52 protein-coding genes (2 of these 52 running past the window's edge) are annotated in these 56,214 nt (G+C 67.1%); 18 read left to right on the forward strand and 34 right to left on the reverse strand.

Annotated elements, in window-relative coordinates; genetic code table 11:
* The 8 genes from ABLE91_RS01580 to ABLE91_RS01615 all read right to left on the reverse strand — a co-directional run.
* Positions 1–1,525 carry the beginning of a hydantoinase B/oxoprolinase family protein gene (locus ABLE91_RS01580; protein ID WP_348927787.1) on the reverse strand. 2,114 nt of this gene lie to the left of the window's left edge, so the window shows 1,525 of its 3,639 coding nt (coding positions 1–1,525); it begins with the start codon at positions 1,523–1,525; the stop codon falls past the left edge of the window.
* Between the two features lie 96 nt (positions 1,526–1,621).
* Positions 1,622–2,521, reverse strand: a complete 900-nt coding sequence (locus tag ABLE91_RS01585) for an ABC transporter substrate-binding protein (RefSeq protein WP_348927789.1) — start codon at positions 2,519–2,521, stop codon at positions 1,622–1,624.
* Positions 2,518–3,027 carry a (2Fe-2S)-binding protein gene (locus tag ABLE91_RS01590; protein ID WP_348927790.1) on the reverse strand — a complete coding sequence of 170 codons (510 nt, stop codon included), beginning with the start codon at positions 3,025–3,027 and terminating at the stop codon, positions 2,518–2,520. Before ABLE91_RS01590 ends, ABLE91_RS01585 begins: the two co-directional genes overlap by 4 nt.
* Entirely contained in the window at positions 3,020–3,895 is an 876-nt protein-coding gene (locus ABLE91_RS01595; RefSeq protein ID WP_348927791.1) for an FAD binding domain-containing protein, read from the reverse strand. The genes ABLE91_RS01590 and ABLE91_RS01595 overlap by 8 nt, the downstream gene beginning before the upstream one ends.
* Complete coding sequence (locus ABLE91_RS01600; protein ID WP_348927793.1) at positions 3,892–6,237, reverse strand: xanthine dehydrogenase family protein molybdopterin-binding subunit; 2,346 nt, start codon at positions 6,235–6,237, stop codon at positions 3,892–3,894. The genes ABLE91_RS01595 and ABLE91_RS01600 overlap by 4 nt, the downstream gene beginning before the upstream one ends.
* A 7-nt stretch (positions 6,238–6,244) precedes the next feature.
* A complete protein-coding gene (locus tag ABLE91_RS01605; protein WP_348927794.1) occupies positions 6,245–6,622 on the reverse strand; it encodes a 2Fe-2S iron-sulfur cluster-binding protein in 378 nt (125 codons plus the stop codon).
* Positions 6,622–8,322, reverse strand: a complete 1,701-nt coding sequence (locus tag ABLE91_RS01610; RefSeq protein ID WP_348927796.1) for an FAD-binding protein — start codon at positions 8,320–8,322, stop codon at positions 6,622–6,624. Before ABLE91_RS01610 ends, ABLE91_RS01605 begins: the two co-directional genes overlap by 1 nt.
* A 30-nt stretch (positions 8,323–8,352) precedes the next feature.
* Positions 8,353–8,895, reverse strand: a complete 543-nt coding sequence (locus ABLE91_RS01615) for a winged helix DNA-binding protein (RefSeq protein ID WP_348927798.1) — start codon at positions 8,893–8,895, stop codon at positions 8,353–8,355.
* A gap of 520 nt (positions 8,896–9,415) precedes the next feature.
* On the opposite strand from ABLE91_RS01615, the gene ABLE91_RS01620 reads away from it, so the two are divergent.
* Positions 9,416–10,504 (forward strand): helix-turn-helix transcriptional regulator, encoded by a 1,089-nt coding sequence (locus tag ABLE91_RS01620; protein ID WP_348927800.1) that lies wholly within the window; start codon positions 9,416–9,418, stop codon positions 10,502–10,504.
* 153 nt (positions 10,505–10,657) lie between these two features.
* Positions 10,658–12,424 carry a methyl-accepting chemotaxis protein gene (locus ABLE91_RS01625; RefSeq protein WP_348927802.1) on the forward strand — a complete coding sequence of 589 codons (1,767 nt, stop codon included), beginning with the start codon at positions 10,658–10,660 and terminating at the stop codon, positions 12,422–12,424.
* A 4-nt stretch (positions 12,425–12,428) separates the two neighbouring features.
* On the opposite strand, the gene ABLE91_RS01630 is transcribed toward ABLE91_RS01625, so the two are convergent.
* Positions 12,429–12,650, reverse strand: coding sequence for a hypothetical protein (locus tag ABLE91_RS01630; RefSeq protein ID WP_348927804.1), 222 nt, complete (start codon positions 12,648–12,650; stop codon positions 12,429–12,431).
* A gap of 96 nt (positions 12,651–12,746) precedes the next feature.
* Positions 12,747–13,814 carry a methyl-accepting chemotaxis protein gene (locus ABLE91_RS01635; protein ID WP_348927805.1) on the reverse strand — a complete coding sequence of 356 codons (1,068 nt, stop codon included), beginning with the start codon at positions 13,812–13,814 and terminating at the stop codon, positions 12,747–12,749.
* Between the two features lie 541 nt (positions 13,815–14,355).
* Between ABLE91_RS01635 and ABLE91_RS01640 the strand changes: the two genes are divergently transcribed.
* From ABLE91_RS01640 to ABLE91_RS01685, 10 genes are all read left to right on the forward strand, one after another.
* Complete coding sequence (locus ABLE91_RS01640) at positions 14,356–14,685, forward strand: STAS domain-containing protein (protein WP_348927807.1); 330 nt, start codon at positions 14,356–14,358, stop codon at positions 14,683–14,685.
* A complete protein-coding gene (locus ABLE91_RS01645) occupies positions 14,685–15,053 on the forward strand; it encodes a response regulator (RefSeq protein ID WP_348927809.1) in 369 nt (122 codons plus the stop codon). The genes ABLE91_RS01640 and ABLE91_RS01645 overlap by 1 nt, the downstream gene beginning before the upstream one ends.
* Positions 15,050–17,035 carry a chemotaxis protein CheA gene (locus ABLE91_RS01650; protein ID WP_348927811.1) on the forward strand — a complete coding sequence of 662 codons (1,986 nt, stop codon included), beginning with the start codon at positions 15,050–15,052 and terminating at the stop codon, positions 17,033–17,035. The genes ABLE91_RS01645 and ABLE91_RS01650 overlap by 4 nt, the downstream gene beginning before the upstream one ends.
* Positions 17,035–17,538 (forward strand): chemotaxis protein CheW, encoded by a 504-nt coding sequence (locus tag ABLE91_RS01655; protein ID WP_348927813.1) that lies wholly within the window; start codon positions 17,035–17,037, stop codon positions 17,536–17,538. The genes ABLE91_RS01650 and ABLE91_RS01655 overlap by 1 nt, the downstream gene beginning before the upstream one ends.
* 100 nt (positions 17,539–17,638) lie before the next feature.
* Positions 17,639–19,363, forward strand: coding sequence for a methyl-accepting chemotaxis protein (locus ABLE91_RS01660; protein WP_348927815.1), 1,725 nt, complete (start codon positions 17,639–17,641; stop codon positions 19,361–19,363).
* A 3-nt stretch (positions 19,364–19,366) separates the two neighbouring features.
* Positions 19,367–19,855: a chemotaxis protein CheW gene (locus ABLE91_RS01665; RefSeq protein WP_348927816.1), complete on the forward strand. Its 489-nt coding sequence runs from the start codon at positions 19,367–19,369 to the stop codon at positions 19,853–19,855.
* Positions 19,856–19,900: 45 nt separating this feature from the next.
* Positions 19,901–20,758 (forward strand): CheR family methyltransferase, encoded by an 858-nt coding sequence (locus ABLE91_RS01670; RefSeq protein WP_348927818.1) that lies wholly within the window; start codon positions 19,901–19,903, stop codon positions 20,756–20,758.
* Between the two features lie 3 nt (positions 20,759–20,761).
* Positions 20,762–21,856, forward strand: coding sequence for a protein-glutamate methylesterase/protein-glutamine glutaminase (locus ABLE91_RS01675; protein WP_348927820.1), 1,095 nt, complete (start codon positions 20,762–20,764; stop codon positions 21,854–21,856).
* Positions 21,853–22,374: a chemotaxis protein CheD gene (locus ABLE91_RS01680; RefSeq protein WP_348927822.1), complete on the forward strand. Its 522-nt coding sequence runs from the start codon at positions 21,853–21,855 to the stop codon at positions 22,372–22,374. The genes ABLE91_RS01675 and ABLE91_RS01680 overlap by 4 nt, the downstream gene beginning before the upstream one ends.
* Positions 22,375–22,417: 43 nt before the next feature.
* Complete coding sequence (locus tag ABLE91_RS01685; protein ID WP_348927824.1) at positions 22,418–22,729, forward strand: Dabb family protein; 312 nt, start codon at positions 22,418–22,420, stop codon at positions 22,727–22,729.
* 13 nt (positions 22,730–22,742) lie between these two features.
* Here the strand turns inward: ABLE91_RS01685 and ABLE91_RS01690 are convergent, their stop codons facing one another.
* Positions 22,743–24,854 (reverse strand): ATP-binding protein, encoded by a 2,112-nt coding sequence (locus tag ABLE91_RS01690; protein ID WP_348927826.1) that lies wholly within the window; start codon positions 24,852–24,854, stop codon positions 22,743–22,745.
* Between the two features lie 262 nt (positions 24,855–25,116).
* Here ABLE91_RS01690 and ABLE91_RS01695 point away from each other — a divergent pair, with 262 nt between their 5' ends.
* Genes ABLE91_RS01695 through ABLE91_RS01715 form a run of 5 tightly spaced genes read left to right on the forward strand, consistent with a single transcriptional unit; the run spans position 25,117 to position 29,776 of the window.
* The gene (locus ABLE91_RS01695) at positions 25,117–25,635 is read left to right on the forward strand and encodes a putative pterin-binding protein (RefSeq protein WP_348927827.1); all 519 of its coding nucleotides are present in this window, start codon (positions 25,117–25,119) and stop codon (positions 25,633–25,635) included.
* A 22-nt stretch (positions 25,636–25,657) separates the two neighbouring features.
* Complete coding sequence (locus tag ABLE91_RS01700; protein WP_348927829.1) at positions 25,658–27,355, forward strand: sensor histidine kinase; 1,698 nt, start codon at positions 25,658–25,660, stop codon at positions 27,353–27,355.
* Complete coding sequence (locus tag ABLE91_RS01705; RefSeq protein ID WP_348927831.1) at positions 27,355–27,750, forward strand: response regulator; 396 nt, start codon at positions 27,355–27,357, stop codon at positions 27,748–27,750. The genes ABLE91_RS01700 and ABLE91_RS01705 overlap by 1 nt, the downstream gene beginning before the upstream one ends.
* A 1-nt stretch (position 27,751) precedes the next feature.
* Positions 27,752–28,975 (forward strand): EAL domain-containing response regulator, encoded by a 1,224-nt coding sequence (locus ABLE91_RS01710; protein WP_348927833.1) that lies wholly within the window; start codon positions 27,752–27,754, stop codon positions 28,973–28,975.
* A gap of 3 nt (positions 28,976–28,978) precedes the next feature.
* Entirely contained in the window at positions 28,979–29,776 is a 798-nt protein-coding gene (locus ABLE91_RS01715) for a response regulator (protein ID WP_348927835.1), read from the forward strand.
* Positions 29,777–29,899: 123 nt separating this feature from the next.
* On the opposite strand, the gene ABLE91_RS01720 is transcribed toward ABLE91_RS01715, so the two are convergent.
* Together ABLE91_RS01720 and ABLE91_RS01725 are read right to left on the reverse strand one after the other, a co-directional pair.
* The gene (locus ABLE91_RS01720) at positions 29,900–30,568 is read right to left on the reverse strand and encodes a response regulator transcription factor (protein ID WP_348928307.1); all 669 of its coding nucleotides are present in this window, start codon (positions 30,566–30,568) and stop codon (positions 29,900–29,902) included.
* Between the two features lie 869 nt (positions 30,569–31,437).
* Complete coding sequence (locus ABLE91_RS01725) at positions 31,438–31,821, reverse strand: response regulator (RefSeq protein ID WP_348927836.1); 384 nt, start codon at positions 31,819–31,821, stop codon at positions 31,438–31,440.
* Positions 31,822–32,011: 190 nt separating this feature from the next.
* Here ABLE91_RS01725 and ABLE91_RS01730 point away from each other — a divergent pair, with 190 nt between their 5' ends.
* Positions 32,012–32,767 (forward strand): protein phosphatase CheZ, encoded by a 756-nt coding sequence (locus ABLE91_RS01730; RefSeq protein WP_348927838.1) that lies wholly within the window; start codon positions 32,012–32,014, stop codon positions 32,765–32,767.
* Between the two features lie 156 nt (positions 32,768–32,923).
* Here ABLE91_RS01730 and ABLE91_RS01735 read toward each other — a convergent pair whose 3' ends face one another.
* From ABLE91_RS01735 to flgC, 21 genes are all read right to left on the reverse strand, one after another.
* A complete protein-coding gene (locus ABLE91_RS01735) occupies positions 32,924–33,634 on the reverse strand; it encodes a lytic transglycosylase domain-containing protein (protein ID WP_348927839.1) in 711 nt (236 codons plus the stop codon).
* The gene (locus ABLE91_RS01740) at positions 33,585–35,231 is read right to left on the reverse strand and encodes a flagellar hook-length control protein FliK (RefSeq protein WP_348927841.1); all 1,647 of its coding nucleotides are present in this window, start codon (positions 35,229–35,231) and stop codon (positions 33,585–33,587) included. The genes ABLE91_RS01735 and ABLE91_RS01740 overlap by 50 nt, the downstream gene beginning before the upstream one ends.
* Positions 35,228–36,415 (reverse strand): MotC family chemotaxis protein, encoded by a 1,188-nt coding sequence (locus ABLE91_RS01745; protein ID WP_348927843.1) that lies wholly within the window; start codon positions 36,413–36,415, stop codon positions 35,228–35,230. Before ABLE91_RS01745 ends, ABLE91_RS01740 begins: the two co-directional genes overlap by 4 nt.
* Before the next feature lie 935 nt (positions 36,416–37,350).
* Positions 37,351–38,544 carry a MotB family protein gene (locus ABLE91_RS01750; RefSeq protein WP_348927845.1) on the reverse strand — a complete coding sequence of 398 codons (1,194 nt, stop codon included), beginning with the start codon at positions 38,542–38,544 and terminating at the stop codon, positions 37,351–37,353.
* 7 nt (positions 38,545–38,551) lie between these two features.
* Positions 38,552–39,217, reverse strand: a complete 666-nt coding sequence (locus ABLE91_RS01755; RefSeq protein ID WP_348927847.1) for a hypothetical protein — start codon at positions 39,215–39,217, stop codon at positions 38,552–38,554.
* A gap of 3 nt (positions 39,218–39,220) precedes the next feature.
* The gene (gene fliF, locus ABLE91_RS01760; protein WP_348927849.1) at positions 39,221–40,873 is read right to left on the reverse strand and encodes a flagellar basal-body MS-ring/collar protein FliF; all 1,653 of its coding nucleotides are present in this window, start codon (positions 40,871–40,873) and stop codon (positions 39,221–39,223) included.
* A gap of 239 nt (positions 40,874–41,112) precedes the next feature.
* On the reverse strand, positions 41,113–42,273 hold the full coding sequence (locus ABLE91_RS01765) for a flagellin N-terminal helical domain-containing protein (protein WP_348927850.1): 1,161 nt from the start codon (positions 42,271–42,273) through the stop codon (positions 41,113–41,115).
* A gap of 320 nt (positions 42,274–42,593) precedes the next feature.
* Positions 42,594–43,784: a flagellin N-terminal helical domain-containing protein gene (locus ABLE91_RS01770; RefSeq protein ID WP_348927852.1), complete on the reverse strand. Its 1,191-nt coding sequence runs from the start codon at positions 43,782–43,784 to the stop codon at positions 42,594–42,596.
* Between the two features lie 317 nt (positions 43,785–44,101).
* On the reverse strand, positions 44,102–45,274 hold the full coding sequence (locus ABLE91_RS01775; protein WP_348927854.1) for a flagellin N-terminal helical domain-containing protein: 1,173 nt from the start codon (positions 45,272–45,274) through the stop codon (positions 44,102–44,104).
* A gap of 299 nt (positions 45,275–45,573) precedes the next feature.
* Positions 45,574–46,803 carry a flagellin N-terminal helical domain-containing protein gene (locus tag ABLE91_RS01780; protein WP_348927856.1) on the reverse strand — a complete coding sequence of 410 codons (1,230 nt, stop codon included), beginning with the start codon at positions 46,801–46,803 and terminating at the stop codon, positions 45,574–45,576.
* 443 nt (positions 46,804–47,246) lie between these two features.
* Entirely contained in the window at positions 47,247–48,437 is a 1,191-nt protein-coding gene (locus ABLE91_RS01785; RefSeq protein ID WP_348927857.1) for a flagellin N-terminal helical domain-containing protein, read from the reverse strand.
* Positions 48,438–48,845: 408 nt separating this feature from the next.
* Entirely contained in the window at positions 48,846–50,024 is a 1,179-nt protein-coding gene (locus ABLE91_RS01790; protein ID WP_348927858.1) for a flagellin N-terminal helical domain-containing protein, read from the reverse strand.
* A 722-nt stretch (positions 50,025–50,746) separates the two neighbouring features.
* Entirely contained in the window at positions 50,747–51,505 is a 759-nt protein-coding gene (gene fliP, locus ABLE91_RS01795) for a flagellar type III secretion system pore protein FliP (protein ID WP_348927859.1), read from the reverse strand.
* Positions 51,502–52,020, reverse strand: a complete 519-nt coding sequence (locus ABLE91_RS01800; protein WP_348927861.1) for a flagellar basal body-associated FliL family protein — start codon at positions 52,018–52,020, stop codon at positions 51,502–51,504. Before ABLE91_RS01800 ends, fliP begins: the two co-directional genes overlap by 4 nt.
* A 12-nt stretch (positions 52,021–52,032) precedes the next feature.
* The gene (locus tag ABLE91_RS01805) at positions 52,033–52,749 is read right to left on the reverse strand and encodes a flagellar basal body L-ring protein FlgH (RefSeq protein ID WP_348927863.1); all 717 of its coding nucleotides are present in this window, start codon (positions 52,747–52,749) and stop codon (positions 52,033–52,035) included.
* Positions 52,746–53,273 (reverse strand): MotE family protein, encoded by a 528-nt coding sequence (locus ABLE91_RS01810; RefSeq protein WP_348927864.1) that lies wholly within the window; start codon positions 53,271–53,273, stop codon positions 52,746–52,748. The genes ABLE91_RS01805 and ABLE91_RS01810 overlap by 4 nt, the downstream gene beginning before the upstream one ends.
* Entirely contained in the window at positions 53,270–54,373 is a 1,104-nt protein-coding gene (gene flgI, locus ABLE91_RS01815; protein WP_348927866.1) for a flagellar basal body P-ring protein FlgI, read from the reverse strand. The genes ABLE91_RS01810 and flgI overlap by 4 nt, the downstream gene beginning before the upstream one ends.
* The gene (gene flgA, locus ABLE91_RS01820; RefSeq protein WP_348927867.1) at positions 54,370–54,927 is read right to left on the reverse strand and encodes a flagellar basal body P-ring formation chaperone FlgA; all 558 of its coding nucleotides are present in this window, start codon (positions 54,925–54,927) and stop codon (positions 54,370–54,372) included. Before flgA ends, flgI begins: the two co-directional genes overlap by 4 nt.
* Positions 54,927–55,715 (reverse strand): flagellar basal-body rod protein FlgG, encoded by a 789-nt coding sequence (gene flgG, locus ABLE91_RS01825; RefSeq protein WP_348927868.1) that lies wholly within the window; start codon positions 55,713–55,715, stop codon positions 54,927–54,929. Before flgG ends, flgA begins: the two co-directional genes overlap by 1 nt.
* A 9-nt stretch (positions 55,716–55,724) precedes the next feature.
* Entirely contained in the window at positions 55,725–56,051 is a 327-nt protein-coding gene (gene fliE, locus ABLE91_RS01830) for a flagellar hook-basal body complex protein FliE (protein WP_348927869.1), read from the reverse strand.
* Positions 56,051–56,214 carry the end of a flagellar basal body rod protein FlgC gene (gene flgC / locus ABLE91_RS01835; RefSeq protein ID WP_348927871.1) on the reverse strand. 256 nt of this gene lie beyond the right edge of the window, so the window shows 164 of its 420 coding nt (coding positions 257–420); the start codon falls outside the window, past its right edge — the gene reads right to left on this strand; its stop codon occupies positions 56,051–56,053. Before flgC ends, fliE begins: the two co-directional genes overlap by 1 nt.

Raw genomic sequence — 56,214 nt, forward strand, 5'->3', positions numbered from 1 at the left:
CCAGTTCGGCGCCGGCCGCATCGAGCGGGGCTTCCACCGTGCGCTGGCGGGTAGCACGGATGTCGGCGAGGCCCATGCCATAGGCGGAAAGCAGGCCCGAGAAGGGGTGGATGAGCACCGAGCGCATGCCGAGCACATCGGCCACGAGGCAGGCATGCTGCCCGCCCGCGCCGCCGAAGCATTGCAGGGCATATTCGGTGACGTCATAGCCGCGCTGCACCGAGATCTTCTTGATGGCGTTGGCCATGTTCTCGACCGCGATGCGGATGAAGCCGTCCGCCACCGCCTCGGGCGCGCGGCCATCGCCGATGCGCGCCGCGAGTGCCTCGAAGGCGGCGCGCACGGTGTCGGTGTCCAGCGGCAAATCGCGGCCAGGGCCGAAGATTTTCGGGAAGAAGTCGGGGGAGAGCTTGCCCACCATCACGTTGGCGTCGGTCACCGCCAGCGGGCCGCCGCGCCGGTAGCAGGCGGGCCCCGGATTGGCGCCGGCCGAGTCCGGGCCGACGGTGAGGCGCGCACCATCGAAGTGCAGGATGGAGCCGCCACCCGCCGCCACCGTGTGGATGGACATCATGGGCGCGCGCATGCGCACGCCGGCCACCTCGGTCTCGAAGGTGCGCTCATATTCGCCGTCGAAATGGGACACGTCCGTGGAGGTGCCGCCCATGTCGAAGCCGATGACCTTGCCAAAGCCGGCGAGCTTGGCCGTCTCGACACAGCCCACCACCCCGCCGGCCGGGCCGGACAGGATGGCATCGCGCCCCTGGAACAGGGCCGCGTCCGTGAGGCCGCCGGACGACATCATGAACATGAGCCGGCAGCGCCCTTCCGCGCTCTCCAGCTCGGAGGCCACCTGGTCCACATAGCGGCGCAGGATGGGGGAGAGATAGGCGTCCACGACGGTGGTGTCGCCGCGCCCGACGAGCTTCATGAGCGGCGAGACGTCGTGGCTCACCGACACCTGGGTGAAGCCGACCCGCCGCGCCACCTCCGCCACCGCCCGCTCGTGCTTCGGGAAGCGGTAGGAATGCATGAAGACGATGGCGCAGGCCTCGGCGCCAGCGGCGCGCGCAGCCTTGAGGTCGGCCTCCACCACAGCAAGGTCGGGCACGCGCTCGACCGTGCCATCGGCCCGCACGCGCTCGTCCACTTCCACCACCGCGTCATAGAGCTGATCAGGCTTCACGATGCGCTTGGCGAAGATGTCGGGGCGGTCCTGGTAGCCGATGCGCAGCGCATCGCGGAAGCCGCGTGTGGTCACGAGCACGGTGGGGGCGCCCTTGCGCTCCAGGAGCGCGTTGGTGGCGACCGTGGTGCCCATCTTCACCGCATTGATGCGGTCTGCCGGGATCGGCGCGGACGGGGCGATGCCCATCAGCTCGCGAATGCCCTGGATGGCGGCGTCGCGATAGGCTTCGGGATTCTCCGAGAGCACCTTGTGCGCCACCAGTCCGCCATCGGGCCGGCGCGCCACGATGTCGGTGAAGGTGCCACCACGATCGATCCAGAAATCCCACCCGCTCATCACGCTTTCCACCGCCTCCGTGGCCTTATAATCAATTGAACGACCAGTGCACGCACTTTTACGCTAATAACATTTTTATAATGTTATTATGAGTGCTCAGGCCGCCACCACCTGCTCGTAGGAAACGTCCTTGGTGAGCAGGCCCATATCGCGCGCGAAACCGTTCAGGCCCGCCACCGTCTCGCGGGAGATGGTGGTGTCGAAATAGGGCAGATCACGCTGGATCAGGTCGGCGATCAGCTCCGCCTCTGCGGGCGGGAACAGCGCCCGGCCGATCTTGGTGGCGAGGGTCAGGTCCGCCTTCAGGGCCGCATGGGTCTTCTTGATGGCCCGCGTCACCGCGCCCGCAAGGCCGGGATTGGCGGCCAGCACCTTGTCGGAGGCCGCGACAGAGGCGAACGTGTAGTCGAAGGCGCCCTTAGGCCCCTCGCCGCGCCGCAAGTCCAGCACCACCGTGCCGAAGCCGTGGCGTACCGCAACCTCCGCGGCCATGCCATTGGCCCAGAACCCGTCCACCCTCTTGTCCGCAAGACCCTGGGCGGCGGAAAGGCCGAAATTCGGGCCGGTGCTCGGCCCCTTCGGGACGGGTGCGATGCGGATGTCGTCGCGCACGGGGTCGAGGCCGACCTCCTTCAGCAGCCGCCGCAGGCCCAGCTCCACCCAGGGCGCCGCGCCGATGCTGCGGCCCTTCACGGCCTCGATCTCGCCGCGCTTCACGCCGAGGTCGGTGTGCATCACCAGGAACCAGTACATGCCCTGCGCCTGGGCGCAGATGAGCTTCAGCCCCTCCCAGTTGGGGAAGGCGCCGAGCCCCGCATGGGCGGAGGCGGCAACGAGATCCACCGTGCCGTCGCGCATGGCCTCGTAGGATTTGTTGGGCGGGAAGATCAGCTCCAGCTCCACATCGAGGCCCTCTTCCTTGAAGTAGCCGAGCTCGATGGCGGCGATGGCGGGGAAGTAGGAGTTCGAGACCTTGTCCGGTATGGCGAGCTTCACGGCGCGCTTCCTTCCATTGCTGTCGTCTGTTGAGCGTTAAGAACGGAGAGCGCCGCATCCACCATGCCCTGGTAGCCGGTGCAGCGGCACAGATTGCCGGCCAGCGCCTTGCGCACCGCCGGCTCCTCGATGGGTTGCCCATCCAGCTCACGCTGAAGCTCGATGAGGGTCATCACCACGCCGGGCGTGCAGTAGCCGCATTGCAGGCCGTGGTGGGCCGCCAGCGCGGCCTGGAGGGGGTGCAGCGCGCCGTCCGGCGCGGCCACGCCCTCGATGGTGGTCACCGTGCGGCCGTGGGCCTGCACCGCGAGCGTCAGGCAGGAGCGCACGCTGGCCCCATCGAGCAGCACCGTACAGGCGCCGCAGACGCCGTGCTCGCAGCCGATATGGGTGCCGGTGAGCCCCAGCGTATGCCGCAGGAAATCGGCGAGATGGATGCGCGGCTCCGCGGCGGCCTCGCGCAGGACGCCGTTCACTTCGATGGAGATGGTCCGCGCCTCATGCATGGACTTGGCTTCCGGCGCGTTCCAGGGCGCTGCGCAACGCGCGCGTCGTGAGAACCCTGGCGAGGTGCTGCTTGAAATCCGGCGGCACGAACAGCGCGTCGTCCGCCTCCAGTTCGCCCGCGAAAGCCGCGGCTGCGGAGATGGCCTCTTCGCTCGGCACGGCACCCGTCAGAACCGCCTCGGCCTCCGTGAGCCGCACCGGCGCCGCCGCTAGGCCGCCCACCGCGATCGCCGCACGCGAGATGCGGCCCGCGCCATCCAGCAGCACCAGAGCCGCCACGCAGACGACTGAGAAATTCTCGCCCCGCCGCGTCACTTCCTCGAAACCCCAGCCATGGCCTTCGGGCCAGAGCGGCAGCTCGATGCGCACCAGCACCTCGTCAGGCTCGACCTGGGTAGCGAGATAGCCCACCGAGAATTCGCCCATGGGCACACGGCGCACGCCCCGCACGCTCTCAATGATCAGCACGCCATCGAGCGCGCTCGCCACCACCGGCAGTTCGGCGGTGGGATCCATATGGGCGATGCTGCCGCCCACCGTGCCGCGATTGCGGGTTTGCTGGAATCCCACATGCTCCAGCGCATCGCGCAGCAGCGGGCACACCCGCGCCACCAAAGGCGAGCGCTCCGCCTCACGCTGGCGCGTCATGGCGCCGATGACCAGCGTGTCGCCGTCCTGCGCAATACCGCCCAGCTCCGGCAGGCTGTTGAGATCGATGAGGTGGGAGGGCGCGGCGAGGCGCAGATTCATCATGGGCATCAGCGACTGGCCGCCCGCGATCACCCGCGCATCCTCCAGTTCCGAGAGCAGGGAGAGCAGCTCGGCCTTGGAGGCGGGGGTGTGATAGGCGAAGGCGGCCGGCTTCATGGGCGCGCGCCTCCCAGCAGCCCATAGAGGCGGGCCTGCGTCATGGGCAGATCGCGGACGGTGATGTCGAACGGCCGGAGCGCGTCTTCGACCGCGGAGGCGATCACCGCCAGCGCGGCGATGGTGCCGCTCTCCCCCGCCCCTTTCACCCCGAGCGGGTTCAGCGGGGTGGGCGATTCCATGTGGTGCAGCTCGATACGGGGCGCCACATCCGCCGTGGAGAGCAGATAGTCCGCATAGGTGCAGGTGAGCGGCTGGCCGTCCTCGCCATAGACCATCCACTCATAGAGCGCGCTGCCGATGCCGTGGACCACGCCGCCGATGATCTGGCCATCCACCATCATGGGATTGATGAGGCGGCCGCAATCATGGACCACCACATAGCGCGTCACCTTGACCACGCAGGTCTCCGGATCCACCTCCACCTCGGCCACGTGCGTCCCGTTGCAATAGGTCATGGCGGGGGGCCGGAAATCCACAGCGGCGGCAAGGCCGGGCGCGGTGCCTTTCGGCAAAGCCAGTCCCGGCAAGCCAGCGAGTGCGGAAGCGATCTCACCGAAGCTGCGCCCATGGCCCGGAACGCCCTTCACATGCACGCGCCCGTCCGCAAGGTCGAGGTCGTCCGGCTCGGCTTCCAGCCACGCGGAGGCCACATGAAGGATCTTCTCGCGCACTTCGTGGGCGGCGAGGTGCGCGGCATTGCCGGCGGTGACCGCCTGCCGGCTGGCGAAGGCGCCGAGGCCGAGGGGGCTCGCCGCCGTGTCGCCGGCGATCACCGTGACATCCTGCGGCTTAACCCCCAGCGCCTCGGCTGCGAGCTGCGCCAGCATGGTCACCGTGCCCTGCCCCTGCGCGGCGGCGCCGGTGGTCACCACCACCTTGCCCGAGGGGCCGATGCGCACCGCTGCGCTCTCGAACGGCCCGCGTCCGGACCCCTCCACATAATTGGACAGCCCGATGCCGAGCCAGCGGCCTTCGCGACGGGCGGCCGCGCGGCGCTCCTCGAAACCGGCCCAGCCGGCAATCTCAAGCGCCCGCGCCTGACAGGCGACATAGTCGCCGCTGTCGTAGATCATGGCCCCGCCGTCGCGGGTCTTCAGCCCCGTGTCATAGGGCATCTGCGCCGGGCCGATGAGGTTGCGGCGGCGGATCTCCGCGCGGTCGAGGCCCAGCCGGCCGGCGAGCCGGTCCAGCATCCGCTCCATGATGAAGGTGCCCTGCGGGCGCCCCGCCCCGCGCGTCGGCGTGGAGGGAATGAGGTTGGTCAGACACAGCTCGATGTCGAGCTTGTAGGTGGGCAGCACATAGGGGCCGAGCAGGTTGGTGGCGGAATTATAGGGCAGTGCCACGCCATAGGGCGTGTAGGCGCCGTGGTCGTGCACCAGCCGGCCCCTGATGCCGAGCAGCCGCCCTTCGGCGTCGCTCGCCACCTCCACGCTCCAATACTGGTCCCGCTCCTGCACCGTGGACATGAAGTTCTCGAAGCGGTCCTCGATCCACTTCACCGGCGCCTTCAGCAGCAGGGCGGCAGCGGCGACCGCAAGCTCCTCCGGGTGGAACACGAATTTCGGCCCGAAGCCGCCCCCTACGTCAGGCGCGATGACCCGCACCTGATGCTCGAAGAGGCCCAGCGTGCGCACCAGCACGCGCTTGGCCTGATGGGGCATCTGGGTGCTGTCCCAGACGGTCATCAGGTCGTCCCCGCCATCGAAGCGCGCCACGATCCCGCGCGGCTCGATGGAGTGGCCGCCCCCCTTATGGATGTGGAACTCCTCCGCGATCACGTGCGCGGCGGAGGCGAAGGCGCTTTCCACATCGCCATAGGCCGCGCTCATCTTCGCAACGAGATTGTCCGGGCAGTCGGTGCGCGCCTGCGGGGCGCCGGGGGCGAGGCCGAGGCGCGGGTCCACCACCGCCGGCAGCGCGTCCAGCTCAATCTCGATCAGGGCAAGAGCGTCCTCCGCCACGTGCCGGCTTTCCGCGACCACCAGGGCGATGGGCTCGCCCACATGGCACACCTCGTCCTTCGCCAGGACGAACGGATCCACATCGAAGCGGATGGCGCCGGAGGGCATGGCGAGGGGGATGCGGTCGCAGGTCAGAAGCGGCCGCAGGTCAGCATAGGTCAGCACGCGCCGCACGCCGGGCAGCGCCTCGGCGGCGGAGACGTCCAAAGACGTAATGCGGGCATGGGCGAGCGGGCTGCGCAGGAACGCCCCGTGCAGCAGGCCGGGCAATTCGATATCGTCCACGAACCGCCCCTGGCCGCGCAGGAGGGCTCCATCCTCCAGGCGCGGCACGGGGTGCCCGATCCATTTCGTCGCCTGCCCCAGGACGGTCATGGCGCGTTCAGCCCGCCGCCTGTGTCTTGGCGGCGGCCTGCACCTTCAGCGCATGCTCCAGGCGCTCATCGGGCGGGCCGATCTCGGTCACGAGGTCCCGCAGGTGCGCCTTATTGGAGAGCGGCTCCAGCACCATGTCGCGCGGCTCCAGGCGGGCCGTGCAGGCATATTCCACCTTGCCGTCGACGATGATCATGCATTCCTTGCAGGTGTTCGCATTGATGCAGGAATGGCGGACGCTCAGGGTCTCGTCCATATGGGCGCGCACATAGCGCAGGCCGTCCAGCACCGACTGGCCGGGCGTGTAGGGCACCTCATACTCGCTGGTGAAGGCCGCCTCGCCGGCATTGCCTCGGCGGACGATCAGCTTGGCTGTGACACTCATCACGCGACCTCGGAAATCTTGGTGCCGTAGACCGCGCGGCGGCCGAGCACGAGGGTGTCGCCGGAGAGGGCCACGGTCTGGTGGAACACCAGGGCATCATCCATGGTGGGGAAGTCGCTGCGCTGGTGCGCGCCCCGGCTCTCCTTGCGCGCCAGCGCCGCCATGGTGACGGTCTCGGCCACCAGCAGCATGGACCTGAGGTCGAACCAGTCCAGCCGGCCCATATTGTAGGGGCCGGGGCTGCCCGGCGGCAGGTCACCCAAAAGCGCCTTGAGCGCGGCGAGGCGGACGAGGGCTTCCTTCAGCCCCTCCTCCGTGCGGAACGGGCCGACGAGGTCGGCCATGATGTTCTGAAGCTCGGCGATGGCGCCGGCGAAATTCTCCTGCGCCGGGGCGGTCGCGGCGCCGATGAGATCCATGAAAGCGGCCGGCGGGGCCGCGGCGGCGCGCGGCGCCGACCGAGCGCGCTTGGCGGCGGAAGCCCCCGCGCGGCGGCCGAACACCAGGGCCTCGGTGATGGCATTGCCGGAGAGGCGGTTCGCCCCGTTGGCGCCGGCATTCACTTCGCCGGCGGCGAACAGGTTCGCGACGCCGGTCTCCATCTCCATGTCCACCCGCACGCCGCCCATATGGTAATGGGCGATGGGCGCCACCTCGATGGGCATCTTGCCGAGGTCGATGCCGTTGGAAGCGAGCCGGTCGATCACCGGCCCGAACGCCTCGCGCAATTGCTGCTCGGGAATGTGCTGGAAAGAGAGATAGGCGCCGCCGGCGGGCGAACCGCGCCCGGCCGCCACTTCGCTGAGGATGGCATAGGTCGCCCGGTCGCGGGTGACGTTGTACTTGCCCTCTTCCTCATTGCCGTAATCGTTCACGAACTCGCGCAGCTCGGCGTTGAGCAGCCGCCCGCCCAGCTTGTAGCGGAACGGGTCCCACATGATGGGGTCCATGCCCACGAGGCGCGGCGCCAGATGGCCGATGGGGAAGAATTGCACGAACTCCATGTCCATGAGCTCGGCACCGGCCCGCAGCGCCAGCGCATAGCCATCGCCGCCCATGTTGGCAGAGGCGCTGTTGCGCCGGTAGAGCCGGGTCAGCCCGCCGGTGGCGAGCACCACGGCGCCTGCGGAGATGGTCACCGTGCGCCCGTCCGCCACCGAGAAGCCGACAGCCCCCGCCACCGCCCCGTCGCGGACAATGAGGTCGGTGATGTAGAGATCGCCGACGCGGGTCACCCCGTCCTGCCGCAGCACGCGGCCGCGCAGGGTCTTCGCCACGGCCGGGCCAGTGGAGAGGAAGTCCACATAGACGCAGCGCGGGCGGTCATGGCCGGGCGCCTGGGTCTGGCGGATGGTGCCGTCCGGCTTGCGCGCCCAGCCCACCTTCCAGGTGTCCATCTGGCGGATGTCGATCGGCCCTTCCTCGCAGACGAGCTGCGCGAGGTCGGCGTCGCACAGGCCGCGGCCGGCGGCCATGGTGTCGGCGAAATGGTGCTCCCAATGGTCCGGCACCTCCTCGCCCAAGGCCACGGCGACGGTCATCTGCGCCATGATGGTGGCGCCCGAGCGCCCGATCAGGCTGCGGTCGGCGATGATGACGCTCGCGCCCGCGCCGCCTGCGGAGAGCGCGGCGGCCATGCCCGCCGCGCCCGCGCCGACCACGAGCACGTCGGTTTCAAGATGGACGGCTTCCTGTGCCACTATCGTCCCTTTCCCGGCCCTGAGGGCGCTTCAAACGGTGGCCGCCGAGCGGGCGGCCTGGTTGTAGTAGCCGGACACGGCCCGGAGCACCTCGCCCACTTCCGAGAGCACCGGCTCGGACGGGCCGCCGGATGACCGCAGCGGCTTGACCAGCAATTGTTCGCGGATGGTGGCGTAGCGGGTGCAGACCTCGACCCCGCGCTTGGTGGCCTGCACCATCTTCTCCTTGCCCACCCGCTGCATGGAGACGAGGCCCGCCACCTCCAGCTTGCGCAGCGCATAGGAGGCGACATGCGCCTCCTCGATATCCAGGATGAGGGAGATGTCGGCGCAGGGCTTCGGCCGGTCGCGGTGGCGCACGGCGTGGAGGATCAGCACTTCCAGCGGCGAGAGGTTCGGGACGCCTGATGCCGCCATGCAGCGCACGATCCAGCGCTCGAACGCATGCACCGCCAGGATCAGCCCGAACTCGGTCTCCGACAATGCGGGTGACCCGCCGGCGGCGAGGTGGGCGGAGGAAACGATGGGCTCGTGGAGCGCCTCTTCGATGGCCTTCGCGCGCTTGGCCGGCATGGTGTCACCCTTTTCGCCAGGTTCGTTTCGATTGAGAGGTTCGCTTCGATTGAGACTTGGCAAAATTCTAATCCGCGTGCTGAAAAATATCCCCCCACCGATAATCCAACCCCCGCAACGGTTTTCCCTGGATCATCAGGAAAGCCGTTTGCCGGGTTTGCAAATTTCGTTCGCAGCTTATTCACTTTTTCCCGGCATTTTCCAGCCTTGTTCTCAGCAAGATGCACGCGGCGTGCCAGCGGGCCGGCGTTCGGCGAACGCTTTCTCGATCACGAAACGGCCCGGGGACGCATTGCTGCCTTCGCCAAAGGCGTGGGCTTCGGGTCAGGCCGTCGTGTCCTGAGCATGGCCGGGCCGCCGCGCAGTATGAAACGCTCGCGCCCCGACGGGCGGCGCCGTCAAGAGATGAGCGGGGCCAAGTACATAAGGACTGTACAAGGTGCCACCGGGCAGTGGTAGGCTGCTTGAGAGCACCCGCTTCAGGCGGCCATTCCGTTTCTTCGGCGCGGCCAGGCATGCAATGTCCGACACCCTGATCGATCGCATCTACGAATCCGCGGCGATCCCGGAGCTTTGGGAAGACACGCTGCAACGGGTCGCGGAGGAGACCGGGTGCCTCGGCGGCCTCCTGTTCGTGCTGCGGGACGCGAGGACCCGGTGGGTCGCATCGCCCGGTGTCCTCGCCCTGTGGGAGGGCTTCGTGGCCGGGGGCTGGCTGGAGAACAATTCTCGGGCAAACCGTCTGCTGGCGTTCAACCACGCCGGCTGGGTGCACGACCTCGATTTGTTCACGCCCGAGGAATTGGAGCGGGAGCCGGTCTACATCGAGTTCTTCCGCAAGATCGGCGCGGGCTGGGGGGCGGGCACCGCCATGGAGCTGCCCGATGGCGACAGCATCTTCTTCACCATGGAGCGCGCCTACGCAGCCGGCCCCTTCCCGCACAAGCATATCGCGGCGCTGGATGCGCTGCGCCCGCATCTGGGCCGTGCGGCCTATCTTTCCATGCGCCTCGCCATGGCCCATGCCCAGGCGACGACCGCGGCCCTGAGTGCGGTCGGCACGGCCGCGGCCGTGGTCCGGCCCAATGGCCGGCTTCTGGCGGCAAACACGCAGATGGAGGCCCTCATCCCCGAGGTCTTCGCCGACCGGCGCGAGCGGCTGACCCTCACCAGCAAGACGGCGGACGACCTGCTGGGCAGGGCGCTGATGCAGCTCTCCGAGCCGGGGAGCGTGGCCGATGTGGCGTCCATTCCCGTAAGGGGGCGGGTCGGGGAACCCGGCCTCGTCATCCACGTCCTGCCCGTGCGGCGCGCGGCCAGCGATGTGTTTTCGGGCGCCGCCTTCATCGTGATCGCGAACACGGTCGGCATCGCCGCATCGCCCCGCGCCAGCCTGCTCTCCGCATTGTTCGATCTCACGCCCGCGGAAGCCAGGGTCGCCCGCGCCATGGCGGACCTGAAGACGCCGGAGGCCATCGCCGCGGAGAACGGCGTGTCCCGCGAGACCGTCAAGACCCAGATGAAGGCGATCTACACCAAGACGGGGGTGCACTCGCAGACGGCGATGGTTCGGCTCCTGACGGCCGTGGGGAAGGCAGCGTCCATATAAGGGCGGCGGTTCACGTCCCCGCCCGCCATGCGCTCCCGGCATGACAAAATCCAGGATGCAAGCTCCACGAAAGCTTAGCCTGCAAACGTCATACGCCCGTAAAATATGGCGCGGCAGGTGTCCGGCAATTGTGTTCTTGCCACGGACATTGCCATGAGCCTCGCCTTGACGCGCCAGCGGCCCGCGTTCCGTTCGCCCCCCCTCTCCGCGCTGCGCTCCTTCTCCCTCCGCGGGTTTTCCCCCCGCATGACCATTGGCCGCAAGCTCGGTGTCGTGCTGGCCCTGCTGGCCTGCCTCACCATCGCCGTCTCCGCGTTCGGCTATGTGCAGATTTCGGCGGAGCAGCAGCGGGCGGAGCAGGTGGAGGCCATCTGGAACGGTGCGCTCCAGGCGCAGAACCTCGCCCGCGCCATCGAGCATTCGGTCGTCCAGGCCAACACCGTCTACACCGCCAGGGACAAGGCGGCCGCGAAGGACAAGCTGCAGGGCCTGGAGGCAGCGCTGAAGGACGTGCAGGCCGCGCGCGAGCCGTTCTTCGCCGCCCTCGGCGACCTTCTGGAGCCGGTGCAGAAGCTGCGCCTCACCAACCAGCTCAACGAATTCATCGCCTACCAGCAGGACACCGCCCAGCTCGGCCTCACCATCTCCCCGCAAGCCGCCTTGCTCCAGGCGTCGGAAGAGCCGACCATCAAGAGCCGCGAGCAGATGATCAGCACCATCGAGGCGCTGGGCCGCGACGTGCTGGCCGGCCTCGACCGCACCCGCCTCGCCGCCGACGCGTCGCGCGACAAGGCGCAGGTGCTGCTGATCGTGGTGCCGATCGTGGGCCTCGTTCTGGTGCTGGCCGCCGCCATCTGGCTCTCGGTGACGCAGATCCAGCGCCCCCTCGGCCGCCTGAAGCGCACCATGACGGCGCTCGCCAATAACGAGCTGGCGGTGGACGTCCCCTATACCGGGCATCGCGACGAAATCGGCGAGATGGCGGACGCCATCGCCGTGTTCCAGCTCGCGCTGCTGGAGAAGGCCGAAGCCGATGAGGACCTCCGGGCCCGCGTCGCGGCGGAGCACGCCCGCGTGGAGCGCCTCTCCGAGGCGGCGCGCGCCTTCGAGAACGAGGCGCTGGGCATGATGAGCGCGGTGCGCGAGGCCGCCGAGAAGATGAGCTCGGCCGCCAGCGCCATGGCGGACGCCTCCCACACCACCACCTCCGACGCCAAGGTGGCCTTCAATGCGGCCGCGGAAGCGGCGCAGGCGGTGGATTCCATCGCCGACAATGCCGCCCAGCTCTCCAATTCGGCCAATGAGATCGGCGAACGCATCCGCGTCACCAGCCAGATCGCCGCCGAGGCGCTGTCGGAGACGGAGCAGACGGGCGCGGCGGCGACCCAGCTCGTTCAGGCGGTCAGCAAGATCGGCGATGTGGTGCGCGTCATCGCCTCCATCGCCGAGCAGACCAACCTTCTCGCCCTCAACGCCACCATCGAGGCCGCACGGGCCGGCGACAGGGGCCGCGGCTTCGCCGTGGTCGCCAACGAGGTGAAGGCGCTGGCCGAGCAGACCGCCCGCGCCACCGATCAGGTCACGGACGAAATCCGCGCCGTCCAGGATGCGAGCCAGGGCACGGCGCGGGCCATCGACACCATCGGCGACACCATCCGGCGCATGAACCTCCTCGCCACGGAGGTGGCCGACGCGGCCATGCGCCAGGGCATCGCCAGCAGCGACATCGCCTTGGGCATGAGCCAGGCGGCGGACGGGTCGCAGACCGTCTCGGTCAGCATCGGCGGCGTGCAGGCCTCCGTCGCCTCACATGGCGAGCATGTGGACGAGGTGCAGATGCTGGCGGTGGACCTTGCGGACCGCGCCCACAATCTCGGCCGCTCCGTGGATACCTTCCTGGAGTGCGTGCGCGCGGCCTGACCCCTCAGGCGAGATCGTTCTCTCCCACCGGGCTCGGCGCATCGCCGATGCCGGCGGCCTGGGGTCGCCTGTCCCGTGCGCTGGAAGGGACAGGCTTCTGGCCATGGCCGTCGCGGTCACCGGCGCCCGATCTCAGCCGGGCGTGTTCGTGCTCGCGCGCGATTGCCTTCTGCCGTTCGATCTCCGCCAGGCGGCGGGCGCTGTACCGGCTCTGGTCATGTTCCATGGGGCGTTTCCTTCCTCTTGTTCTGGTTAAGAAACGCCCTGCCCTCCCAGTCGTTTCAGCGTGCCGGTGAAAATCCGGCGGGTGGTATTGGGGGCCTCAGAACAGCTCCATGCCGCCGTCCGCGGCATCTTTCTGCACCCTTCCCAAAGGCGTGCCGAGGATGCCGGCGGAGAGGCGGTTGCGCACCTCGCTCAAGGTGCAGCCCTGGATGATCCTCTCGGCGAGCGCGCGGTCGATCTCGACCTTCTCTCTACCCGACGGGCCGGGCTGGGACGCCAGGGCGGCGATGAGCGCCTGCATCACGGCGCTGACATTCTCCAGCTTCTGCTTTGTCAGGTCCTGGAACTGCATGGCGACCACCGAGGCGGAGACGTCCGAGGTGATCTGCTCGGTGGTGGCCGCCGTGCGCCGCAACACGTCGGCGAACAGCGCGTTCTGGTCTACCAGGCTCTGCATCACCGTCCTCACCCGGGCATTGGCGGCGAGGTTCTCCTGCGACATGTCGAGGGCGGCGATCTCCTGCAGCATGCCATGGCTGGCGCGCAGGCCGCGCGAAATCGATTCGATCTGCGTGCGGATGGCGTCCGAGAGCCGGTTGACCACGTTCGCCAGCTCTCGCACCTCGTCGGCGACCACGGCGAAGCCGCGCCCGGCCTCCCCTGCGCGGGCGGCCTCGATCTTGGCGTTCAGGGCCAGGAGGTTGGTCTGCCGGTTGATCTTGTCGATCTCGGCGATGCTGGCATTCACCGACTTCAGCTCGCCGAACACGCCGTCCAGCGCGCCGACCATGGAGGCGCCGTGGGTCGACATGCTGGTGATCTTGCCGATGAGATGGGACAGCGTCTCGCCGAGCCCGCCGGCCACTTCGGTCAGGGGAATCTCGGCGCCGTCGAGCTTGACGGTCTGGATCGAGGTCACAAGGTCGTGAAACGTCGCCGCCTGCTGCCGCGTCGTCGCGGCGATGTTCTGGAAGCGGGCGGAAATGCTCTGGACGTTGGTCTCCGCATGGTCCGTGGTGACGGCGATTTCGTCGATGAGCACCTGCAGCGTGCGCCGCTGGGTGAGCGACAGGCTCTGCCAGCGCTCCATCACGCTTGTGACCTCATCGTGCGGAGCAGTGCCGAGCGGGACGGAGCCCGCCTGCGGCGCGGTGTGTATGGCCATTTTTCAACTTCTCAATCGCGTGCAGCCGGCAATATTCGGCTCTGCGGCGCCTCGCGCCGGTCGCATCATCAAGTGGCAGGCTTGCCCCAGACTGGCCACGGGCCGCACGTGCTTCCGTCAGGTGCCGGGGGTAAGGGATCGCTGGCCAGGCGTTCCGTTGGGACAGCTTCGCGCAAGCTTTCTCCGGTTGCATAACACTGCGGCGCGTCTGCCCAGCTGGGCGCCCAGAATGAGAAGAGCGAGAATATATACGGAACATATCGCTCATGAACGATTGTATATATTCATATTGGACTTATTTTTCGCCAGAAATATCTGATGGTGACCTGATATTATAAGTCATTATGGGAACATTTTGACATAAGGTATAATTGTATCACGTATTCAACTATCTTATTGTGGCGATAAGTTTACTCTATAATAAAGAATATCATCGAAAATCATAAAATCCGGGCGATATGACATCGCATGGACTTGATGCCTGCTGACCGAGAACCGGGCAGCGAACAAATGTTGCAGAGTTGGATTGGGGGAAGAATTCATGGGGGAGCACGCCGCAAGTCACCGCTGCGCATTCGACGGCGATCTGACGGTCCGTTCCGCCGCCCGCATCCAGGCGCAGCTCATCGATGCCTTTGACGGCCACCGGGCCGTCGAGATCGATTGTTCCGGCGCGACCCATGTGGACCTGAGCTTCGTCCAGCTGCTCCTGGCCGCCCGCCGGAGCGCGGCGGCCTCCGGTGCGCGCCTCACGCTCACCCATCCCTCCGGCGGCGCGCTGCACGATGCGGTGCTGCGCGCCGGCATCGCCACGGACGCCTGCGCCGCCGACCGCGCTTTCTGGCTCAACACCACAGAAGGAAACCGGTGATGGGCAAGACCATCCTCACCGTCGACGATTCCGCCAGCATGCGGCAGATGATCAAGATGACGCTGTCCGGCGCCGGCTATGACGTCATCGAGGCGGGCGACGGCGCCCAGGGCCTCGCTGCGGCCCGTGGCGCGCCGGTCTCTATGGTGCTGACCGACCTCAACATGCCTGTGATGGACGGCGTGACCCTGGTGCGGGAACTGCGCAAGCTCCCCTCCCTCACGGGCGTGCCGATCATCCTCGTGACGACGGAATCCGACGCGGCCAAGAAGGCTGAGGCCAAGGCGGCGGGCGCCACCGGGTGGATCACCAAGCCCTTCCAGCCGGAGCAATTGCTGTCCCTCGCGAAGAAGGTGCTGGGCCAGTGAGCATCACCGACCCGAAGGCGATCTTCCGGCAGGAAGCCCACGATCTGCTGGCGCTGCTCGAGGTCACCCTTCTGGACCTCGATCACGCGCCGGGCGACGGCGAGATGATCGACACGGCCTTCCGCGCGCTCCACACCATCAAGGGTTCGGGCGCCATGTTCGGGTTCGAGGCGGTGGCCGCCTTCACCCACCATGTGGAGACCGCCTTCGACAAGGTGCGCCAGGGCGTGATGGCGCCGAACCGCGAGCTGATCGCCGTGGCGCTGCGCGCCCTCGACCATATGCGCATCCTGATCGAGGATATCGAGGCCGCCGATTTCGCCGCGGGCGAAGCGCTGCTGGGAGACTTGCGCCGCATCTGCGAGCCGGGCGCCGCACCCGCGAAAGCGGACACCGCCCTCCCCGTCCCGGCCGCCGCCACCCCCGCGTCCTGGCGCGTGCGCATGAAGCTGCCGCGCGACGCCATGGCCAACGGTACCAATCCGCTGCTGATCCTGGATGAGCTGCGCACCCTGGGCACCGCCAGGGTGACCGCGTTCACGCACGACGTGCCGCCCCTTGCCGAAATGGACCCCACCGCCTGCTACATGGCGTGGGACGTGGAGCTTGAGACGTCCGAGCCGCTCTCGGTGATCGAGGACGTGTTCATGTTCATCCGCGACGAGATGGATCTCCACATCTCGCCGCTGGACGCCGGGGACGAGGAGGCGGCTCCCTGCGAGGACGCCGCAGACGATGCCCCCTGCCCCTCCGCCGCGCAGGCCACGGCGCTCACCGAGCGCCGCGAGGGCCAGAGCCGCGCCAATGCCGCCGCCACGGTCCGCGTGCCGGCCGAGCGCCTCGACGAACTGATGGAGCGGGTGGGCGAACTGGTCATCACCCAGTCACGCCTCCGGCAGATCGCCGTCCTTTCTGCCGACACACAGGTGAAGGCGGTTGCCGAGGAGATCGAGCGGCTGGTGCTGGAGCTGCGCGACACCACCATGGGCATCCGCATGCTGCCCATTGGCTCGCTGTTCGGCCGCTTCCGCCGGGTGGTCCACGACCTCTCGCGTGACCTCGGCAAGCAGGTGGACCTCGTCATGGAAGGCGAGGAGACGGAGCTGGACAAGACCGTCATCGAGCAGCTCAACGACCCGCTCGTGCACATGATCCGCAACGCCATCGACCATGGCCTTGAGGACCCTCAGGAGCGGCTCGCCGCCGGAAAACCGCAGCGCGGGCGCATGGTGCTCTCCGCGCAGCATGCCGGCACCGAAGTGCTCGTCACCATCACCGATGACGGGCGTGGCCTCAATCGCGAGCGCATCCGCACGCGGGCGGAGCAGCGCGGCCTGATCGCGCCCGACGCCGTGCTCAGCGATGCGGACCTGTTCCAGGTTCTGTTCCAGCCGGGCTTCTCCACCGCCGCCGCCGTCACCAGCCTTTCGGGCCGCGGCGTCGGCATGGATGTGGTGAAGCGCACGGTGGAGGGCCTGCGCGGCACCATCGACATCGCCAGCACCGAGGGGCAAGGCACCAAGGTCACCCTTCGCCTGCCCCTTACGCTGGCCATCATCGACGGGCTGCTCGTGCGCGTCGGCCAGGGGCGCTACGTGGTGCCGCTGACCGCTGTCGAGGAATGCGTGGAGCTGTCCACGGAGGAGGATGCGCGCTCGCGCGGCCTCAGCTTCCTCAACATCCGCGGCGACCTCGTGCCGTTCCTGCGGCTGCGGGAGCTGTTCTCCTCGCGGCTGCCGGCGGAGCGCTACCAGAAGATCATCGTGGTCTCGTCGGGCGACTTCAAGGTGGGCCTCGTGGTGGACCAGGTGATCGGCGACCACCAGACGGTCATCAAGTCCATGTCGAAGCTGCATTCCGACATCGAGATGTTCTCCGGCGCTACCATCCTCGGCGACGGCGCCGTCGCCCTCATCCTCGACGTTCCGCATTTGGTCTCGTTCGGCCAGATGAAGGAAGAGCGCCTGAAGGCGGCCGGCTGATGAAACCCTTTCATGACCACGCGCTGGAAGTGGTGACCCTGAGCCTGGACGACAACGTCTTCGCGCTTGAAGCCTGCCATGTGCGCGAGATCCTGGACCTCGTGCCGGTGACCGAGGTGCCCACCAGCAACCCCTTCGTGGGCGGGCTGATCAATGTGCGCGGCAAGGTCGTGCCCCTGGCCGACCTGCGGCACAAGTTCGGCATGGCGCTGCGCCCGCCCACCGTGGACACGCGCATCATCGTCATCGAGATCGACCTCGACGGCGACCGCACCACCATCGGCCTCCTCGCGGACAAGGTCTACGAGGTGACGCAGATGGCCCCCGCCGCCCTCGAGGAGACGCCGAAGATCGGCATGGCGTGGCGGCAGGAATTCATCCGCTGCATCGCCAAGCGCGAGGGCGCCTTCGTCGTGGTGCTCGACATCGCGGCGGTGTTCGCCTCCGGCCGGCAGGGCACATCGGATTTCGGTGGGGACCCGACGGGGCGCCACGCGGCGTGAGAGCGGCCGTTCGCGGCCCGGGTTTGTAAAGGCAGAGGGCGGGTGATCGGGGGATCCCTCGTCCAACGGAACCATTCGGACGGGATTTTGGGGGCAGATCATGCGCGCGACGATCAAGCTGAAACTGGGGGTGACGTTCGCCGTCATCATCCTCCTCACCAGTGCCATGGCATGGCTCGGCATTTCCGGCCTCATCGCGCAGAACACTTATACGGACAACATCCTGCGCGGCCCCGTGGCGCGGAACATGGTGATCTCGGACCTGCACGTGGCCATGCTGGAAGTGCTCCGGCGCGAGAAGAACCTGATCCTCTCCGACACGCCGGAGGCCATCAGCCGCTACCAGGCCGAGCTGACCACGGAGCGGGCCAAGTTCACGGCGCTGCTTGAGAAATACCGCGGCCTCTCCACCGAGCAGGGCCGGAGCATCATTTCGGCCGTGGATGGGCCCTGGCAGCAATGGGGCGCGCTCCAGGCCAAGATCCTCGACGTGATGCAGCGGGGCGATCAGAATCAGGCCACCACCCTGTCGCAGGTCCAGGGCCGGCAGATCCTGAGCGATATCGCCAAACCCCTCGATGAGATTATCGAGCTGAACCACAAGCAGATGGATTCGGCCGAAGCCGACGCCGATGTGGAGAACCAGGCCGCCATCCGCACCGCCGTGATCGCCGCCGTCATCGTGCTTCTCGTCAGCGCGGCGGCGGGCATCTGGATCAGCTTCGGCATCAGCCGCGGCCTCTCCCGCGCCGGCAGCCTCGCTCAGGCCGTGGCTTCGGGCGACCTCACCCAGACCATCGCCAACCCGCCCAATGACGAGGTGGGCGACCTCATCGAGCACGTCAATTCCATGGTGGAGCGGCTGCGCGCCGTGGTGGGGGATTCGCTGTCCGCCGCCGACAATGTGTCATCCGGCAGCCAGGAACTCTCCGCCGGCGCGGAGGAGCTGTCCTCCGGCGCCACCGAGCAGGCGAGCGCTGCCGAAGAGGCCTCCTCCTCGATGGAGCAGATGGCCGCCAACATCAAGCAGAACGCCGACAATGCGGCGCAGACCGAGAAGATCGCCCGCCAGTCGGCCGTGGACGCCCAGTCCAGCGGCGAGGCGGTGGGCCGGGCGGTCCAGGCGATGCAGACCATCGCCGAGAAGATCACCATCGTGCAGGAGATCGCCCGCCAGACCGACCTCCTCGCCCTCAACGCCGCCGTCGAGGCGGCCCGCGCCGGCGAGCACGGCCGGGGCTTTGCGGTGGTCGCCTCGGAAGTGCGCAAGCTGGCCGAGCGCAGCCAGACGGCGGCGGCCGAGATCGGCACCCTCTCCACCCAGACGGTGACGGTGGCCCGAGATGCCGGCGAGATGCTCACCAAGCTTGTGCCCGACATCAAGAAGACCGCCGAGCTGGTGGAGGAGATCAGCGCCGCCTGCCGCGAGCAGGATATCGGCGCCGACCAGGTGAACCAGGCCATCCAGCAGCTCGACAAGGTGATCCAGCAGAATGCCGGCGCCTCCGAGCAGATGTCGGCGACGTCGGAGGAGCTGGCGGCGCAGGCCGAGCAGCTCCAGTCCTCCATCGCCTATTTCCGCGTGGACGCCACAGGCGCCACCGTCTCCGCCCGCGCCCCGGCGCCGGTCCGGACGGTTGCCGTGCCCGCCCCCGCGTCCAAGGCGGCGGTCCGCATGCCGGCCCCGCCCCGCCCCGGTTCGGCGGCCGTCAAGGCCGCGACCCACGCGAAGCCGCGCACGGCGCGCACGAACGGGCGCACGCCGGGCATTGCCCTGGACCTCGGCGGCGGCGATGCCCGCGACGCCGAATTCGAGCGGTACTGAGCCATGGATGCCGGCGTGACCACGCACCGGGCGGAGGCGCAGCTCGTCTCCCTCGGCATCGGCCGGGAGGTCTTCGCGGTGCCCGTGGAGGCCGTGCGCGAGATCCTCGACATGCGGCCAGTGTTCCGCATCCCGGAAACCCCCGCTTATGTGCTCGGCCTCATCGACCTGCGCGGGCGCAGCATTCCGGTTCTCGATCTCCGGCTGAAGCTCGGGCTTGAGGCCATCCCGCCCACCGAAACAACCCGCATCCTGGTGCTGGAAGTGGCCATCGAGGGCCGGCTGCTGGTGCTGGGCCTGGTGGCCGACCGGGTGATCGAGGTGCTCTCGCTCCCGGTGAAGGACATCGAGCCGCCGCCGGACGTGGGCGTGCGCTGGCGCTCGGACTACATTTCCGGCGTCGGCCGCCGCGATGCGAGCTTCGTCATCATCTTTCACCTGCCGAAGCTGTTCACGGCCGAAGACCTAGCCGCGCTCGCCATCGCGGCCTGACCGCCCCTCCTGAATACCGGCCCCAAGAAAGCAGGACGCTGGACCGTGACGGCCAAGACCCTCGAAACCCTGGACCATCTCAGCGCCCGCGACTTCCAGCGGCTCGCCGAGTTCATCCATGGCTATAGCGGCATCAAGATGCCGACCTCGAAGAAATCCATGGTGGAAGGCCGGCTGCGGCGGCGGGTGCGGGCGCTCGGCATCACCAGCCTGACGGACTATTGCCGCTACCTCTTCGAGCAGGACGGCCTCGACCGCGAGGCGGTGAGCCTGATCGATGCCGTCTCCACCAACAAGACGGACTTCTTCCGCGAGCCCGAGCATTTCCGCTTCATGGCCGAACAGGCCGTGCCGGAGCTTCTGAGGAAGCGCGAGATCGGGCCGAAGGCGCCGCTGAAGATCTGGAGCGCCGCCTGCTCCATCGGTGCCGAACCCTATACGCTGGCCATGGTCGCGAGCGAGATCGCCCGCGCGCACGCGGGCCTGCGCGCCACCATCCTCGCCACCGACATCAATACCGAGGTGGTCGAAGCGGCGACCCTCGGCATCTATCCCGAGGCCATGATCGCCCCGGTGCCGCAGGATTTGCGCAAGCGCTACGTGATGCGCGCCAAATCCGGCGCCCTCGACCGCGTGCGCATGGTGCCGGAGCTGCGGAGCATGATCGCGTTCGGGCGCCTGAACCTGATGGAGCAGCCCTATCCGCTGGACCAGGACATGCACATCATCTTCTGCCGCAACATCCTGATCTATTTCGACAAGGCGACGCAGAAAAAGGTGCTGGAACAGCTCTGCACGCACCTGCGGCCCGGCGGCTTCCTCTTCATGGGCCATTCGGAGACGCTGACGGGCTTCGGCCTGCCGCTGCGCCCCGTGGCCACCACCATCTTCCAGCGGGCCTGACCCATGGGCCGCCCCATCCGCGTCCTCATCATCGACGATTCCGCCTCGGTCCGGCAGACGCTCTCCGACATCCTCTCCGGCGATCCGCAGATCGAGGTCCTGGCCGCCGCGTCCGACCCCTTCGTCGCGGCCAAGCGCATCCAGGAGGAGGTGCCGGACGTCATCACCCTTGATGTGGAGATGCCGCGCATGGACGGCATCACCTTCCTGCGCAAGCTCATGGCCCAGCGGCCCATTCCTGTGGTGATGTGCTCCAGCCTGACGGAGGACGGCTCGCCGACGCTCCTCGAGGCGCTGGAGGCCGGCGCCGTGGACATCATCCTGAAGCCGAAGGTGGGCACCCGGCAGTTCCTCCAGGAATCCAGCGTGCGCATCTGCGATGCGGTGAAGGCCGCGGCCAGGGCCGACCTGTCCCGCATGCCGCGCCGCGGCCGCTTCCCCGCCGGAGCGCGGCCGGCGCCGAGCGTCAAGCTCACCGCCGACGCCATGCTCCCCCCGCCGGTCCATCGCGAGGCCATGTCGCGCACCACCGAGACCATCGTGTGCATCGGCGCCTCCACCGGCGGCACCGAGAGCCTGAAGGTGGTGCTCGAAGCCCTGCCCCACGACAGCCCGGGGGTGGTCATCGTCCAGCATATGCCGGAGCATTTCACGGCCGCCTTCGCCCGGCGGCTCGACGGCCTCTGCCAGGTGGATGTGAAGGAGGCGGAGGACGGCGACACGGTGCTGCGGGGCCGGGTGCTCATCGCCCCCGGCAACAAGCACACGCTGCTGCGCCGGAGCGGGGCGCGCTATTATGTGGAGGTGAAGGACGGGCCGCTGGTCTCGCGGCACCGGCCGTCCGTGGACGTGCTGTTCCGCTCGGCCGCCCGGTTCGCCGGCGCCAACGCCACCGGCATCATCATGACCGGCATGGGCGACGACGGTGCCAAGGGGCTGAAGGAGATGCAGGAGGCTGGCGCGCACACCATCGCGCAGGACGAGGAGACATCGGTGGTGTTCGGCATGCCGCGCGAGGCGATCCTGTTGGGCGCCGCGGGCAAGGTGGTGCCGCTGCAGCACCTCGCCTCCCAGATCATCCAGGCGGGGCGGCGATGAGCCCGCCCGACACGGGGATGGACGACGATGCGGGCCCGGCGTTGCAGGTCTATCTCCTGCCCGGCCTGATGCATTGCGCCATCACGCCGAGCATCGTGACCACGGTGCTCGGATCCTGCGTCTCGGTCTGCCTCACCGACCGCGTGCGCAGTGTCAGCGGCATCAACCATTTCATCCTGCCCTGCAGCGAGGGAGAGGAAGCCAGCCTGCGTTACGGCAATATCGCCATCGACCATCTCACGGCGGCCATGCGGCGCATCTGCGGGCCCCGTGCGCCCCTGGAGGCCAAGGTGTTCGGCGGCGCCGAGGTCCTGCCCATCTCCACGCAGGGAATGAGCGTCGGCGCCCGCAACGTCGCCGCCGCCATGGCGCGGCTGGCCCATCTCGGCATCCCCGTGGTCGCGCGGCGGACGGGCGACAAAGGCGGCATGCTCATCAAGCTCGTCTCCACCACCGGCGAGGTGCTGGTGCGTCCCATCGCCCCCTGCAACCCGGCACACCAGCGCGCCGGCCGTTAGGCCCTTATGGTGGGGCGGCCACGCAATCATTGAGGCGAGAGAAATGATCCGGCACGTGGTTTTCGTTCGGTTTCGCAAGGATGTGCCGCCGCAGGAGATCGAGGCCATTCTCCGGCAGCTGCAAGATCTGTGCGCCGTCCTCCCCGGCATGACGCACTTTGCGGGGGGCCCGAATGTCAATCCCGAGGGGCTCGACCAGGGCTTCACGCACGCCTTCTCCTGCGACTTCGTCGATGCGGCGGCGCGCGATGCCTATCTGGTGCATCCGGCCCATCGCGCGGCGGGCGCGAGGCTGGTCGCGGCCACCGATGGAGGGCGCGAAGGATTGGCCGTGATCGACTTTAGCGGGACTTAGCCCGACGCGCCCTTCATCCCGCCTTTTCGAGCGGGCTGCTGGCCGGGGTGAGCATGCCGGGCAGCAGGATGGTGAAGACGGCGCCGTCCGCATCGTTCGTGACGCTCAGGCTCCCGCCATGGTCGCGGACGATGCCGAAGCTCACCGACAATCCGAGGCCGGTCCCCTGCCCGGCCGCCTTGGTGGTGAAGAAGGGCTGGAACACCTTCCCGATGATCGCCTCGGGAACGCCGCCCGCATTGTCCCGCACCACGATCTTCACCATGCTGCCGTCGCGTTCTTCGGCCTCGATGCCGCACGTGACCTCGATGGCGCCGCGATAGCCCGCCTCCTGCGCCCGGCGCGTGCGGATGGCGTCGCGGGCATTCAGGAGCAGGTTGATGAGCACCTGCTCCAACTGCTCCTGGCGGCACAGCACCCGCACATTCCCATAAGAGGGCAGTTCGGCGTTGAGGGAGATGTCGTCCAGGCGGATCTGGGCGCCCACCACCTGGAGCGCCCCCTCGATGGCGGCGCTCGCAAGGCTCGGGTCCCGCCTCAGCTCGCTCTTGCGGCCGAAGATGCGCATGTGGTCGACGATGGCCTTCATCCGCCCGGTCTGGTGAACGATGCGGTTGAGCTTCTCCTCCAGATGATCGGGGGGAAGCCCCCGCTTCATGCCGCTTAGCGCATTGGCGGCGGCGAGGCGGATCACCCCGAGAGGCTGGTTGATCTCGTGCGCGAGGCCCGTCACCAGTTCGCCGAGCGCCGCCATCTTCGACATCTGGTAGAGGTTGTTCTCCTCGGTGCGCGCGGCGGTGCGGTCGAGGGCGAACACCACGAATTCGCGGTTTTCCGGCGGTTCCGCTTTCCCGGCGGCTTTGGAGATGTCGTCGATCGGCGCGACCACGTACTGGATCTCGAACTCTTCCCCGTCCTTGGTGAAATGCTCCACATTCACCGCCGGCCCGTCCGCATCGCTGATGTGCGAGAGGAATTGCGGGCTGCGGACATGCTCGTCCACCGGCGACAGAGGATCGTTGGCATGCGCACCGATGGGGTTCGCCATGTCGCCGCTCACATGCACCACGCTGACGCCGGGCATGTTGCCGAAGGCCCGCAGGAACCGCGCCTCGCGCTGGCGCGCATTCGCCTGGATTTCCTTCGCGCGCAGCCGCTGCTCGAGCCGGTTGTAGCGCAGCACCAGGATGCCCAGCACCAGGAGGGCCACGCCGAGGCCGATGGAGATGGACACGGTGGCGATCTGGAAGTCGCGGCTCTGGGCGCGCACATAGGCCGTCTCGGCCGCGACCAGGATCATGAGCGGGAAGCGCTTGGACGCGACGAAGTACCCGACGCGCTCGACGCCGTCGACAGCGCTCAGCGCTCGATACTCGCCCTCCGGCAATGAGCGCATCATTTCGAACGCTGGCGACTCGCTTATGTCGAGGCCAACCGAGGAGGCGGTGGTGTCGCCGGCAACGCGGGCGCGGATCACCCCGTCATGCCCGAACAGCGACACCAGCATGCTCCGATCCATTCGCAGGCGGCTGTAGAACTCCACCAGATCGGCGATTTCATAGGAGGCGATGAGCACGCCGAGGGTCTGGCCCTTGCTGCCCCGCACCACGCGGCTGAACTGGATGGTCCAGGTCTGCGAGATGCGCCCCCTCACGGGCCGGCTGATGAAGACTTCATCCCCGGTCCCGGACAGCAGGGTGCGGAAATAGTCCCGGTCGGACATGTCCACGGGATTTCCGGGCGCGGACAGATTGCTGGCGATGAGCTGGCCCTGCGTGTCCACCATGGCCAATTGGATGACCGAGGGAGGCAGGCTCGCATTCCTCAACTCACGGTAGACGTCCTCGGGCGTCCACTTCTCGCCCACATAGTTCGAGAAGCTCAGCATGAAGCTGTCGACCGCCTCGACGGTGCGCTCGAGGTGGGACATGAGCACGTAGCCGAGCTTCTGGGAGCCGGCGACCGAAGTGCGCTCTTCATGCCGGCGATGCAGTTCGAACGTGGCCAGCGCGAGCGCCACCGGCGCGCAGCAGACGACAGCGAGGACGAGCCAGACGAAAAGGCGCTTCGGGCCCTGCGCTCCCGGGCCGCGTCCCGGCGGTTCGTCGTTAGATCCGCGCCCCATACTTCGTCGCATTCTCGGATGCGGCCGACCTTGGGTGTGCGCTATCCCCTGCGCCACCCCAGCCGCATTGTGCCCGACCTTTAGAGCGCAGTTTTTGTGACATGTGAAGGTGTTCCCGAAAGGGATACACTTTAATCATCCAATCTGGAGCAATCCGTCGCGGGTCAGGATCAAAACGGAGCGGGTGCGGCGGGCTTTCTCTACACCCCTGTGTCACCCTTCCTGCGAACTAAACACTTAAAGATGCCCCGATTCCGGCCACGTGCGGAAAGACTGGCACGAGGAGGGACCTGGACGGATGCGACAGAAGGCTCTCCTCACCCTGCTGCTGGCACTCGCGTGGACGATGCCCGCGCTTGCCCAGACGGTGGCCTTGCGCTGGAGCGCGAAGGACGGGCACAGCCTTGCCGAACGCACGCTCGACCTTGCCGCACTCGATGCCCTGCCCCAGATGGAAATCGTCACCAGCACGCCCTGGACGGAGGGCATCAAGCGCTTCACCGGCCCCACGCTGCTGGACCTCGCACGCCTGACCGGCTTCGACCCGGCAACCGTCCGCGTCGCCGCCCTGAACGACTTTGTCTCGTCCATACCCGCGACGGACTGGAAAGAGAACAGCATCGTCTTTTCCACCCGGCTGGACGGCAAATCCATTCGGGTGCGCGAGAACGGCCCTTTCTGGATCATGTATCCGATCAACAAGAGAGGCGAATTCGCACAACTGAACTATCGTTCCCGCATGGTTTGGCAGGTGAAAAGCCTTGATTTCGTGGTCGAATAAGGCGCGCGTAAAACTGCGCATCTTGCCGTTGGCGTTGATCGTCACGACGGTCTGCCTGTTCGCGGCCACGACCCTCCTTTACATCTGGCAGAACCAGCAACGTGCCGTCATGTCCGCCACCGTCCAGGGCTCCGGCTGGGTGGCCTATCAGGCACAACTGGAATATGTGAAATCCCGTGTGGAAATGGAGCGCGCGGTGGCGCGGCCCACCGGCACGGCCCTCGAAGCGCTGCAATTGCGTCTCGAACTGCTGCGCTCCCGCCTTCCCCTCCTCTACCAGGCGGAAGAGGGCAAGCTTCTGAATGAGATCGCCTCATTGAAGAGCGGGGTCCAGGAATTCGAGGTGATGCTCGACACCATGCTCGACCGGCTTCCAACGCTTGCCCCCTCCGAGATCGCGACATCGGAGGAGATCGGCACATGGCTCGACACCGTGGAGCCGCTGGGCCGCACGCTGCAGAGCGTGCTGATGGCCGCGGTGGCCTATAATGGCGACCTCTACCGGCGCGAGCGCGAGCTTGCCGCCATGCCGGCCATCGTGCCCCTCGCTTTGCTGTTCATTTCGGGGGCGAGCCTTGCGGGGGTTCTTCTCCTGCAGGCATGGCGCGATCGCCAGCGGCTCGCCGCGGTGGAGGCGGCCACCGCCGCCCTGACCGCCATGGAGGAGAACCTGCGCGCCGTGATCGAGGCGGTGCCGGCCAGCATGACGGTCATCGACCCGCGCAACGACACCGTCAGCTTCATCAATCCGGCGGCGGCCACGATGGTGGATGCCTCACCCGACCATCCGGACTGGCAGCGCCTGATCCGCGCCGCGCTCGAAGCCGCGCGCCTGGGTGATGGCCCCCGCGGCACGCTCAAGATGACCTTCGCCAAAGCGAACGGCGATGTCGTATCATTGTGCGGGACCCTGTGCAGCGTCATATTCGAGGGGCGTGCGCAAACCCTCCTGGTGCTGATGGACGAAACCCGCGTGCGCGATGCCGACCTCCAACTCCTGCAAGCCGCAAAGCTCGCGACGCTGGGCGAGCTGTCGACCGCCATAGCGCACGAGCTGAATCAGCCCCTCGCGGTGATCCGGATGGCGGTGGCCAATGCGCACCGCATGCTTGCGGCCGACGGGGACCGGACGGCCATCGCCGGCAAGCTCGACCGGGTGTCCTCCCAGGTGGAGCGCGCCAAGTCCATCATCGACCAGATCCGCCGCTACGGCCGCATCCCCTCCGACAGCCTGGACCGGTTCTCGCTGCGTCACGCCATCGAGCTGGCGGTCGGCTTCGTCGCCCAGCAGTATCGCGCCTCCGGCATCCGCCTCACCATCCAGCTCGACATCCCCCCCGAACTCATGGTGGTGGGTGAGCAGGCGCTCTTCGAGCAGGTGATCGTGAACCTTCTGGTGAATGCGCGCGACGCCTTCCAGGAGAAGGCTCTCGACCACGTTCCCTCCGTCTGGCTCCGGGCGCGCAGCAATGGGGCCGAGGCCGTGATCGAGGTGGAGGATGATGCCGGCGGCATCGGCGAGGAGATGCTCCTGAAGCTCTTCGAGCCCTTCTCCACCACCAAGTCGGTGGAAAAGGGCACCGGGCTCGGCCTCTCCCTGGCCCGCAGCGTCGTGCGCCAGATGAACGGGCAGATCACCGCCGGCAACATGTGGGCCGGCGCCTGCTTCACCGTGGTTCTGCCGGTGTCCGCCGCGGTGCCGGCGCGAGAGGCGGCATGATGGGCGGCTTCTCGATCCTGATCTGCGACGACGAAACGGACCTTGCGGGCGAGCTTGGCGAGTTCTTCACCACCAGCGGGTGGAGCACCATCGTCCGCACCACCGCCCCGGATGCGCTCGAGGCCTTGCATGGCGGGCTCGCGCCGACCTGCCTCCTGACCGACCTCAGGATCGGTGAGTTCGACGGCGCCGAACTGGTGACCGCCGCGCGCCGCCTGCCGCCGCATCTCCAGCCTAGCATCCTCGCCATCATGACGGGCCACGTGGTGGACAGCACGGGGGCCGGCGATTTCGGCGTCGATTTTCTCTACGTCAAACCCATCGACCCCGATGTGGTTCTGAACGACCTTGAGCTCCTGCTCTCTGTCCGGGGCGACGCCCCGCAGGAGGGCTGAGATGAAGCCGGGTCGGCGCGCCTTCTTCATCCTCGATGACGATGCCGATTTCTGCGATGACCTCGGCGAGGCCCTCGCCGCCGAAGGCCATGCCGTCGAGACCGCAGGGGATGCGCGCCTTGTCAAAGGCGACACCCTCGCCGCCATCGACGTGCTGCTCCTCGACCTCGCGCTTCCCACCATTGACGGGATCGGCATGCTCTCGCTGCTGGCGCGCATGCCCTATGCGCCGCGCCTGATCCTCATCAGCGGCAGCGGCGAGGAATTGCTGCGCACGGCCGCCACCATCGGCCGCAGCCATGGACTGCAGGTGCTCGGCACGCTGCGCAAGCCCTTTGCGCCCGAGGACGTGCTCGCACTCGCCAGCCGGCCGGTGCTGCCGGAGCCCCCGTTGCCGCATCCGCCCGCCTGCCCGTCGAAGCGCCTCCTGCCGGCCCTTGCCAAAGCGGTGCGCACGGGCACCCTTCCCGTGCTGTACCAGCCCCTGGTGATGGCGGACGATCTGCATTTTGCCGGCGCCGAGGCGCTGCTCGGCAACACTTTGCCCGGCTTCGGTCCGGTCATGCCGCCAGCCCTTATCGCCGCCGCCGCAGAACAGCCCCGCCTTCTGGTCGAGCTCAGCCTCCATGTGCTGCGGGAGGCGGTCAATGCCTGCGCGCGATGGCACCGGATCGGCTTCAGCGGGCAGGTCAGCATCAACCTGCCGCTGGACGTGCTGCGGGAGGCCGAGGCGGTGCGGACCATATCGCGGATTGTCGCCGAGGGCGCGCTGACGCCGGGACAGGTGATCTTCGAGCTGACCGAGGATGCCCTCTATGATTCCTCGCCGGAGGCCCTGGCGGCGGTGGTGCGGCTGCGCCTCGCGGGATTCGGGCTCGCCCTCGACGATATGGGGCAGCGCCAGAGCGGGCTGCTTCAGCTTGCCAACCTGCCGGTGACCGAAATCAAGATCGACCTCGAGCTTCTGCGCCAGGCGCGCCAATGGGACAAAGCACGCAGCATCTTCGCCTCCATCGTCGATCTCGGCCACCGCCTCGGTATCAAGGTGGTAGCGGAAGGAGTTGAAAGTCTGGAGGATCTCGCCCTGGCGCGACGCTACGGCGTGGATTACATTCAAGGCCATCTTGTGTCGAGAAAGCGGCCATTGTCGGAGTTGCTTGCTATGCAGACCATGTTGGGCAATTCCTCGAAGCCCTGGGTCGAGCCGCGGCAAGGGGTGGCCTGAGACATGCCGGAAGAAGCAGCAGCACAAGAGCCCCGCGTTCTTCTCGTCGACGACGATCCGGACATTCTGATCGAATTGAGCGAGGGCCTTGCCTCCCTGGGGCTGCCCTCCCGGACGGCGGACACGGCTGTCCTGGCGCTGGACATGGTGCAGCGGCATGAAGAGCTGCAAGTGATCGTCACCGATCTGCAGATGCCGCGCATCGACGGCATCGAGCTCCTTCAGAAGCTCTCCATGCGCAAGCGCGCCCGGCCCATCGCCGCCATCGTGATCACCGGCCACGCCTCGCTCGACCGCGCCGTTGGCGCGCTGCGCCTGAAGGCGGTGGATTTCCTCCAGAAGCCGCTGCTGCCGGAGGAGGTGGCCCACGCCATCCACCGCGCCATGGCGCTGCTGGAGGATGAAGCCATTGAGGCGATGCCCGCGGAGGAGACGACGCGCACCAGCGCCACGGCCCGGCCCAATTATCTGCGCGCGCTGGTGGCCGCGCGGGCGGATCGCGACGCCATCTTCCAATCGGGCCTGTTCTCCGATCCGGCCTGGGACATGCTGCTGGATCTGGCCGTGGCGGAGGCCACTGCCCGGGCGATCTCGGTGACCAGCCTGTGCATCGCCTCGGGGGCGCCCACCACCACCGCCCTGCGGCGGATCGAGGACATGAAGGAAGCCGGCCTGCTCGATCGCATTCCCGATCCCCAGGACCGGCGCCGCGTGCTGGTGCACCTGACCCCTGAAGGGCGCAAGCGCATGGAAGCCTTCGTCCAGCGCCATGCGGCGCGCCTCGGCGTCACCATCGACTGAGCTTCCGCCTCGCCAAAAAGGCTGAGCGTCCGCCCCAAAAAAGAAAGGGACAAGCAGATTTCCTGCCTGTCCCTAGAAAGCGCCATGGGAGGATATGGCGGGCACGAGGCCCGCCGGGCGCGGTCAACCGATGAACTGGTAGCCGAGATAGCGCTTGGCATCGATCACGTCGTGACCGACCTTCTGGCGCAGCTTCTTGCGCAGCTTGCTCATGTGGCCCTCGACCACGCTCTCGTCCACGTCGTCGTTGAAGATGCCGTAAATGGTGTTGAAGATTTGGGTCTTCGTGACACGCCGGCGGCTGTTCTTCACGAGATATTCAAGGATATGGCGCTCGCGGCGCGGCAGCGGCAGCGGCTCGCCGCCGATCTCCGGATCGCGGCCATCGAAGAAGACCTGAAGGCGGCCCTCGGCAGGCGCCTTCGGCACGCCGATCATGCGGCGGCGGACGGCTTCGGAACGCGCCACGATCTCCTTCACATGCACCGGCTTGCGCACCACGTCATCGATGCCGGCGGTGAAGAGTTCCAGGGTCTGCGAAAGGCACTTCACGTCGCTGAGCGCAATGATGGGAGCCTGGCAATGGGTGCGGATCAGATCCGGAAAAGCCGGGCGGGCATCGAAGTCCCCGAGAAGAAAACCCTCAACTGCTTCCAAGTCATGGTCGGACGCAGCCCGCAGCCATTCCTTGAACTCACCTTCGCCGAGACCAAGCGAAGAAAGACCTTCCCGGGAAAAACCGGAAACATAGCTGTCAGCGACAGCTTCTCTATGATCAACGATGACGTACACGGTATCCCCCCTATGTACAAAGCGCAGATCAACGACAACGACTGCTCCGGCTAAATTTCCCCCGCCCCGGCTGCCGTTCTCCCTGGGCATAAGAAACTCGTAAGCCTTTGGGTTATTCCACTCAATCGGAGTTACTACGGTTTCGGCGGGTTTTTGCTACCAAAATGGGAGTATTGATGTACGCCTGTTCATTCCGGCGTCATGTCGATCGGCTAGCCTCGACCCTGAGATGCAAGTGCCGCCGGCTCAGGTTCTGCCGCACGGTAAGAATATGCCGTGCGGGTACTGCATGGACCCTTGGCACGGCAGGAAAGCGCCGACACCGACCATCCCGCACCCACCTACCGTCACATCCCCGACACGTGCATGTAGAAATGTCGCATCTCTCCCCCTGTGTCTGATTCGCCACTCTTTCTCGTCTTCGTCAGACGGAAGTTTGCTGTGGACATCGGCGGAGACTGCAGCCGGGACTGGATGCTCGTAGATTTCTCGCGGCTCACGCAAATCCAGCGGCGGCATGACGCCGGTCTGCGGCGACGGGGCTTGGAATGGGAATGTTCCGCCATGGCCGGATCCTTCACACGCATCCCCGCCATGACCGCCCCGTGGACCTAGGCCTCACTTTCGAAGAGCACGGGCGAGCCGCGCGGAGGGCGAGCGCCAATATCTGCGTCATGATCAGGATCATCCGCCGCGAATGGCTTCGAGGTGCCGTGCCGATGGGCGACCGAGCGCGCCCGCCTTGGTCAAGAACCCGCCGCGCCGTAGCGGCCATGAGCAACGTGCCGCCCTCAAGCCAGCATGACGATCGCCGGCTCTCCCGCTCCTGTGAAGCGGCGGTGGTCCGAGGCGGCTTTCCAAGCTCGTTCTCAGGCTTCGAAGACGTTCTCGATCTTGCTCTTCAGGGTCTGCGCATTGAACGGCTTCACGATGTAGTTGTTCACGCCCGCCTTCTTCGCCGCGATGACATTCTCCGACTTCGCTTCGGCGGTCACCATGATGAAGGGCAGGCTGGTGAGATCCGCATCGTCGCGCACCCGCTTCAGCAGCTCGTAGCCGGTCATGGGCTCCATGTTCCAGTCGGAGATCACGAGGCCGTACTGGCGCTCCTTGAGCTTCGACAGGGCCTCGGTGCCGTCCGACGCCTCGTCCACGTCGTCAAAGCCGATCTGCTTGAGGAGATTGCGAATGATGCGGACCATGGTCTTGTAGTCGTCGACCACCAGAACCGGCATCGATAAATCAACCGCCATAATCCACTCCTTCGGCAGGCGCAGGCAACACGCGTCACTGGGGAGAGCGAACCTCCCGTTCTATGTATTGTTTTAGTCGACCGCAGCTTGCGCGAAGCTTGCTCCTTCGCTTCGGGGGGCCTTTTCTACGCGGCCCAAAATAGTCTAAGAAAATCGGATCGAATGACTGTAAATCCCGTAGGAGCTGTGGATGTCTACCAGCATGCGGCCGTTTCGCATCGAAAATGCCCTACGCGGCAGGAAGGGCGTGGATGCGGAAGCTGGTATCCCGTTGGCTCAGCTTGATCGCATCCTGGAGGAGCTCTCCGCCCTCCGCGGCGATCTTGCGAAGGCATCCCGGGCCGCGCAGCCCGCTTCCGACGCCACCCAGCTCGCTCCCGAGGCCGGCCAGCCGGTCCCCGACCCCGCCGATCCCGAGACCGCGAAAGCCGCCTTGTGGCAGGGCGTCGAGACCATCCGCGATGCCATCGACAGCACGAAGGTGGAGATCGCCTCCCTCCATGCGGGCCACCAGAGCGGCGCCAAGATCGACCGCGCGAGCTTCGAGCTCGGCGCCGTCGTCAGCGACACCGAGGCGGCCACCGAGGTGATCCTCTCCGCCGCCGAGACCATTGACGCGCTGGCGGGGCGGCTGTTCTCCGAGCTGTCCGGTCCACACCAGGCCATGGTGAAGGAAATCCAGGACTGCTCGGTGCACATCTTCGAGGCGTGCAACTTCCAGGACATTACCGGCCAGCGCATCAGCAAGGTGGTGAGCCTGATGCAGTTCATCGAGCACCATGTGGAGCGCATGATCCACATCTGGGGTGGCGCGGACGAGGTTCAGCGGGTCGCCGATTCCCTCAACCGCGAGCGCGAGGGCGACGCCGCCCTGCTCAACGGCCCGGCCCTCGCCACCGACCACAACGTGGTCTCCCAGGACGACATCGACTCGCTGTTCGCCTGAGCAGCGTGCGGCCTGTAATGCCACGAGAGCAGACGCCTTCGGTCTCCGAAGGCGGGCGGCGCTCTCCAATCTCTTAAGCTCAGGTCCATCTTCCACCGCCGCGCAACCCGGCCGTGTTTGGCCGGCGTGCCGTCACGCAGGACGCGGCTGCCCCGCTCACTGGGAAACGGCAGGCTCCTCGGGGGTGGTTTCCTCGGAGGCGGACTCCTCCGCCGAGGACCCGATGGAGACGGGCGCCACAAGAGCGGGAGAAACCGGCGCGGGTTTTGCCGCCGCCGTGTTCTGCACCGGCTCCGCATCGCAGAAGGCCTTGGCCTGCGGTGTCCATGAGCCGAAGCCCGAACGCACCAGATTGCGCATGACGATGCAGACATAGCGCTGCTGGGCGGGCGTGTTGTTCGGCCCGGCATTGTAGCGCGCTGCCGCCATAATCCAGCTTCCGTGCCGCTTGTAGAGTTCGCTCAGGAAGCGCGCCGCCTGCTCCACATTGGCGCGGGGATCGAACATCTGCTCCAGCGACTTGAACTCGGCCCGGTGCCAGTAGAAGTTCGCCTGCATGCAGCCGAGATCGATGAGGTCGGAGCCGGTCGCAGCGCGGATCTGGTTGAAGCGCTTGATGGCGTCAGCCACGCTGAGGCCCACATAGCTCTCTTTCTTGGTGGCCACGAGGAGAGGCTGCAGCGTGCCGTTGCCCCCGCTTTCCGTGAGGCCGACCGCATAGAGGATCGGCAGCGGCACGCCGAACTTCACCGAGGCACGCGCCATCTCCGCCTCGCAGACGCCGAGGCGGAGATTCTCCTTCGCAGCCTGCGCCGGGCTAGCCGCGATCGCGGCCAGGGCGATTGCCGCCGTCAGAAGCGTCTTCATCCCCATTGCGTCCATTCCTCGAACTGTCGCCGCCCTGGCGCTGGTCGGACGGGTCCTGGCCCTCGCCCTGCCGCGCAGCCGGCATTGCCGCCAGGGGCTGGCGCGGCGTCATCTCGAACCGCGTCCAGGCAGCCCCGCCGTCGCTTCCATCCACCACGGAGACATCGGCCGCCTCCACGCCCTCGGACCGCAGCATCTCGGCAAGGCGCGCCTGGTCCTGCTTCAGCAGCCGGGCGGTTTCGGGGTTGCTCGCTTGCAGCTTCACTTCCAGGCCCGACGCGCTCGACCGGAGACGGACGGTGACGATGCCGAGGTCGGAGGGATTGAGCTGGATATCGAGGAGGCGCACAGGCCCCTGGGCCCGGGCCAGATCTCCGGCCGCGGCTGCCGCCGGGTTGGTCATGCGCGCGATCTCGGCGCCGATGGCATCGGAGACCTGGCGCAGGTTCGAGAGCGGCAGGCCCTGCTGGGCCGTGGCCATCCATTGCTGGGTGTTTCCGGTGGCCGTGGCTGACCCGGAAGCCGGTGTGGAAGCCGGGGTCTCCCGGTCGGCCGCCCTCCCCTCCACGTCCCGGCGGGTCGCGGCGCCGCCGTCCCGCGCCGCAACGGGCTTCACCTCCTCATGCCGCTCGCTGCGGCCCGCCAGCCGGCGCTCCACCCGCTCGGCGGCATCGTCTTCGGCTCCCTCGGAGGCGATTTCCTTCGCGCGCTCGTGCTGCCGCCCGCCAGCCACTTCGCCGGTGGGGGATGCGCCCGTGGCGGAGCCCGGCAGAGCGAAAGGCTGCGCGCTCTGCGCCGTTCCCGGCAGATTCGCCTCGCGCACGGGGGCGAAATGGGTTTCCCGGCTGAGCACGGTGATGCGGATCGGCGCAGGGCCGGCCGCCTTCCCCTCGCCCTCTTCCTCGGCGGATTGTGGCGCGGTTCCCGGCGCGCCTCCGCGCAGCCTGGCCTCTCCCTCCTGCCCCGCGTCGGGCTTAGGCTGGGGCGGTGTGACCGGCATGGCGGCCATGGCCGCCGCCGTTGCGTCCGGCGTGGCTTGCGCAAGGCGGGGATCGGCGGCGAGAGCGGGCTGCCCGCTTTCCTCGTCCCCCTTCTGTCCCGCGCCGGAAACCCCGTGGCGGTTCCCGGCGTCGGTCGTCTTGATCGTGTCCTGCGGGCGCCCTGCCTTGCTGTCGGGCGGCGAAAGCGCGCCCAGAAGATGCGCGGGCCCGCGCTTGGTGCCCTCGGAGGCAGCGCCCCGCTCGCGCACGGCATGCGGCGATGGTTCCTCCGACGCTGCGTCCTTCTGGTTCTTCGCGACGGGAAGCCGGCTGGCCTTTTCTTCCGGAGCGGGCGCATCGACGCCAAGGGCGGAAAACAGCGCGCTCATGCGCGTGCGGAGGGAAGGCTCCGTCTCCGCGCCGGAATCGACCTTTGCGCCCTCGGGCACGTTCTCCACGCCCCGGGGAGCATCGCCGAGGCCGTCCAGAAGGGCGCCGAAGGCGCTGGCCTCGTCTTTACTCCCCTGCCCGCCGGAAAAGCCGCCGACCGTCTTGGCACCAGACCTGCCGGCGGCCCCAATGGATTGGGACTGGCGTTCCACCTCCAAAGCGCTCATCGCGGACCTCCCTTCAGGACGGAATCTGCCGTTGCGAGGGCGGCGCGCGCCCGCTCCAGAACCGGCAATTCTTCTTCCTTGCTCAGAACGACAGGCTGTGCGGGCGCGGGCGGCGGCGGCGCGCTTTCGGCGGCGCGCTGCACCATGCTGGCGGTGGCGGAGGCGGCATCCAGCAGGGCGACATCCGCCGGCCCGAGGCGGTCGCGATCCACCGTCTTGAGATCCTTGAGCGCCGCGCCGTAGGTGTCCGCGGACGGCGCGAGCGACGCCCCCCGATAGAGCCGGGCGCGATCGGCCTCCGCGCTGCCGTCGGGCGTGCCGGCCAGCACGCGCTGCGCCGCCATGCCCGCGGCCGCGGTCTTTCCCTGGACGACGGCGGAGCGCGCCACGAGCAGCTCCATGTCGCGCCGGCTGTTGGGCTCCATCATCTTCAGCATGTCGTCGAGCCGGTGGAACTGCTGCGGATCGTTGACGAAGTTCATGCGGGAGAGAGCGCTCGCGAAGCGCTGGCGGAAATTGTCCGCATAGACCGAGTTGCGGAAGCGGAAGAGATACTGCTTCGAGGCATGCTCGAAGGCCTCCGTATCGCCGGACTGGCTCGCCACCACGATGGCGCGCCGCAAGGCCGCTTCCTCCACCAGCGTCCCCGGCGCCAGCAGCCGCGCCACATCCAGCAGCATGGTGGACCGCTTGGGGTCCTTGCGTACCCATAGAGCCGCCTGCGCCAGCGCCACCTGCCCGCCGAGGCTGGCCGGCAGGCTGCGGGGATTGATATCGGAAAGCTGGCGCAGGGCTTCTTCCTCGCGCCCTTCCAGATAAGCGAGCGTGCCCCGGAGCAGGCGCGAATCGATAGAGGGCGGGGGCTGTTGCCCCATCAGGCGCCTGAGGACGGAGGGATTGCCGCCGCTGAGGAAATAGGTCACCGCCGCGCGGGCATTGCGCGGGTCGCGCCAGACCGACGGATCGGCGGCGGCGAATTCACGCTCGATGCGCTCGCTCAGGGCGCGCTGCGCCGCGAACGCGTCGTTGGCGCCGGCCGCCAGGCGGTCCTGCACACGGCGAAGCGAGCGGACGAGTTCCTGTGGCCAGAGCGGAGACTGGCCATCGGCGGCGGGGGCCGGGGCTTCAGCCTGCGCCGGCGGGGAAACCACCGGCGGGAGAATGGGCGGAAGGGGCGCCGGCAAGGCGGATGCCGTCGGAGGATCCTCGGCCGGGGGTGTGGAGGCCGGCACTGCCGAATTGGCAGCGGGCGCAGACGTCTCATCCGGCGGAGTAACGGCCGTGGATGCGGGCGAGACGGCCGGAGCGGGAGGGGCAGAAATCACTTCCGGCTGCGCCGCGGGGGCCGGTGGCACAGGCTCCGGTGGCGGCGCGCGCACGGCAGAGGGGGCCGGCTCGGCCGGTAGCGGGGAAACTGGCGCCACCGGCACAGACGGCGGTGTCAGGGCCGCGACGGTGCGTGGCGGCGGCAGTGCCCCAGGCGCCTGGGGCGCCGCGGCCTGGACGATTGGATTGGCGACCGGGGTGGCAGCCACCATCGCCACTGCCGACGCGGGAATGGCCGGGCGCGGCTTCGGCATCGGCACGGCCGCCACGGGAACGGGAACCGGGTTGACCGCCCGCGCAGTGGGCGCCGGCGCCGCCGCAGGAGATGCAGGGGCCGCCGGAGCAGCGACCGCGGCCGGGCGCGTGCCCGGGATTGCGGGGATTGGAACGGAAAGAGGATTTGTGACCCGCCCGGCGCTCACGGGTGCTGCCGCAGAAGAGGCGGGGGTCGCCGGAGCGGCGGCCGTGACCGGGCGCGTGGCGGGGACCGCGGGAACCGGACCGGAAAGGGGATTTGTGACCCGGCCGGCGCTCGCCGGTGCTGCCGCCGGAGATACGGGGGCCGCCGGAGCGGCGGCCGTGGCCGCACGGGGTGCAGAGGTGGCAGGCGCCGGTGGCGGGGCAACCCTCGGTGCCGGCCGCGCGGCGGTGGCGGCGGCAGGCGTTGAGGCGGCGGGCGGGGGAACGGTTTCACCCTCGCGCCGCATTCCGGCCCATGGATCGCCCTCCTGCGCAACCACCGGCCCGCAAGCGAGCCAGGCGGCGGCCGCACAGAGGACGAGGCGCGCGCGCATCACGTGGCGGGCTCCCGCAGCAGGATTTCAATGCGCCGGTTTTCGGGCGCATTGGGGTCCCCCGGATTCTTCAGCCGCCGGTCGGCAAATCCCTCGATCTTCGTGACGCGCTTCTCGTCCAGCCCGCCCCGCGCGAGCATGTAATGGGCCACATGGGCGCGCGCGGTGGAGAGGCGCCAATTGTCGTACATCTCGGAGCGGAACGGCCGCCCGTCCGTATAGCCGCGGATGACCACCTCGCCGGGCCGGCTGGCGAGGATCTTCGCCACCTTCTCCATGGCCCGCACCAGCTTGGGGTCGGGCTGGGCGGAGCCCACGGCGAACATGCTGAAATTCGCATCGTCCATCAGGTTCAGCACCAATCCCTCGCGGGTGACGCGGACCTCCACGAGCGGGGCGTTCACGGAGCCCATGGTGCTCTTGACCGCCGCGTTGATCTCATCTTCCAGCTTCTGGGCGGCCTGGTCGCCCGCCTTCTCCGTCTTGTCCGTCCTCTCCCCCTTGCCACCCTTCGCGGTGTCGGCCCGCGCTTCGGGGGATGGCGGGACATTCGCCTCGCCGCCGGCGGAGGTGTTCACGGGGCCGGACGCGCTGATCTGCCCCGTGCTCGACTGCTGCATGATGTAAGGCTGCGTGCTCTGCCGATCCCCGTCCTGAACGAGGGTGGAGGCGGTCTGCCAATAGGCCGGGTCGAAGGGATCGCGCTGGGCGTCGCCGGTGCCCGTCCCGGGCTTCCCCACATCACCCACGGCGACGTCCCGCACGCCGGTCACGGGCTGCTGAGCCGTCGCCGCCAGCTCCGCGAGAGAGGCATAGGGGTCCTGGAACAGCGCCCGCTCCCGCGCGCCCTGCTGCATGTCGTCGCCCTGCCCGCTGGCGGCGCCCTTGGTGTTCTTCACGGCCGAGAACTGGGCACCGTCGTCCGACGTACCTTCATCCTGCGCGTCCTGGGGATTGTTCAGCCCCCGGCGCGGGATGATGTCGTCGCTGAGATTGATGGGGTTGAAGTATTGCGCGATGACCTTGCGCACGTCCTGGTCGGTGACGTTGATGAGCCACATGATGAGGAAGAAGGCCATCATCGCCGTCATGAAATCGGCGTGGGCCACCTTCCATGCGCTCGAATGGGCCTCGTGCTCCTCTTCCTCGTAACGCCTGACGATAATGATGTCGTGCTTGCCGTTGTCGGACATCGCGCCCTCACACCTTCGGCGGGTTGAGGCGGTCGACCCAGGCGCGAACCTGGGTCTCCAGGACCGTTTCGCCCACCACCACGCGCACGTCCGCCATGTCGGCCGGCTCGAACACGCATGCCGGCGGATCGCCGAGCCGTGCACGCAGGCGTTCGAGAAGGTCCGCCGCACCGCTGATCTTCAGCACGGGCCGGTCCTCCCGGGCCAGAATCGGCACCATCAGCCCTTCCAGTTCCGCCAAGGCCCGCTCTCGCACGCCGGCCTCCAGGAACGGGGAGACGATGCGGGCAAGGCTCTCGGCCATGCCGGCCTCCATCTCCGCGATGGCCGCCTCCATGGCGCCCGCGAGACGGGCGGCCTCAACCTCGCTCCAGGTGGCGCGCTCGGCCTCGAGGCGTTCGGCAAAGCGTACCTCGTCCTCGGCGCGCAGGCGCTCGAACTCCGCCCGCGCCGCAGCCTCCCCCTCGCGGCGTCCGCGCTCGGCGGCCTCCCGCGTCAGTTCGGCGATATCGGGGCCAGGCGCAGCCGGCGGCTCGGCCGCTCCGGACGACACGCTCGGCGCGGGGCGCAGAGAGTGCGTGAAGAGCGCGGAGAAACCGGGGGACGCGGGAAGTTCGGGTGCAGGCGTGCGAGAAGTGGTGAAGTCCGGCAGGTGGCGGGCGATGGCATGCATGGATCAGGCTCTCGCTTCCTGCCGCAGCCATTGGCGCAGGATGGCGGCCGCCTGCTCCTCGTCGAAATCGATGATCTGTTCCAGCCGCTTCTGGGGCGAACGGTTGAGGCGGCTCGTGAGATCCTCGATGAGATTGACCGGCGCGAGGGTCGCGGCGTTCGGCAGCGCTTCCGTGCTCTCGAGGCTCCCCTCGGTTTGCGGCCCTGTGGCGGCAAGCATGGCCGCCTCGATGGCATTCGCCTCGGTCTCCGGCCGCGCGAGGATGGCGCGCACCGCCGGCCTCAGGCCGAACCAGATCAGGAGGGCGGCGACCACCAGGATGGTCAGCGCGTTCACCAGCGTTCCCGCCTGGCGCAGCAGCAGCTCCGTCCAGTTGAGCGGCGGGATCGGCTCAAGGGCATGGCCGCCATTGGCGAACGGCGTCGCCACCACCTTCAGCTTGTCGCCCCGATCCTTGTCGTAGCCGGCGGCGGAGCTTGCGAGCTGCTCGATCTCGTAGATCTGGGTCTCGATGGGCACCACGTCCGAGCCCTTGCCGGCATTGGCGGCGAGGCGATCGCGGTTGACCAGGATGGCGATGGACAGGTTCTTCACCGCGAAGCCGTCGCTCACGGTCTGGGTGGTGCGGGAGGAGATCTCGAAATTGGTGAGTTCCTCGCGCCGGTCGTTCTGCTCGCTGGAATCATTGCCCTGGTCCTGGGTCTGGACCTGCTGCTGGGGAATGTTCTGCTGCACCGTGGTGGGCGGCTGCTGGCTGCGGTTCTGCGACAGGCCCTTTTCCCGGATGACGCGCACGGACCGCTCGGTCTTCGAGGCGGGATCAAACGTCACTTCGCTCGACGTGCTGCGGTCCGTATCGAGGCGCGCGGCCACGCTGATCTCGAAATTGCCGAGGCCCAGATAGGGGGTCAGCGTGCGGCGGATCTTTTCCTCGGTCTCGCGCGCCACCTGCTGCTGGAGCAGCGCCTTCTTGCCGGCGGGCGCGTTCTCGGAATCCTCTCCCGAGGACAGCACGGCGCCGTCGGTGTTCAGCACGGTGACGCTGTCCAGCTTCATGCCAGGAATGGCCGACGCGACGAGATGGCGGATGGCCTGGGCGGTGGAGGTGTCGTCGGAATTCTCGGTGCGCACCACCACGGAGGCGGTGGCCTGCTGCGCGTCACGCCGGAACGAGGAGCGGTCGGGCAGCACGATGTGCACGCGGGCCGCCTTGATGCCCTTCATGGTCTGGATGGTGCGGGCGAGTTCGCCCTCCAGCGCGCGCACCCGCGTCACTTCCTGCATGAAGGAGGTGAGGCCGAACGAGCGGACATCGTTGAACAGCTCGTAGCCCGTCGAGGTGCTCTGGGGCAGGCCCTTCACCGCCAGCAGCATGCGGGCCTTGGCCGTGTCCGAATGGGCGACGAGAACAGAGGTGCCATCGGAGCTGACATCGAAGGAAACGCCCGCATCCTTCAGCGCGCCGCCGATGCGGTTGACGTCCTCGCGGTTGAGGTTGGCGTAGAGGGTCTCGCGCTCCGGCTGGCTGAGATAATAGGCGCCGAGGCCGATGACCGTGATGACGATGAGGCCCACCAGGCCCAGCGCCACGAGGCGCCGCGTGCCGAGGTCCCGCAGGTTGCCGAGAAGGATGTTCAGTTGCTCGGTTCCGACCATGTCCGCTCGCCACGCTGTGTTGCGCGACCGGCCCAGCCTTTCGGCGAGACCGGTGAAGGGCGGGTGCCAGGTCGCACCCTTCGCGACGAGCCAAGGTCAGGCCCGCCACGCCCCCCGCAATCTCGTGGAGCAACCTTGCCTGGGCATTGCAGCAGGCGGGCGGTGCAAAAAACAAAGACCACGCCCCTCTCGGGGCGTGGCCAGGACCGCCAGAAGATTGGCGTTGAAGAGAAGCGCGATCAGCCGCGGAACAGGCTGAGCACGTTCTGCGTGGAGGAGTTGGCGATGGAGAGCGACTGGATCGCCAGCTGCTGCTGGGTCTGCAGCGCCTTCAGCTTGGTGGACTCCGCTTCCATGTCGGCGTCGACGAGGGCGCCGATGGCGCGGTCATTGGCGTCGATGAGAGCCTGAGCGAAGTTGCTCTGGGAGGCGATGCGGGCCGCATTCGCGCCGAGGGTGGTGTTCGCGTCGGTCATGTCGCCGATGGCTTCATCGACGATGGAGGCGTAGTTGGAGATCGTGATCAGATCAGCGGCGGAGCCGGTCAGCGAGCCGATGTTGAGGTCCTTGATGGTGGTGGCAGTGGCAGCGGCAGTGCCCGTCAGCTGGCCCGTTCCATCGTCGGTCACCTTAAAGGAAATCGCCACGCGGACCTTGTCCATGATGCCGCGGAGGCTGTTGGCATTCGGAGTGGTCGCATCATTGTCGAGATCGGTGAAGAAGGCAGTCTTCGCCGTGTCGAGATCCGCCTTGAAAGCGGCCATATCGTCGCTGGTGGTCAGAGCAGCGACCGCTGTATTCAGAGCGGTGCCCAGATTGGTGTTGGCGCCGGCGATGGCGCCGTTGATGGCTGTCGTCTGCGCAGCGGAGGAGTCATAAAGCTTCACGCCGGTGGTATCGATGTCGATGGTGTCGATCGACACGCCCGTGGCGCTGCGGGAGAACGAGCCGACCACGGACTTGACGGCGTTGTAGCCGGTGGCGCTGGAATCCACCGAGAGCCAGTTGTTGCCGCTGGTGCTGGCGCTGTTGGCGGCACCGGAAATGCGATCGAGCTGGATCTTGATTTCCTGCTGGATCTTGGCGCGGTCGGCGTCCGGCGAAGACGCGGTGACCAGCAGGTTCTTCACCTGCTTCAGGGCATCCAGGGCTTCGTCCATGCCGGTCTTGGCGACGTCGACGGAAGACTTGCCGAGGGCCAGCGCATCCTTGGCAGCGCCGAGGGCGCCGTTGTCGGAGCGGGTGGTGGTCGCGATGGACCAGTACGCAGCGCCGTCCTGGGCCGAGTTGATGCGCAGGCCGGTGGAAACGCGGGTGTTGGTGCTGTCGAGGCCGTTATTGATGCCGCGCAGGGTCTGCAGGGCAACCATGGCCGAGGTATTGGTGATCAAGCTGGTCATGACAAATGTCCCTTGATGTCACGTATGGAGGATTTTGGGGGACATGCCGGACTCTCACCGGCACAGCAGGGGCGGCATCATGCCTTTGAAGGGTGCTCCGGCTCTGCGGAGGGCCCGTCCCCTCGCCTGTCGCGAGCGGTCAACCTGCCATTAGGTCAAGCTTTCCAGAGCAAGCTTGCGCAAAGCTTGCGCGAAGCTTGCAAAATTCTGGGGCAGAACGGGCGCGCCGGAGATGCGCGCGGACGACAGAAAAGAAAAACCACGCCCCTTTCGGGGCGTGGCCAGGAGCGCCAGAAGATTGGCGTGGAAGATAAGCGCGATCAGCTGCGGAACAGGCTGAGCACGTTCTGCGTGGAGGAGTTGGCGATGGAGAGCGACTGGATCGCCAGCTGCTGCTGGGTCTGCAGCGCCTTCAGCTTGGTGGACTCCGCTTCCATGTCGGCGTCGACGAGGGCGCCGATGGCGCGGTCATTGGCGTCGATGAGGGCCTGGGCGAAGTTGCTCTGGGACGCGATGCGGGCCGCGTTCGCGCCGAGGGTGGTGTTCGCGTCCGTCATGTCGCCGATGGCTTCGTCAACGATGGACGCGTAGTTGGAGATCGCCATCAGGTCGTTTGCAGAGCCCGTGAGCTTGCTGATGTCGATGTCCTTGATGGTGGACACGGTCACGACGCCGCCCGTGCCGTCGGCCTCGGTGGAATAGGCCGCACGCACCTTGTCCATGATGCCGAGCTTGCTGTTGTTGTCCGCGACCGCGGCATCATTGATACCGTCCGTGCCGGTGCCGACGAAGGTGTCGAAAGCCGTCTTGATGGCGGCCGAGGTGGTCGCCCCGTCGGCCACATAGCTGCCAGACTTGTTGCTGCCGTTGGCCTGCGTGTAGACCGCACCAGCGCCAAGAGCAATGTCCAGGACGCCCGCAGCCACAGTAGCCGTAGCATTATTGAGTTCAGCCGTAACCACGGTACCAACAGCAGCGTTGCTGTCGTAGAGCTTCACGCCTGACGTGTCGATGTCGATGGTGTCGATCGACACGCCCGTGGCGCTGCGCGAGAACGAGCCGACCACCGACTTGGTCGCGTTATAGCCCGTCGCGGCAGAATCCACCGAGAGCCAGTTGTTGCCGCTGGTGCTGGCGCTGTTGGCGGCGCCATTGATGCGATCGAGCTGGATCTTGATTTCCTGCTGGATCTTGGCGCGGTCGGCGTCCGGCGAAGACGCGGTGACCAGCAGGTTCTTCACCTGCTTCAGGGCGTCCAGGGCTTCATCCATGCCGGTCTTGGCGACGTCGACAGAGGACTTGCCGAGGGCGAGCGCGTCCTTGGCAGCGCCGAGGGCGCCGTTGTCGGAGCGGGTGGTGGTGGCGATGGACCAGTACGCAGCGCCGTCCTGAGCGGAATTGATGCGCAGGCCGGTGGAGACGCGGGTGTTGGTGGCGTCGAGGCCGTTATTGATGCCGCGCAGGGTCTGCAGGGCAACCATGGCCGAAGTGTTGGTGATCAAGCTGGTCATGACAAATGTCCCTTGATGTCACGTATGGAGGATTTTGGGGGACATGCCGGACTCTCACCGGCACAGCAGGGGCGGCATCATGCCTTTGAAGGGTGCTCCTGCTATGCGGGAGGGCCCGTCCGCTCGCCTGTCGCGAGTGGTCAACCTGCCATTGGGCGGAGCATTCCAGACCAAGCTTGCGCAAAGCTTGCGCGAAGCTTGCAACCTTGAGGGGCGGGACCGGCGCTGCGGACAGGCGCTGCGCAAAAACAAAAGCCACGCCCCTCTCGGGGCGTGGCCGGGAACCACCAGAAGAGTGGCGGAAAAGATAAGCGCGATCAGCTGCGGAACAGGCTGAGCACGTTCTGCGTGGAGGAGTTGGCGATGGAGAGCGACTGGATCGCCAGCTGCTGCTGGGTCTGCAGCGCCTTCAGCTTGGTGGACTCCGCTTCCATGTCGGCGTCGACGAGGGCGCCGATGGCGCGGTCGTTGGCGTCGATGAGGGCCTGGGCGAAGTTGCTCTGGGAGGCGATGCGGGCCGCATTCGCGCCGAGGGTGGTGTTGGCGTCCGTCATATCGCCGATGGCTTCGTCGACGATGGACGCGTAGTTGGAGATCTTCATGAGATCGTCGGCAGAGCCCGTGAGCTTGCTGATGTCCATGTTCGCAATGGTGGACACCGTCACGACGCCGCCCGTGCCGTCGGCCTGCATGGTGTAAGCCGCGCGCACCTTGTCCATGATGGCGAGCTTGTCATTGCCGACAGCAGTCGCGCTGACACCCGTCTTGAAGGCGTCGACCAGGGCCTTAACCTCCGCCGCCGTATCCGCAGTCGTGGCCGCGCCATCAAACGCGATGCTGCCGGAGCGCGCAGAGGTGTTGTCGGAGGCAAACGTATTGCCCAGGCCCGTCTCCAACACGTCCATCGAGCCCGCGCCGGTCCCAATATCGCCGTCAACGGTGCCGTGCACGGTCGAATTGGAGTCGTAGAGCTTCACGCCCGACGTATCGATATCGATGGTGTCGATCGACACGCCCGTGGCGCTGCGCGAGAACGAGCCGACCACCGACTTGGTCGCGTTATAGCCGGTGGCGCTGGAATCGACCGCGAGCCAGTTGTTGCCGCTGGTGCTGGCGCTGTTGGCGGCGCCATTGATGCGATCGAGCTGGATCTTGATTTCCTGCTGGATCTTGGCGCGGTCGGCGTCCGGCGAAGACGCGGTCACCAGCAGGTTCTTTACCTGCTTCAGGGCGTCCAGGGCTTCGTCCATGCCGGTCTTGGCGACGTCGACGGAAGACTTGCCGAGGGCGAGCGCATCCTTGGCGGCGCCGAGGGCGCCGTTGTCGGAGCGGGTGGTGGTGGCGATGGACCAGTACGCAGCGCCGTCCTGAGCCGAGTTGATGCGCAGGCCGGTGGAGACGCGGGTGTTGGTGGCGTCAAGGCCGTTATTGATGCCGCGCAGGGTCTGCAGGGCAACCATGGCCGAGGTGTTGGTGATCAGGCTGGTCATGACAATGTCCCTTTGTGTCCGTGTGGATGATTTTGGGGGACATGCCGGACTTTCACCGGCACGGCAGGGGCGGCATCATGCCTTTGAAGGGTGCTCCGGCTATGCGGAGGACCCGTCCGCTCGCCAGTTGCGAGCAGTCAACCTGCCATTGGGCGAAACATCCCAGAGCAAGCTTGCGCGAAGCTTGCGGGACAAGACCGGCGCCGCGGAGATGGCCGCGGACCACACGGAAGAAAGCCACGCCCTTTTCGGGGCGTGACCAGGAGCGCCAGAAGATTGGCGCCGAGAGATAAGCGCGATCAGCTGCGGAACAGGCTGAGCACGTTCTGCGTGGAGGAGTTGGCGATGGAGAGCGACTGGATCGCCAGCTGCTGCTGGGTCTGCAGTGCCTTCAGCTTGGTGGACTCCGCTTCCATGTCGGCGTCGACGAGGGCGCCGATGGCGCGGTCGTTGGCGTCGATGAGGGCCTGAGCGAAGTTACTCTGGGACGCGATGCGCGCCGCGTTCGCGCCGAGGGTGGTGTTGGCGTCCGTCATGTCGCCGAGGGCGTCGTCGACGATGGACATGTAGTTGGAGATCTTCTGGAGGTCGTCGGCGCTGCCGGTCAGCGCCGAGATGTCGATGCCGGCGATGGTGCTGACCACTGCCGAACCGTCCTCGCCGAAAGCGACGCGGGTCTGGTCCATGATGCCGAGATCGTCCGAGCCGGCCGTGTCGAGGGCGGTCGTCAGCGTCGTCTGGGCGGTCGTCAAGGTGGTCTTCGCCGTGGTGAGGGCGGTGTTGCGGGTCGTCGTCGCCGTGGCAATCGCCGTGTCGAGGGTCGTCTGGTCAGCCGCAGCCTGGGGGCTGGCGTCGAAGACGGCTTGGGCAGCGGCCACGGCCGTGGTGTAGGTGGTGCCGGCGGTGGTCACGGCCGTGTCGTAGGTGGTGACGGCGGTGGCATAGGTGGCAGCGCCGGTGGTCGCGGCGGTCTGCACCGCAGCCGTCGTCGCGGCGTTGGTGTCGTAGAGCTTCACGCCCGACGTGTCGATGTCGATGGTGTCGATGGTCACGCCCGTGGAGCTGCGCGAGAACGACCCGACCACGGACTTGACGGCGTTGTAGCCGGTCGCGGCGGAATCCACCGAGAGCCAGTTGTTGCCGCTGGTGCTGGCGCTATTGGAGGCGCCGGCGATGCGATCGAGCTGGATCTTGATTTCCTGCTGGATCTTCGAGCGGTCCGCATCCGGCGAGGACGCGGTGACCAGCAGGTTCTTCACCTGCTTCAGGGCGTCCAGGGCTTCGTCCATGCCGGTCTTGGCGACATCCACGGAAGACTTGCCGAGGGCGAGCGCATCCTTGGCAGCGCCGAGGGCGCCGTTGTCGGAGCGGGTGGTGGTGGCGATGGACCAGTACGCAGCGCCGTCCTGGGCGGAATTGATGCGCAGGCCGGTGGAAACGCGGGTGTTGGTGCTGTCGAGACCGTTATTGATGCCGCGCAGGGTCTGCAGGGCAACCATGGCCGAAGTGTTGGTGATCAGGCTGGTCATGACGAATGTCCCTTGGTGTCATGTATGAAGGATTTTGTGGGACATGCCGGACTTTCACCGGCACGGCAGGAGCGGCATCATGCCTTTGAAGGGTGCTCCGGCTCTGCGGAGGACCCGTCCACTCGCTTGGTGCGAGTGGTCAACCTGCCCGTCCAGGAAGTTTTGCCGACGAAGCTTGCACGAAGCTTGCGAGCCGGCTTAGCACTTGCGTGATGCCTCGCGCGCCATGCCTGGCAGCGAGGTTGGAGAAGAAGAGCAAGGCTGGAGAAGGGGGTGCTGGTCGCAAGCTTCGCGACGAGCCGGGGGCAGGCCACCACGCACCCGTCAATCTCGGGGGGCAACCTGCCTGGGCATTCAACAAGGCAGCGCAAAAAGAAAAAGCCACGCCCCTTTCGGAGCGTGGCCAGGAAACGCCGGAAGATTGGCGTGGAAGATAAGAGCGATCAGCTGCGGAACAGGCTGAGCACGTTCTGCGTGGAGGAGTTGGCGATGGAGAGCGACTGGATCGCCAGCTGCTGCTGGGTCTGCAGCGCCTTCAGCTTGGTGGATTCCGCTTCCATGTCGGCGTCGACGAGGGCGCCGATGGCGCGGTCATTGGCGTCGATGAGGGCCTGGGCGAAGTTGCTCTGGGACGCGATGCGGGCCGCATTCGCGCCGAGGGTGGTGTTGGCGTCCGTCATGTCGCCGAGGGCTTCGTCGACGATGGACATGTAGTTCGAGATCTTCATCAGATCGTCGGCAGAGCCCGTGAGCTTGCTGATGTCCATGTCCTTGATGGTGGACACTGTCACGACGCCGCCAGTGCCGTCAGCCTGCGCGGTGAAGGCCGCCCGCACCTTGTCCATGATGCCGCGATTGCTGTTGTTGTTCGCATCCGCGGTTGCGTTGATACCTGCCGCGGTGGTGCCGGTGAAGGCGTCGACCGCCGCCTTGATGGCGGCCGAGGTGGTCGCCGCGTCGGCCACGAAGCTGCCGGACAGGTTGCTGCCATTGGCCTGCGTGTAGGTCGTGCCGGCACCAAGGGCGCCCTCGAGGATGCCCGCAGCCGTCGTGGCGGTCGCGCTGTTGATCTCGGTGGTGACATAGGTCGTGACGGCAGCGTTGCTGTCGTAGAGCTTCACGCCGGACGTATCGATATCGATGGTGTCGATCGACACGCCCGTGGCGCTGCGCGAGAACGAGCCGACCACCGACTTGGTCGCGTTGTAGCCCGTCGCGGCGGAATCCACCGAGAGCCAGTTATTGCCGCTGGTGCTGGCGCTGCTGGAGGCGCCGGCGATGCGGTCGAGCTGGATCTTGATTTCCTGCTGGATCTTCGAGCGGTCCGCGTCCGGCGAGGAGGCGGTGACCAGCAGGTTCTTCACCTGCTTCAGGGCGTCCAGGGCCTCGTCCATGCCGGTCTTGGCGACGTCGACAGAAGACTTGCCGAGGGCCAGCGCATCCTTGGCAGCGCCGAGGGCGCCGTTGTCGGAACGGGTGGTGGTGGCGATGGACCAGTACGCAGCGCCGTCCTGGGCCGAGTTGATGCGCAGGCCGGTGGAGACGTGGGTGTTGGTGGCGTCGAGACCTTGATTGATGTTGCGCAGGGTCTGCAGGGCAACCATGGCGCCGGTATTGGTGGTCAGGCTGGTCATAACGAATGTCCCTTGGTTATGCAGGAAGGATTATGTGGGACATGCCGGACTTTCACCGGCACGGCAGGGGCGGCGTCATGCCTTTGAAGGTTGCTCCGCTGGTGCGGAGCGCCCGTCCGCTCGCTTGGTGCGAGTGGTCAACCTGCCCGTTTCTGAAGCTTCATTCATCAAGCTTGCTCGAAGCTTGCGAGCCGTCTCAATAATTCTGCGATGCCTTGCAGCGGGACGCGGGAGGGAGCTGGTGGCAGGCCCCTCCCCTTCCCGGCGCACGGGGCCGGACCGCCGCGCATCCCCACTCCCGGGGAACAGCCGGCCTCGGCATGGCAATGACAGCGCCAAAAGAAAAGCCACGCCCCTTTCGGGACGTGGCCAGGAGCGCCAGAAGATTGGCGTTGAAGAAAAGCGCGATCAGCCGCGGAACAGGCTGAGCACGTTCTGCGTGGAATTGTTGGCGATGGAGAGCGACTGGATCGCCAGCTGCTGCTGGGTCTGCAGCGCCTTCAGCTTGGTGGATTCCGCTTCCATGTCGGCGTCGACGAGCGCGCCGATGGCGCGGTCGTTGGCGTCGATGAGAGCCTGGGCGAAGTTGCCCTGGGAGGCGATGCGGGCCGCGTTCGCGCCGAGGGTGGTGTTGGCATCCGTCATGTCGCCGATGGCTTCATCGACGATGGAGGCGTAGTTGGAGATCTTCATCAGATCATCGGCAGAGCCCGTGAGCTTGCTGATGTCCATGTCCGCGATGGTGGACATCGTCATGACGCCGCCGACGCCGTCGTTCTGCATGGTGTAAGCCACACGCATCTTGTCCATGATGCCGAGCTTGTCGTTGTTGAAGCCAGGATCAACAATGCCGATCGCCGTCTTGAAGTAGTCAACCAGGCTCTCAACCTCTGCCACCGTATCCGCAGTCGCAGCCGCCCCATCAAACACGATGCTGCCGGAGCGCTGGGAGGTGTTGTCGGAGGCAAACGTACCGCCCAGGAAGGACTCCACAGCTTCCATCGTGCTGCCTACGCCGACCATATCGGCGTAAACGTCGGCGCGCACGGTCGAATTGAAGTCGTAGAGCTTCACGCCAGACGTATCGATGTCGATGGTGTCGATGGTCACGCCCGTGGAGCTGCGCGAGAACGACCCGACCACGGACTTGACGGCGTTGTAGCCGGTCGCGGCGGAATCCACCGAGAGCCAGTTGTTGCCGCTGGTGCTGGCGCTGTTGGCGGCGCCATTGATGCGATCGAGCTGGATCTTGATTTCCTGCTGGATCTTCGAGCGGTCCGCGTCCGGCGAGGAGGCGGTGACCAGCAGGTTCTTCACCTGCTTCAGGGCGTCCAGGGCTTCGTCCATGCCGGTCTTGGCGACATCGACGGAAGACTTGCCGAGGGCGAGCGCGTCCTTGGCGGCACCGAGGGCACCGTTGTCGGAGCGGGTGGTGGTGGCGATGGACCAGTAGGCGGCGCCGTCCTGGGCCGAGTTGATGCGCAGGCCGGTGGAAACGCGGGTGTTGGTGCTGTCGAGGCCGTTATTGATGCCGCGCAGGGTCTGCAGGGCAACCATGGCCGAGGTGTTGGTGATCAGGCTGGTCATGCAAATGTCCCTTGATTTCACGTGAGGATTTTGGGGGACATGCCGGACTCACACCGGCACGGCAGGGGCGGCGTCATGCCTCTGAAGGGCGCTCCGGCTGTGCGGAACACCCGTCCGCTCGCCTATCGCGAGCGGTCAACCTGTCGTTGGTGGGAGGTATCCCAGAACGACCTTGCGTCAAGCTTGCGCGAGGCTTGTGGGTTGCGAACCGGCCGGGCGCCACCGTCATGGCCGGGCTTGTCCCGGCCATCCACGCGGCTCCGCCGGGCGCAGCTTAAGGGAGAGGCGTGGAAGCCCGGGCATGACGGGGTCATCGGGAGGACAGGTTTCAAGAAAATAATCCTAAGGACTATATTCCTTTTCGTGTGAACCCCTGCTATGGTCCCCTCACCTTGCACCAAGGAGGGGCGCGTCCGGAGCGGCCTGACGGGTGGTGCGGGGCAGCGGGTGTCCGACTGGGCGGGGATAACGCACCCCGTCCGGCGAGAAAGGAGGCCGAAGGGGTCTGCGCACCGATCCGGCGCTGGTCCGGCCGGTGGTGATGGGGAGGACCGATCACCCACGCGGCGCAGCCGACACGCCATAAATCCCCGCGCGGGAGCGGACGGAGCACCGGCTCCGACGTCACCTGCATTCCCTGGCATGCCTGCCGGCGTGCCGGCCGCTCCCGCATCCCTCCCCTCGCCCGAAACGGCGGGGTTAAAGGTGCTGGCGCATCCCGCTCAGAAGAAGGAGCGCACCAGGCTGCCCACGAGAAGGCTCCAGCCGTCGATGAGGATGAAGAACAGCACCTTGAACGGCAGCGCGATGATCGAAGGCGGCATCATCATCATGCCCATGGACATGACCAGGGTCGCCACCACCATGTCGATGATCAGGAACGGCAGGACGATGAGGAAGCCGATCTCGAACCCGCGCCGCAGCTCGGAGATCATGAAGGCGGGGATCAGCACCCGCATCTCCACCTTGTCCTCGGTCGGCGGCGCCGGCCGGCCGTTGGTGGCGGCAAGATCGGAGAACATCTGCAGGTCCTTCGGCCGCACATGCGCGATCATGAACTCGCGAAACGGGGCCGAGATGCGCTCCAGCGCTTCCTGCTCGGTGATGGTGCGTTCCGTGAGGGGTTTTACCCCGTCCTCCCAGGCGCGGTCGAAGGTGGGCGCCATGACGTAGAAGGTCATGAAAAGGGAGAGCGAGATCAGGACGATATTGGCGGGCGTCGACGGCAGGCCGAGGCCGGAGCGCAGGAACGAGAAGGCGATGATGAAGCGCGTGAAGCTCGTCATCATGATGAGCAGGCCCGGCGCCACCGACAGCACGGTGATGAGGGCCACGAGCTGGACGATGCGCCCACTCGCCGCCGACCCGCCGCTCTCCTGGAGCAGGCTGTCGAGACCCGGAACCTGCGCGGCCGCCGGCGTCGCGAGGCCGGCCGCAAATGCCGCCGCCGCCAGCCAGCGGAGCCATCCCCATGCTTTCATTGAACGACCAGCGTCTCGATCACGAGTTCGGAAAGCTTGCCCTCGACCCGCAGCTGCGCCCGCTCATTGAGGTCCTCGCGCAGGTTCTGCAGGGCGCTCGGACCTTCGAGCTGGGTGAGGTTCAAGGTGCGGGCATAAGTGAGGATGTCCTCACGGATCTGCGCGGCGGCGACCTGCGGGTTCGGCAGGGCGCCGTTCTTGAAGACGATGGCGCCCTCAATGCGCAGCCACACATTGGCCGGCGCCGCCAGATTGACCACCACCGGCTTCAGGGATTCGAGCACCATGTCGCCGCTATAGCGCAGCGGCGGCGCACCCGATTGCGCGGGCTCGGCCCGCGCCTGCTCGGTGACCACCTGCTTCACCGTCGAGGCGAGCAGAACGCCGAGGCCCCCGCCCGTCGCGCCCGCAAGCAAGGTCAGCACGATCACCGCGATGATCAGGCCGTTGCTCGTCTTCGCCGGCTGGAATTGCAGCGGCTCCGGGGTCGTCTTGGGCAGTTCCACCTTTGCCATGTTGCTGTCCCGCTACCAGGGCGCCACGACGTCATAGAGCCGCTGGCCCCAGGCCGGCTGCTGCACGTCGTTGAGACGGCCGCGGCCGGCATAGGAGATGCGCGCCTCGGCGATCTTGTCGTAGGGAATGGTGTTGTTGCTGGAGATGTCGAGCGGGTTGACGATGCCGGCGATGTTCAGCACCCGCACCTCGTAATTCACCTGGATCTCCTGCGAGCCGCTGATGAGGAAGTTGCCGTTGGGCAGCACCTCGGTGACCACCACCGCAACCGCGAGACGCAGCTTTTCGGAGCGGTCGATGGAGCCCTTGCCGTTGGTGGAGGTCTTGTCGGAGATGTTGAGGTCGCCGGAGCCGTTGGCGGCATTGGCGCCGCGGCCGAAGCCGAACAGCGTCAGCGCGGCGTCGACGCCGAACTTGGAGGCCGCGTCGCGCGAGCGGTCGGTCTCGTTGTCGAACTGGGCCTTGTCGTCGATGGCGATGGCGACCGTCAGCCCGTCGCCCACCGTCGTCGCGCGCAGGTCGCGATACATGCTCTGGCCGTTCATGTTCCAGGTGGACCGGAAGGTCTTCTGGACCGGCGGCGTGAAGGTGACGGGCAGCGGCGCGCGCTGCGCCTCCAGGCCGTGGCCCACCGGGGTCAAAGTGGGGCCGAAGGCCAGGCTGTCGTAATTGTTGGTCTGGCAGCCGCCGACGCAAAGCGCCGCGAACGTCATCAGCACGTATCTCATCCGGGCTTGCCCTCGTTCGGACGCCGCGACATGCCCGCGATGGTGGTCGCAAGGTGCGCGGCGCGGGTCGGGTCCATTTCGTTCATGATCGCGCTCGCCGTGCGGGGCGAGAGCTTGGTGAGGATCGCCGCTGCCGCATCCTCGCTCATGGCGCTGAGCTGGGCGGCGGCCGCATCCGGGCGCATCTGCGAGACCATGGCCACAAGGGCCGCATCGGCCTTCTTGAGGAAGTTCTCGCGGCGGGCGAGCCACTGCTCATACTCCGCGCGCTTCGCTTCCAGCTTGGCGATGCGCTCCTCGATCTCCTTCTCCATGGCGGCAAGCGCGCTGGCCTGGCGCGCGTAGCGTGCGTCCGCCGCGGCGTTGGCGATGCCGGCGCAATATTGCGCGGCATTGGCATCGGCCGCGCTCTGCGGAATGGTCGGAACGGCGGTCACGGCCGGCGCGGATTGGGCAAAGCACGGGGATGCCGCCAGCGCGGTCAGGATGAGGCCGAAGCCTGCGGTTGAGAAGGCGCGGGTCATTGGACGACGAGCTCCGCTTGGAGGGCTCCGGCGGTCTTGATGGCCTGGAGCACCGAGATGATGTCCGAGGGGCGCATGCCCATGCGGTTCAGGCCGCGGACCAGGGTCTGGAGGTCGGACCCACGGACGATGGAGAGATAGCCGCCAGTCTCCTCGGCGGTGATGTCGGTGCGGGGAACCACCACCGTCGCGCCGTCGGAGAAGGGTGCGGGCTGTGAGACCACCGGGGTTTCCGTCACGCTCACCGTCAGGTTGCCCTGGGTGACCGCAACAGTGGAGATCTGGACGTTGGAGCCGATCACCACCGTTCCGGTGCGCTGGTCCACCACCACCCGCGCCGGCGTGTCGGGCTCGATGCGCAGGTCGCCGATATCGGCGAGGAAGCGGGCGACGGAAAGCTGCGCCGGACGCTGGACAACCACCGTCCGCAGATCCCGCTCGCGCGCCAGGGCCTTGCCGAAGCGGGCGCGGGTATAGGCGTTGATGGCGTCGGTGATGCGCGCCGCCGTCTTGAAATCGGGATTGTCGAGCTCCACCACCAGTTCGGGCAGGTCGCGGAGCTGGCCGGGAATCTGCCGCTCCACCAGCGCACCGTTGGGGATGCGGCCGGAGGTGGGCACGCCCTGGGTGAGGGTTTCCGCCTGCCCCTGGACCGTGAAGCCGGACACCGCGAGCTGGCCCTGCGCCACCGCATAGATCTGTCCGTCGCTGCCCGCGAGCGGCGTGATGAGGAGCGTTCCGCCCTTCAGCGAGGAAGCATCGCCCACCGAAGAGATCGACACGTCGATGCGCGAGCCGAGGCCGGCGAAGGCCGGCAGGTTGGCCGTGACCACGACGGCGGCGATGTTGCGCGCGCGGAGCGGCAGGCCCTTGATGTTGATGCCCATGCGATCGAGCATGGATTGCAGCGCCTGCTCGGTGAAAGGCGAGTTGCGGATGGTATCGCCGGTGCCCTGGAGGCCCATGACGAGGCCGTAGCCGATGAGCTGGTTGTCGCGCACGCCCTGGATGCTCGACATGTCCTTGATGCGGGTCATGGCGCCCGCCGGCAGCGCCGACAGGACAGCAAGAGCGAGGGCGAGGAAGAGGCGACCCATCATCCACCCACCTTCACCGAGCCGTCGCTCTGCACGATGCCGGTTATGACCTGGCCGCTATCGAGGTTCTTGAGGCGGATGACGGCGCCGGTGGTGCCGGATTCGAGCGGCATGCCGACCGCCCGGATGCTGAGCCCGCCTTCCTCGAAGACGATGGTGGCGGCAACGCCCCGCGTGATCACCTTCGCCGATCCCACAGCATTGGCGGGAATGGGGTTTCCCGCCACCAGAACGCGCTTCGCCACCCTGCCGATCAGGGATGCCCGGTTGGTGGCGACCGAATAGCGCTCGATCAAGGCGGACGAGTAGCTCCGGTCCTGGAGCATCGCGTCGGTGATGATTTCTCCGACATGAATGGTCACGTTCGGCACCGGCACGCTCAGTTCGACAGCAGCCATCGGCTGGGGCGCCGGGGCCCGTGCGGGAGCCGCCGGAGGCGTCTCCGCCATCGCGGCCCGTGCAGCTTCGGCCAGGGCCGCCAACGACTCGGCCTGCGCAAGCCGCACGCAGCCGAACGACAGGACGAATGCGATGAGGACGGCGCCCAGCCGATGCATCAGCGGATTCCCTTCGACACGGTGGCAGCCATCTCGTCGGCCGCCTGGATGACCTTGGAGTTCATCTCGTACGCGCGCTGGGCGGATATCAGCTCGGTGATTTCCTTCACCGGGTCGACGTTGGAGTTCTCAAGATAAGCCTGATGGATCTTGCCGAACCCATCCTGGTTTGCCGGGCCGACCACGGGCTGCCCGGAGGCAGGGGTCTCGCGATAAAGGTTGTTGCCGAGCGGCTCGAGGCCGGCATCGTTCGCGAAGGTCGCGAGGGTGAGCTGGCCGAGCAATTGCGGCTGCTGGACGTTCGGCCGTTTCGCATAGACGTTGCCCGCCTCGTTGATCACGATCTCCATCGTGTCCGCGGGGAAGGTGATGGCGGGCTCCACCAGAAGGCCGTCCGGGGTGACGAGTTCCCCGTTGGGGCCCTTGTTGAAGGCGCCGGCGCGGGCGTAGAGGATCTCGCCGGTGGGGCTCGTGACCTGGAACCAGCCCCGGCCGTTGATGGCGAGGTCGAGCGGGTTTCCGGTCTGGGTGAGCGGGCCCTGGATGTGCAGGTTGCGGATGCCGACGGTGTGGACACCGAGGCCGATCCGCACGCCTTCGGGAACCGGCAGCTGACCGTCGACGACCGGCACGCCCTGGGCGCGCTCGGCCTGGTAGAGGAGGTCGGTGAACTCGGCGCGGGCGCGCTTGAAGCCCGTGGTGTTGATGTTCGCGATGTTGTTCGCGATCACCTCCACGTTGGTCTGCTGCGCGCTCATGCCGGTGGCGGCTATGGCCAGTGCTCTCATGATGCGTCCTCAGATCGCCATACGTGAAATTTCTTGGTAGGCCGAAACCACCTTGTCGCGGACCGCAACGACGGTCTGGAGTGACTGCTCCGCGTTCATGATCGCTTCGACCACCCGCTGAACGGACGCCTTGCCCTCGACGCCGGAAATGGCTGCCGCCTCGCTCGCCTTCAGCGTCGACACGGCGTTGGAAGCAACGTCGGCGAGCACTTCGGTGAAGCTCGTGGGAGCGACGCCGCTCGTTGCTGCTGCGCCGGGGGCGTTTTCAAGCGAGACCGAGGAGGAGGTGCCCGGCCCGGTGACCCGGGTCGTGAAACTCGAGATGGCGTCGATCATCAGCTGCTCCTCAACAGGTCGATGGTCATGGCGACCATGCCGCGCGCCTGCTTGATCATCTGCAGGTTGGCCGAATAGGAGCGGCTGGCCTCGCGCATGTCCGCCATTTCCACGGTCATGTTCACGTTCGGATACTTGACGTTCCCGTCGGCGTCCGCCGCCG

The organism is Aquabacter albus, assembly GCF_040049275.1.
Lineage (GTDB): Bacteria > Pseudomonadota > Alphaproteobacteria > Rhizobiales > Xanthobacteraceae > Aquabacter.

What these genes read in the sequence shown, in the direction of transcription:
- ABLE91_RS01625 (WP_348927802.1), top strand. Translation starts at nt 10,658, where the DNA reads ATGAGCCTCGCCTTGACGCGCCAGCGGCCCGCGTTCCGTTCGCCCCCC.
- ABLE91_RS01595 (WP_348927791.1), bottom strand. Translation starts at nt 3,895, where the DNA reads ATGAAGCCGGCCGCCTTCGCCTATCACACCCCCGCCTCCAAGGCCGAG.
- ABLE91_RS01780 (WP_348927856.1), bottom strand. Translation starts at nt 46,803, where the DNA reads ATGACCAGCCTGATCACCAACACTTCGGCCATGGTTGCCCTGCAGACC.
- ABLE91_RS01785 (WP_348927857.1), bottom strand. Translation starts at nt 48,437, where the DNA reads ATGACCAGCCTGACCACCAATACCGGCGCCATGGTTGCCCTGCAGACC.
- ABLE91_RS01635 (WP_348927805.1), bottom strand. Translation starts at nt 13,814, where the DNA reads ATGGCCATACACACCGCGCCGCAGGCGGGCTCCGTCCCGCTCGGCACT.
- ABLE91_RS01590 (WP_348927790.1), bottom strand. Translation starts at nt 3,027, where the DNA reads ATGCATGAGGCGCGGACCATCTCCATCGAAGTGAACGGCGTCCTGCGC.
- fliF (WP_348927849.1), bottom strand. Translation starts at nt 40,873, where the DNA reads ATGGTCGGAACCGAGCAACTGAACATCCTTCTCGGCAACCTGCGGGAC.
- ABLE91_RS01675 (WP_348927820.1), top strand. Translation starts at nt 20,762, where the DNA reads ATGGGCCGCCCCATCCGCGTCCTCATCATCGACGATTCCGCCTCGGTC.
- ABLE91_RS01620 (WP_348927800.1), top strand. Translation starts at nt 9,416, where the DNA reads ATGTCCGACACCCTGATCGATCGCATCTACGAATCCGCGGCGATCCCG.
- ABLE91_RS01660 (WP_348927815.1), top strand. Translation starts at nt 17,639, where the DNA reads ATGCGCGCGACGATCAAGCTGAAACTGGGGGTGACGTTCGCCGTCATC.
- fliE (WP_348927869.1), bottom strand. Translation starts at nt 56,051, where the DNA reads ATGATCGACGCCATCTCGAGTTTCACGACCCGGGTCACCGGGCCGGGC.
- ABLE91_RS01615 (WP_348927798.1), bottom strand. Translation starts at nt 8,895, where the DNA reads ATGCCGGCCAAGCGCGCGAAGGCCATCGAAGAGGCGCTCCACGAGCCC.
- ABLE91_RS01685 (WP_348927824.1), top strand. Translation starts at nt 22,418, where the DNA reads ATGATCCGGCACGTGGTTTTCGTTCGGTTTCGCAAGGATGTGCCGCCG.
- ABLE91_RS01790 (WP_348927858.1), bottom strand. Translation starts at nt 50,024, where the DNA reads ATGACCAGCCTGATCACCAACACCTCGGCCATGGTTGCCCTGCAGACC.
- ABLE91_RS01735 (WP_348927839.1), bottom strand. Translation starts at nt 33,634, where the DNA reads ATGAAGACGCTTCTGACGGCGGCAATCGCCCTGGCCGCGATCGCGGCT.
- ABLE91_RS01640 (WP_348927807.1), top strand. Translation starts at nt 14,356, where the DNA reads ATGGGGGAGCACGCCGCAAGTCACCGCTGCGCATTCGACGGCGATCTG.
- flgG (WP_348927868.1), bottom strand. Translation starts at nt 55,715, where the DNA reads ATGAGAGCACTGGCCATAGCCGCCACCGGCATGAGCGCGCAGCAGACC.
- ABLE91_RS01775 (WP_348927854.1), bottom strand. Translation starts at nt 45,274, where the DNA reads ATGACCAGCCTGATCACCAACACCTCGGCCATGGTTGCCCTGCAGACC.
- ABLE91_RS01665 (WP_348927816.1), top strand. Translation starts at nt 19,367, where the DNA reads ATGGATGCCGGCGTGACCACGCACCGGGCGGAGGCGCAGCTCGTCTCC.
- flgA (WP_348927867.1), bottom strand. Translation starts at nt 54,927, where the DNA reads ATGCATCGGCTGGGCGCCGTCCTCATCGCATTCGTCCTGTCGTTCGGC.
- ABLE91_RS01605 (WP_348927794.1), bottom strand. Translation starts at nt 6,622, where the DNA reads ATGAGTGTCACAGCCAAGCTGATCGTCCGCCGAGGCAATGCCGGCGAG.
- ABLE91_RS01725 (WP_348927836.1), bottom strand. Translation starts at nt 31,821, where the DNA reads ATGGCGGTTGATTTATCGATGCCGGTTCTGGTGGTCGACGACTACAAG.
- ABLE91_RS01805 (WP_348927863.1), bottom strand. Translation starts at nt 52,749, where the DNA reads ATGAGATACGTGCTGATGACGTTCGCGGCGCTTTGCGTCGGCGGCTGC.
- ABLE91_RS01630 (WP_348927804.1), bottom strand. Translation starts at nt 12,650, where the DNA reads ATGGAACATGACCAGAGCCGGTACAGCGCCCGCCGCCTGGCGGAGATC.
- ABLE91_RS01680 (WP_348927822.1), top strand. Translation starts at nt 21,853, where the DNA reads ATGAGCCCGCCCGACACGGGGATGGACGACGATGCGGGCCCGGCGTTG.
- ABLE91_RS01710 (WP_348927833.1), top strand. Translation starts at nt 27,752, where the DNA reads ATGAAGCCGGGTCGGCGCGCCTTCTTCATCCTCGATGACGATGCCGAT.
- ABLE91_RS01770 (WP_348927852.1), bottom strand. Translation starts at nt 43,784, where the DNA reads ATGACCAGCTTGATCACCAACACTTCGGCCATGGTTGCCCTGCAGACC.
- ABLE91_RS01740 (WP_348927841.1), bottom strand. Translation starts at nt 35,231, where the DNA reads ATGAGCGCTTTGGAGGTGGAACGCCAGTCCCAATCCATTGGGGCCGCC.
- ABLE91_RS01755 (WP_348927847.1), bottom strand. Translation starts at nt 39,217, where the DNA reads ATGCATGCCATCGCCCGCCACCTGCCGGACTTCACCACTTCTCGCACG.
- ABLE91_RS01645 (WP_348927809.1), top strand. Translation starts at nt 14,685, where the DNA reads ATGGGCAAGACCATCCTCACCGTCGACGATTCCGCCAGCATGCGGCAG.
- ABLE91_RS01705 (WP_348927831.1), top strand. Translation starts at nt 27,355, where the DNA reads ATGGGCGGCTTCTCGATCCTGATCTGCGACGACGAAACGGACCTTGCG.
- ABLE91_RS01730 (WP_348927838.1), top strand. Translation starts at nt 32,012, where the DNA reads ATGTCTACCAGCATGCGGCCGTTTCGCATCGAAAATGCCCTACGCGGC.
- fliP (WP_348927859.1), bottom strand. Translation starts at nt 51,505, where the DNA reads ATGAAAGCATGGGGATGGCTCCGCTGGCTGGCGGCGGCGGCATTTGCG.
- ABLE91_RS01715 (WP_348927835.1), top strand. Translation starts at nt 28,979, where the DNA reads ATGCCGGAAGAAGCAGCAGCACAAGAGCCCCGCGTTCTTCTCGTCGAC.
- ABLE91_RS01655 (WP_348927813.1), top strand. Translation starts at nt 17,035, where the DNA reads ATGAAACCCTTTCATGACCACGCGCTGGAAGTGGTGACCCTGAGCCTG.
- ABLE91_RS01750 (WP_348927845.1), bottom strand. Translation starts at nt 38,544, where the DNA reads ATGTCCGACAACGGCAAGCACGACATCATTATCGTCAGGCGTTACGAG.
- ABLE91_RS01690 (WP_348927826.1), bottom strand. Translation starts at nt 24,854, where the DNA reads ATGGGGCGCGGATCTAACGACGAACCGCCGGGACGCGGCCCGGGAGCG.
- ABLE91_RS01810 (WP_348927864.1), bottom strand. Translation starts at nt 53,273, where the DNA reads ATGACCCGCGCCTTCTCAACCGCAGGCTTCGGCCTCATCCTGACCGCG.
- flgI (WP_348927866.1), bottom strand. Translation starts at nt 54,373, where the DNA reads ATGATGGGTCGCCTCTTCCTCGCCCTCGCTCTTGCTGTCCTGTCGGCG.
- ABLE91_RS01600 (WP_348927793.1), bottom strand. Translation starts at nt 6,237, where the DNA reads ATGACCGTCCTGGGGCAGGCGACGAAATGGATCGGGCACCCCGTGCCG.
- ABLE91_RS01765 (WP_348927850.1), bottom strand. Translation starts at nt 42,273, where the DNA reads ATGACCAGCTTGATCACCAATACCTCGGCCATGGTTGCCCTGCAGACC.
- ABLE91_RS01800 (WP_348927861.1), bottom strand. Translation starts at nt 52,020, where the DNA reads ATGGCAAAGGTGGAACTGCCCAAGACGACCCCGGAGCCGCTGCAATTC.